A 57,671-nucleotide genomic window follows, 5' to 3' on the forward strand; every position below is an offset into this window, starting at 1 on the left:
ACGCCTTACGAACGCAAGTTTCTCGACGAGGCGAACAAGACCGAACAGCACACGCTGCGGTATCTCGACGTTCAGCTGGGTCCCGATACCGTCGGGCTTGCCGCCGGCTTCGGCGCGGTCTGCATTTTCGTCAACGACAAGGCGGACGCGCCGACGCTCGAAGCGCTGCATCGCGGCGGCACACGGCTGCTCGCGCTGCGCTGCACGGGCTTCAACAACGTGGATCTGCAGGCAGCGGCGAGGCTCGGCATGAAGGTGGCGCGCGTGGTCACGTACTCGCCGAACTCGGTCGCGGAATTCGCCGTCGCGCTGCTGCTCGCGGTCAACCGCAAGGTGCATCGCGCGTACAACCGCACGCGCGATTCCAACTTCTCGCTCGATGGCCTCATCGGCTTCGACCTGTTCGGCAAGACGGTCGCCGTGGTCGGCACCGGCAAGATCGGCTGCGTGTTCGCGCAGATCATGATCGGCTTCGGGTGCGACGTGATCGGCTACGACCCGTATCACTCCGCCGAATTCGAGGCGCTCGGCGGACGCTATGCGAAGCCCGGCGAGATCGGCTCGAAAGCGGACATCATTTCATTGCATTGCCCGCTGACGCCCGAGACGCATCACATCATCAACGCGGACATGCTCACGCGCGCGAAGCCCGGCGCGTTGCTCATCAACACGAGCCGTGGCGCGCTGATCGATACGGAAGCCGTCATCGAGGCGCTGAAAAGCGGCCAGCTGGGCGGCCTCGCCATCGACGTTTATGAGCAGGAGGGCGGTCTCTTCTTCCGCGATCTGTCGAACGAGATCATCCAGGACGACGTGATGCAGCGTCTCGTCTCCTTCCCGAATGTCATCGTGACAGGGCATCAGGCGTACCTGACGCGCGAGGCGCTGACGACCATCTGCGAGACGACGCTGCAAAGCGTGACGGCCTTCGAGAAGGATCGGCCGCTGGAAAACGAAGTGAAAGCGAGCTGAAGAACCCGATGTCCGCGACGCTTGAAATCGCAATGGCGTTTGCATATCTTCAAAGTGCGTTTCATCGTGCGATGAAGCCGCGCGGCGCGTGAGGCATGTAAGCAGATCGAGACGAGCGGATTGCAAGCGGCGGCCAGCAAGAAGGAAGACACAGGACAAGAAGGCCGCAGCCGCAAGGAGGGCATTCGAAGAAGATAAAGCAGGCGGCCGCATCACGCGATGATCGCGTTCGCGCCGCTTGCCGGGCCGCGCCCGCGCAACGGACGGGGGCGCGCTGTGCAGACCAGAAGTCTGCGACACGACGTCATGGCGTCGAAACGCGCCGGCACGGCAGCCGGCAGACGGCGTTCGATGCATGACCGGCTCGCCGGTTGACGACGATGCGACACCACCTTATTGCGCTCATCATCGCGGGGGCGCTCGTCTGCGGAACGGCCGCTCATGCTCAGGCTCCGGCGGCGAGCGGCGCGGAGCCGGCTGCATTGTCGTCCGCGCAAGTGGACAAGCTCGTCGGGCCCATCGCGCTCTATCCCGACGATCTCGTCGCGATCATTCTTCCCGCGTCGACCTATCCGATCGAAGTCGTGCAGGCGGACCGCTTCATCGACCGAAGGAAGACCGAGAAGGAGCTGCCCGTGAACGAAGCGTGGCACGACTCGGTGAAGGCGCTGCTCAACTATCCGGAAGTGGTCAGGAAGATGAGCAGCGAACTGGACTGGACGGTTGCGCTCGGGGAGGCGGTCGTCGCGGATCAGAACGCAGTGCTCGAAGGCGTGCAGCGCTTCAGGCGGCAGACGCAATCGGTAGGCAATCTCAAGACCGACGACAAGCAGACGGTCGTCGTCGAGAAGGAGGTCATCAGGATCGTGCCGTCCAACCCGGAAGTGATCTACGTGCCGCAGTACAACCCGTCCACGGTCGTGGTGAGCAGCCCGACGCCGGTCTATGCCTATGCGCCCGCCCCCTACCCGGTCTACTACTACCCGTATGCGCCCGGCGCGGCGTTCGCGACCGGCCTGGTGTGGGGCGCCGCGATCACGGCCGCATGGCATGGCGGACATTACGAGACCAACTACAACGGCGGCAACAATACGATCAACATCAATCGCGAGCAGAACATCAATCGCAGCGAGGTCAAGAGCAACATCAGCGAGCGGCAGGCCAACCGTTCGACGACGGCATCGCAATCGAGCGCCTGGCGCTCCGAGAAAAAGCCGGGGCAGGTGTCGGGCGGGGCGGCGCGCGCATCGACGCAGCGCGTCGGTGATGCGCCATCGCGTGCGGGCGGCGGCGGTATCGGCACGAACGCGGCGTCGGGCGGCACGCAGCGTGTCGGCGCGCGCACACCGGGCGCAACGCCTTCGACGCAAGCGGCGTCGCGCTCGCCGGGCGCAGGCGGCTTCGAAGGACGCGGAGGCGATGCGTTCAGCGGCTACGGCTCCGCGCAAACCGCGCGCGCCGATAGCGCACGCGGCGCGGCCAGCCGCCAGTCGATGTCGAGCGCCGGACAAGGCGGCCGCGACTTCTCGAGTCGAGGCGGCTATTCGGGCGGCGGGCGCGGTGCCGGCGGCGGCTTCTCGGGCGGCGGCTTCTCCGGCGGCGGCCGCGGCTTCAGCGGGGGCGGCCGTGGCGGCCGTCGTTAGGAGGCGCGCCATGAACCATCGGACTGTCGCTTTCGTCCGCGCATGGATGACCGTCGCGCTGTCGCTCTCGCTGCTGCTTCCGCTGCATCGCGCGTCGGCGGCCGATCAGCAGCGCACCTTCGCGACGCCCGAAGAAGCCGTCGGCGCTCTCGAACACGCCCTGCAGTCCAATGACGACGATGCGCTCATCGCGATCTTCGGGGAAGCGCACAAGCGGCTCGTCGTCACGTCCGACGAAGCGGAGAACCGCGAGCTTCGCGCCAACGCCTTGCGCGAACTGAAGACGTTCCATGCGCTCGTGGAGACGTCGCCCGACCGGCGCATCCTGCGTATCGGCGATGAAGCGTGGCCCATGCCGATACCGCTCGTGCGCGAACACGGCGCATGGCGTTTCGCGACCGAGGAAGGCGCGCAAGAGGTGCTCGACCGGCGCATCGGGGCCAACGAACGCGAGGCGATCAAGGTGCTGCGCGCGTATCTCGATGCCCAGCGCGAATACGCGACGCGCGACCGCATGGGCGACGGCGTGCTGCAATACGCGCGCAAGCTCGGCAGCTCTCCCGGCAAGCAGGACGGCCTGTACTGGCCCGCCGATCCGGCGCGCGGCGAGGAAGCGAGCCCGTTCGGGCCGTTGATCGCCGCAAGCTCGCATTATTTCAAGGATCGAAAACCCGGCGACGCTTATCACGGATATCACTTCCGTATCCTGACCAGACAGGGAAAGAACGCACCGGGTGGCGCGTTCAGCTACCTCATCAACGGCCGCATGCTGGCCGGCTTCGCGATGGCCGCGTATCCGGCGCAATACGGCGAAAGCGGCGTCATGACTTTCATTGTCAATAACAACGGGGTGGTGTATCAGAAGAACCGGGGCGCATCCGCGCCGCCGCTGACGGAGTTCGATCCGGACGCATCCTGGACGCGCGTGCAGGACCCGTGACATAGAAGGAGTTGCCATGAACGCAAAGGCAGTGCGAGGAAGCTGTGCCATCGTGATCGCCGTCCTGACGCTCGACGTCATGGCGCAAGGCAAGCCCATCGCGTATCCGTCGAAAGGGCAGAGCGCGCAGCAGCAACAGAACGACGATGGCGCGTGCTATAGCTGGGCGAAAAGCAATACGGGTATCGATCCGGCGACGGCATCGACCGCGCCGCCGCCTCAGAACGGCCCGGCTGTCGGCGGCGGCGAGCGCGTGGGCGGCGCGGCGCGCGGCGCTGCGGGCGGCGCGGTGATCGGCGCAATCGCGGGCGATGCGGGCAAGGGCGCGGCCATCGGCGCGACGGCCGGCACCGTGGCGGGCGGCGTGCGCGCGCGGCAGAACCGGCGCGAACAGCAGGCCAACGCGCAGGCGCAGAGCCAGGGCGCGATGTCCACGTATTACCGTGCGTGGGCGGCGTGCATGCAAGGGCGCGGCTATTCGATTCAGTAACGTTCGAACCGTCACGATCGTCGCAAAGGAGCGAGATGATGAAGCGCATGAGCCTGCTGCTGCTGTCATGCCTTGCGATATCCGCAAGCGCGCTGTCCGCCGAGCCGGAAACGGACATGAGCATCGTGAGAGGACCGGGCACTGCATCGGTGCAGGGCGTCGCCAGGGTGACGGCGACGATCGTCGGCATCGACCCGGCCACGCGCACGGTCACGCTCAAGACGAAGGCGGGCAAGGTGCTCGAACTCGAAGTGACGCAGGAAGCGCGCAATTTCGACCAGTTGAGGATCGGCGATGTGGTCACGACGCAGTATCGCGAATCGCTGACGCTGAGCCTCGTCGATGCGAAGACCGCGCTCTCGCGCACCGAGAAGGACATCGAAGCCCGTGCGCCGAAGGGCGCCAAGCCGGGCGGCGAGATCGGCCGCGAAGTGACGATCATCGCCGATGTCGTCGCGGTCGATCGCGACACGAAAACCGTGACGCTGCGCGGCCCGCGCGGCGAGACGGTGCATCTGCTGGTGGAGGACCCCGACCGCCTGAAGCAGGTCAGGAAGGGCAATCAGGTGAAGGCGGTCTTCACCGAAGCGCTGGCCATTTCCGTCGAGCCGGCGACGACGCAATGAAACGCATCGGCAAGCGCCTTGCACTCGCCTGCGCCATCCTCGCATTGAACGGATGCGCGCAGCAGGAGGCGCGCGTCGACGCCGGCATGGATCAGCAGGGCATCGTCGCGCGGCTCGGCCCGCCGAAGGAAAGCTACGATCTGCCCGGCGGCGGCAAGCGCCTGATGTGGCCGACTCAGCCGATGGGCTCGACCACCACGGCCGTCGATGTCGACGCATCCGGCAAGGTCCTGAGCGTGCGGCAAGTGCTTCAGGACAACGAGTTCTATCGCGCGGAGATCGGCAAGTGGACGCGCGAGGACGTGCTCACGCACTTCGGCCGCCCGTTCGAGACATCGTATTTCAAGCGGATGGATCGGGAAGTGTGGTCGTATCGGTACGTCGAGAACAACATCGACCATCTGCTGTTCCATTTCTATTTCGACCCGCAGGGCGTGCTCCGGCAGACGCAGAAGCAGCCCGATCCCCGCTACGATCCGAGCCAGCGGAACGTGTTATGAGAGGAACTCAGCGATGAGTGCGCCCCGTCTCTTGCGATGCTTCGTGTGGGCGGCGCTCGCCCTTTCTTGCGCGAGCGCGTTCGCCAACAACCTCAACTTCCTGAAGGACACGCCGATCAGCTACATGAAGCCGCCCGACCGGCAGGCCTTGAATCGCGCGGCGCAACAGGCGCTCGAATCGAACAAGGACGGCGAAACGACGAAGTGGAGCAACGAGGGCACGGGCAATCCGGTGCATATCGACGGAACCGTGACGCCGCGCGATACGACATCGAACGGCGGCGACCGGTGCCGTCAGGTGACGCTCGTGGCCGTCGCTAAGGGACAGACGCAAACGTGGACGCCGACGGCGTGCAAGTCCGCCAGCGGCGAGTGGCGCATCAAGAGGAAGTAGCGGCGCCATTCAGAAGCTGACGGCGAAGCCGAAGGACACGCCGTGCACGTTGTGGCCGAAGACGTACCGGACCATCGCCCGCGTGCGCGTGATGACGACCGGGTACTTGCTGCTGTCGAGCTCCAGCCCGACGCCGAGCGACGTCAGATCGTTGAAGCCGAGCGCGCCGGCGCTGTCGCCGAAGTAGTGCGTGTAGGCGGTTTCGAGCACGTAGCGCAGCGGCTTGTCGAGCGCGACGAGGCCGGTCGGCGCACGCCAGCGCGCCCACAGGCTGAACTGCTGCGCGTTGGCCGAGCCTTGCACCGCTTCCGACGAACTGCCGAAGCTGCGCAGATGAATGTCGGTGGCGCGCAGTTTGACATCGACTTCGTAGTGCTCGCGATAATGCTCCAGATCGAGCATCACCGAACCGCCGACGCCATACGCATTGAGCGCGCCGTCTTCGAGAAACCGGAGGTTCGCATCGGCCACGTGATTGAAAACCGTTTGCGCAATGCGCAGGTCGCTCGCCACGCGTCCGACCATGCCGTTGAGTATCGGCCGGAAGCGCAGCTCGTCGGTGATGGGGAAGTCCCAGCCGATGCCGACTGTGGTGCTCGCGGTGTTCCATCGCGTCGGGACGGCGCGCTGCTGAGCGCCGTCGGTGGCGATGAAGGTCGGATCGTAGCGGCTATAGGCGAGCGTGCCTTCGAGATAGAGCGGAAAGGACTTGCTGAGCGTGAAGCCGCCGCCGAGCTGGGTCTGGCCGAAGCCCGGGTCGCCGGTCGTGCCGCTGTTGATCGAGAGCGAACTGGTCGTCACGTCGGGCACGGCGGTGTAGGACATGATGGCCAGCACGGCATCGGCGTAGCGCTTCACGTTTCCGGCGATGACGGTGCGGTCTCCCGAAGCGGGCGGCGCTGCTTGCGCGAGGGCTGCCGTGCACGCGCCGGCCAGCGTGAGCGCGAGCAGCGGCGCGGCGCAGGACCGGCGCAGTGAGCGTATCGGCATTTGCATGCGGGGCGTCCCGGCTGTACGTTGAACGGCTGATGGCTGCGCGTTGCGCTGCTTCGGGCGCCATCTTCGGTTATACGAGCAAAGCGATTGACCGCGCGCTGACCTGGAATGCACACGCAACGAATGTAATGCAAGCGTTCACGCGCGCCAAGTCCAACGCATCACGCATGTCACGGAGGCATCGATGCAACGAAGCGAGCTTCGAATGGTGATTGCGGCCATCGGTGTGTTCATCTGGCTGGGCGGGCTTTACGGGACCATCCACGGCCTCATCTACGACGTGCGGCCCGAGTTCCGCTACGGGATGCTCGCGCTTGCCATCGGCATCGTCGTCTTCGTGGCCGCGCTCAATCCGCTCGCGCAACGCAAGTAGAAAAATGCGCGCGGGCGTGATGATCGGCCCCAATGTGTACTACGCTATAAAGGCTGGAAACGCGGGCGGGCGGGCGAATCGGATGCTGAATGAAGCGGCGGGACAGTCCGCCAGGCGATGGAGGGCTTCGCAATGGGCGATCTCTGGCTAGGCAATGTCGAAGAGGACACGACGGATGACGAGATCCGCGAGTTCCTCTGTAAGTACGGATTTCCTTCTTTCGATTCCATCAGACGCGTGCCCGGCACCGGTGAGCATCCGGCGGCGGTCGTGACGTTCGACAAGGTCGAGCCGCACATATTGCGCCGTTTCCAGCCGCGCCTGCACAACATGCTCTGGAAGAATCGCAAGCTCGTGGTGCAGGTGGTGCCCGAACGCCATGAGCAGTGAATGACGCGGGAGACACGCGATGAACGCCGATGAAGCCGTCGCGGAACATGAGCGTCTGAGCGCGAAGGCGTACGAGAAGGAACTGGCGCGCCTGCACGTCGAGCTCGTGAAGGTGCAGCAATGGGTCGTGCATGCGGGCGCGAAAGTCTGCGTCGTGTTCGAAGGACGCGATGGCGCGGGCAAGGGCGGCACCATCAAGGCGATCACCGAGCGCGTGAGCCCGCGCATCTTCCGCGTGGTGGCGCTGCCCGCGCCGACCGAACGCGAAAAGACGCAGATGTATATGCAGCGCTATCTGCCGCATCTGCCTGCGGCGGGCGAGATCACGCTCTTCGACCGGAGCTGGTACAACCGCGCGGGCGTCGAGCGCGTGATGGGCTTCTGCACGCAGGAACAGGCCGAAACGTTTCTGCGCGGCGTGCCGCTCATCGAGCGCGCGATCATCGATTCCGGCGTGATCCTGCTGAAATACTGGCTCGAAGTGGGACAGGAAGAACAGACGCGCCGTCTCGAAGCGCGCATTCATGACGAGCGCAAGATCTGGAAGCTCTCTCCGATGGACCTGCGCTCCTATAGCCGCTGGTACGACTACTCACGCGCACGCGACGACATGTTCGCGGCCACCGACACCGAGCACGCGCCGTGGTACGTGGTGCGCTCCGACGACAAGCGGCGCGCGCGGCTCAACGTGATCAGCCACATGCTGACGAACATTCCCTACACCGACGTTCCGCGCGAGAAGGTGAAGCTGCCGAAGCGGCAGAAGCCCGATGGCTATCGCGAGAGCGATCGTCCCTTGCGGTACGTGCCCGAGCGGTATTAGGCACGGCCTGCTTCACGACCTGCTTCACGGCCTGCTTCACGGCCTGCTTCACGCTCGATGACCGGCGCTCGATCCCACGCATGGGAATTCCCGTGACAGCAATGCGACGTTGCACGCCGATTCTGTCGATGGTATCTATGCCATGTCGTGTCTTCGATCAGTTGGGCTGAACGAATTCAATAAGCCGTCACATGCCCCCGCATCTGTTGTAAGCGTTTCCCTCTCAAGCTCTCGTCGCGGAGGCCACGCCATGACGTATGCCGATCAGCTCGCTCGCAGCCAGGCAATCGCGGGCAAAGTCACACGGGTGTTCCAGAAGCGCGCGCAAACCGCGCAGCAGCAATACGGCGAGCGTGTCCGCGCGGCGGGCAAGCAGTTGCTCGACAACGGCCACGCGAGTTTCAACGGCTATGACTATGCCGTCGATGTGTTTCAGCGTTCGATACTCTTCTGGGATACGTTGCGCCGGCGCGGCAACCAGTTCGTCGAGCAGGCGAAGCGCGGCTCAGAACCGGTGCTGCATTTCCAGTACGAGATGCTGCTCGACGGCCGGGGCTTCGCACGGCCGGTGAACTATGCGTTGCTGCGTATCGTGCCGCCGCAGGGCGTCGTGATCGACGAGAAGAAGCGGCCTTACCTCATCATCGATCCGCGTGCGGGACATGGTCCCGGCATCGGCGGCTTCAAGGACGACTCGCAAGTGGGCGTCGCATTGCGTGCGGGTCATCCGGTCTATTTCGTCACGTTCTTTCGCGATCCGCAGCCGGGCCAGACCCTGCTCGATGTCTGCGCCGCCGAACAGCGCTTCGTGAAGCACGTGCGCGCGCTGCATCCGGATAGCCGCAAGCCCGCGATCGTCGGCAACTGCCAGGGCGGCTGGGCCGCGATGATGCTCGCCAGCTCCGAGCCGGACGAAACCGGTCCGCTCGTCATCAACGGTGCGCCGATGTCGTACTGGAGCGGCGCATGGAGCGAAGGCGAGGGCGACAACCCGATGCGCTATTCCGGCGGCATGCTGGGCGGCACGTGGCTCGCGTCGTTCACGGCGGACCTCGGCAACGGCACGTTCGACGGCGCGCATCTCGTGCAGAACTTCGAATCGCTCAACCCCGCGAACAGCCTGTGGGACAAGTACTACCACCTCTTCGCCAACATCGACAGCGAGCCGCCGCGCTTTCTCGATTTCGAACGATGGTGGGGCGCGTATTACCTGATGAACCGCGACAAGATCGAATGGATCACGCGCAATCTCTTCGTCGGCAACAAGCTGTGGTCGGGCGAAGTGCGCGGCATGGAAGGCGTGTCGTTCGATCTTCGCGCGATCAGGTCGCCTATCGTTCTGTTCGCATCGCTCGGCGACAACATCACGCCGCCGCAACAGGCGTTCAACTGGGTCGCCGATATCTACGGCAGCACCGAGGAAATCAAGTCGCGCGGGCAGGTGATCGTCGGGCTCATGCATCAGGATATCGGGCACCTCGGCATCTTCGTGAGCGGCAAGGTCGCGAAGAAGGAATACACGCAGATCGCATCCGTGCTGGAGGCGATCGAGTCGTTTCCACCGGGGTTGTATGGCATGGAGATCGCGGAGCGCAAGGCGGCGGACGGCAGCATCGAATACGACGTCACGTTCCGCGAGCATCGGCTCGAGGAAGTCGCTGCGCGCCTCAATCGCTTCGAGCGCGCCGACGAGTTGCCGTTCAGGGCGGTGCAACAGGTGTCGGATTTCAATCAGCGCGCCTACGAGCTTTTCGCGCAGCCGTTCGTGCAGGCGATGTCGAACGATGTGACCGCGACTTTCCTGCGGCAGTTTCATCCGTTGCGCGCACAGCGCTGGATGATGTCCGATCTGAATCCCTGGCTCGCGTGGCTCGGACCCGCCGCCGATGCGGTCAAGGCGCAGCGCAAGCCCGCTGCCGCACCGGGCGCGTGGCACGCGGCCGAGCATTGCGGATCGGACATGCTGAGCGCGGGCCTCGACTTCTATCGTGCGATGCGCGACGCCGCCACCGAGAGCCTCTTCTTCTCCATCTACGGGAACATGCTCCCGGTTCATCGCGGGCAAACCGCCGATGGCCCGGCGGCCACGCACGAGCCCGCCGATCCGCGCGATCTGCCTTTCGTGCAGGAAGCGCTGGCCGGCATCGCGCGTGGCGGCTATCCGGAAGCGCTCGCGCGCGTGGCGTGCCTCCTGATGCAGCACGGCCAGCCGATTCCGTTCGCCCGCATGCTGCTGCGGCAGGAACTCACGCGAGAGTACGCGCAATACGTGCCGCAGATGCCGCCGGATGCATGGCGGCGGCTGCGCGGCGAGCAGGAGATCATCGTGCGCCTGGAGCCTGCGCAGGCGCTCGCGACCTTGCCCGATCTGCTCGCCGGGCCCGACGATCGCAAGAGGCTCATGACGCTGCTCGACACCCTGCTCGCCGATAGCCGCGTGCAAAGCACCGAGCCGAGCGACGCGCAGCGCGACATGCTCGCACGCATCCGTGCGGTTCTGCCCGTGCAGTCCGCGAAGCAGTCGAAGCAGATGAAGCAGACGAAGCCGGTCAAAGGATCGGCGCAGGCGCTTTGAAGGAGGTGTCATGGAGCATACGCACGAGAAGTATCAGCGGCTCATCGAAACCTGCAGAACGCTGCCGCCGCTCGCGACGGCCGTCGCGCATCCGTGTGACCGCACATCGCTGGAGAGCGCCGTCGAAGCGGCGGGAATGGGCCTCATCGCGCCGCATCTGGTCGGGCCGCGCGAGCGCATCCACGAAGTGGCGGAAGAATGCGGCCTGAAGATCGCCGGCTTCCCGATCGTCGATGCTCCGCACAGTCATGCGGCTGCGAAGCTGGCCGTCGAACTGGTGCGCGAAGCGAAGGCCGAAGCGCTGATGAAAGGCAGCCTGCACACGGACGAACTGATGGCCGCCGTGGTCGCGCGCGAAGGCGGCCTGCGCACCGCGCGTCGCGTGAGCCATTGCTTCCTGATGGACGTGCCGGGCCACGAGAACGTGCTCCTCATCACCGATGCGGCGATCAACATCGCACCGACGCTCGCCGACAAGGTCGATATCCTGCAGAACGCGATCGATCTCGGCCATGCGCTGCGCATGCCGGAAGTGCGCGTGGCGATACTCTCCGCGATGGAGACGGTGAACCCGAAGGTCCCGTCGACGCTCGAAGCCGCCGCGCTCTGCAAGATGGTGGACCGGCATCAGATCACCGGCGCGCTCGTCGACGGCCCGCTTGCGCTCGACAACGCGATCGACCCCGAAGCCGCGCGCACCAAGAAAATCGATTCGCCGGTCGCGGGGCGCGCGAACGTGCTCGTCGTGCCGGACCTCGAAGCGGGCAACATGCTCGCGAAAAGCCTGTCGTTTCTCGCGGGCGCGCATGCGGCGGGCATCGTGCTCGGCGCGCGCGTGCCGATCATTCTCACGAGCCGGGCCGATACGCTGCAATCGCGGCTGGCGTCGTGCGCGGTGGCGTCGCTCGTCGCGGCGAAGCGCCGCGAAGAAGCGCAAGTGCTGGGGTAATGCGATGGCCGACCTCATTCTCGTTCTCAACGCGGGTTCGTCCAGCCTGAAGTTCTGTGCGTTCGATCCCAACGGCCCGGATGGTCTCGCGCTTCTCACGCACGGGCAGGTCGAAGGGCTGTTCAGTTCCCCGCGCTTCACCGCGTTCGACGCCCACGGGCAGCCCGTCGGCGAACACGTCTGGGGCGATGGCGCGCAGCTTGCGCACGCCGAAGCCATCACGCATATCGCGGCGTTCCTGCGCGGACTCGGCGTCGGTCATCATCTGGTCGCAGTGGGGCATCGTGTGGTGCATGGCGGCGCGCATTTCACGCAGCCGGTGCTCGCGACCGCCGATGTCGTCGACGAGCTCGACGCGCTCACGCCGCTCGCGCCGCTGCATCAGCCGCACAATCTGAGGCCGATACGGATCATCGCCGAGCGCATGCCCTCGATGCCGCAAGTCGCCTGTTTCGACACCGCCTTCCACACGACGCAACCGCCGCTCGCGCAGGCGTTCGCGTTGCCGGAGTCGGTGACGAAGAAGGGCGTGCGTCGTTACGGCTTTCATGGCCTGTCGTACGAGTACATATCGAGCGTGCTGCCGGCCATCGCACCGGATGCGGCGGCGGGGCGCACCGTCGTCGCGCATCTGGGCAACGGTGCGAGCCTGTGCGCGCTCCTGGCGGGCAAGAGCGTGGCGAGCACGATGGGCTTCACCGCTGTCGACGGCCTCATGATGGGCACCCGCTGCGGCACGCTCGATCCCGGCGTCGTGCTTTATCTGCTCGACGAGCTGGGCATGGATGCGCGCGAAATCGAGGACCTGCTGTATCGGCGCTCGGGCTTGCTCGGCGTATCGGGCATCTCGGGCGACATGCGTGCGCTGCTCGCCGCCGACGACGCGCGCGCCGCCCTTGCCGTCGATCTCTACGTGTACCGCATCTGCCGGGAGCTCGGGTCGATGAGCGCCGCGCTGCACGGCCTCGATGCGCTCGTGTTCACCGCGGGCATCGGTCAGCATTCGGCGGAGATCCGGCGGCGTGTGTGCGAAGAGGCGCGATGGTGGGGCATCGAACTCGATGACGACGCCAACGCACGCGGCGGCCCGCGCATCAGCACGCCGGCGAGCAGGGTCGGCGCATGGGTGGTCCCGACCAACGAGGAACTGATGATCGCGCGTCATACGCTGGCGCTGACGCACGGAGGGCCGGCATGACGCAACACGCACCGCAACCGCCGCTCAAGGGCGCGAAGGCGCTGGTGACAGGAATCGCCAACGAGCATTCGATTGCTTATGGCTGCGCGAAGGCGTTCCGCGAGCTGGGCGCGGAGCTTGCCATCACGTATGCCGGCGACAAGGCGAAGCCCCATGTCGAACCGCTCGCGCGCCAACTCGAAGCGCCGATCTTCATGGCGCTCGACGCATCGCGGCAGGAGGAGCTCGATGCGGTGTTCGAGCGCATCGAACGCGAATGGGGCGCGCTCGATATCCTCGTGCATTCGATTGCATGGGCGCCGAAGGACGATCTTCAGGGCGGCTTGCTCGACTGCTCGGCGCAGGGCTTTGCCGCGGCGATGGACATCTCCTGTCATTCGTTCGTGAGGATGGCCCGGCTTGCGGCGCCGTTGATGAGGAACGGCGGCACGATGTTCACGATGAGCTATCACGGCGCGAACAAGGTCGTGCCGAACTACAACGTCATGGGTCCCGTGAAGGCGGCGCTCGAGGCGTGCGCGCGCTACCTTGCCTACGAACTCGGTCCTCGGGGCATCCGCGTGCATGCGATATCGCCCGGTCCGCTCAAGACGCGCGCGGCGTCCGGACTGAAGGACTTCGACCTGTTGCTGACCGAGGCCGCCGCGCGTGCGCCGCTCGGCGAACTGGTCGACATCATGGACGTCGGCTTCACGTGTGCGTTTCTCGCGACGCCGTATGCGCGGCGCGTATCGGGCGAGACGCTTTACGTCGATGGCGGCGTGCACATCATGGGATGAGCTTCCTTAGCCGAATATTCAGGAATACGGATGATGCGCGCGCCACGCATGCGGACGTGCGTGAAGCGCTCGAACGCGTTCTGCGGATTGCGCCGCATGTGCGGCTTGCGAATCGCCATGAGGCGCGGCTTGCGTCGGGCGTCGGCGCGGCGCTGCGTTATGCGCGCGAACTCGTCGATGCGTTGCCCGCTCCGCGCGACGCGACCCCCGCCGCATGGGCCGACGATCCGTATCTTCGTGCGATGTTCGCGACTGCGGACGACATCGCGCGGGTCATCGGCCAGTCGCACGAGTTGCGCGGCTGGTTCGATACGCATTACGCCGCGGAACACGCCTATGCGGTGTTGAGCAGCCGCTTTGCCGAGCGCCGTGTGCTGGCCGTGGCTAGCGAAGGCGGCGTGCTGCGCTCGGATGTGCCGCGCGTCGCAGTGAGTTTCGATGACAAGCGCATTCGCATCTGCGATGAGACCGATGCCGCGCTCAGGCGGGAGATCGTGTTGCGCGTGATCGAACAGCTTGCGCTCGAAGGCATGTCCCGCGTCGCGGCGCACGAAGCGCAACGCGAGGCGCTACAGGAAGCGCGGGCGCTGCTCGCCGCACGCATGCAGATGCTCGGACGACGCGGCGCGGGGATGTCGGGGCTGGGCGGCGCATCGGCTGCATTCGGCGATGCATCGACGGACTTCGCGCGGCTTCAACGCGATATCGCCGATAACGAAAGCGCGCTGGCCGCGCTCGGCTCGCGCGCCGAAGCGGTCGAGCAACAGTTGGGCGCGATCGTCGACGTGTTCGCGGAGCCGTCGGCGCTGATCCGCATCACGCAGCGCGGGTTGCGTGTGAATCAGATGAACCTGATCGTGGAGGAGGGCAGCGACGAGCACGCCGCCGATTTGACGCTCGTGCTCGCGCATCTGCCGATGCAGCCGCCTGAGACACGTGCGGTGGATATCGTGCGGATCGCGCGTCGCGACATGCCGCCTGCCGGGACTGCGCTGGATGATGCGGTGCATTGGGTGTTGTGAGGCGCGTTGCCCTCGGGGTCATTTCGGCTGCTTAACGGCTGCCAATTGTCAAGCGTGCAAGGCGAGATTTCACGAAAAGCCATACACCGGCCAGAGTAGACGGCGTAAGGTTGCACCGCTGCATGCTTATGCGATTGATCAGGCGGAATTGTCGGTCGCCAGTTTTGCATGGCCGGTTTCCACTTTCTGCCTACCCAAGCCTATGAAACGTTACTTTCTAAAGGTCGGCGACAAGTCGACCGCTGGCGGCGTGGTTCTCGAGGGTCAGGACCGCGCTTCGCACCACGGCACTGCGTTGACCTATATCGGCGCGAGCGTTTCATGTGGCGCGTGCAAGACAACCGGGCACATCATTGCAAAAGGCCCGCGGCGTCCGGGCACGATGATGGGCAAGACAGCGGCACTCGACGGGGATCTGTGCGCGTGCCAGTGCTCCCCTTTCCCCACGATGATCGCGTCGCAGAACACGATGTCCCAGTCGTTCGAAGGGCACGAGTTGGCTAGCATGGGATATAGCGCGACGGCGGAGTCAATCGAAGCGGGGTCTGCTATCTATGATGAGCAGGTCATTCTCCGCGATTCGGAGACAGGTCAGCCGCTCGCGGGTATCACGTATCGTATTCACAGTCGTTCGGGCAAGGTCGTTATTGGAACGACTGACACTGAAGGGCGCACTCAACGGTTCAATACCGAACAGCCGGATACGTTCGTATTGTCGATTATCGGGGAATATTAATTGCCGGAAGTACAAAGTTTCGACGTTGCCCATTTACAGACGAACGCGGTTCCGGACTCTTCGGTCGTCGTCGATGTCAATCTTAGACCGATTTGCCACAACATGACTAACGCGCAGTTCCGGAAGCTAGTCATGAAGCTAAGAGACATTGGAGTGCGAATGGTCGAGGACCGGATCGTTGCGCTGAAGACCAATTGGACCGCCGAGAAGATCCGTGTCATGACGTGGTTCGATAGAGCCGACGAAGAGACACGCAATATACTGCTAGAAGCGCTTCCGCGACTTCACGCCGCCATGAGAGAACTGAAGCCCGAAAACATGGTGCGTTACGACGACGAGCTCGCGAAGACAGTGAGTTGCATTCCAACTGTCGATACGGGAACAAACGACGCAGCCGTTTGCAAGCCTGAGTCGTCGAAACGTGTCATCGAATTCTTCTCGCATTTCTGCACGTTACCAGCGGCCGACTTGCGGCGTGATTGCAAGGTCAAGGTCATCATTCACGAGTGTTCGCACTATATCGATACGTTTGACTCACTGGACAACATGTACGGTACTGGAAAAGGACTGGAAATCTGGACAAAAGGGCATTCCGATAAGGCTGTCAGAAATGCGGACAACATCGCCTGCTATGTTGCTCACTTTGATGGAATAGATCTGGGAACCGATGCGAGCTTTTACGCATGATGAGTTTTCTCAAAGCACTGTCGCTCTTCTATGCAGGTATCGTACTGGCCACTCAACCGCTTTACGCGTGCACCATATCAGAGAGCTTTCAACAGACCACGCCGCTTAACGTGGTTGATATGGGGAACGCCGCACGACTTAGGCTTGTCGACACGGTCCTGCGTGCGAGACGCTGGCCGGTTTCGGAGATTATTGCAAGTGTCTCGACGCCTGCATTAGGAACAGAGCGTCGCCCGAGCGTTCTGTCATCGGCTCGCGCCGAAGCCGTAAAGCGCATTCTGCTGCAGTTGGGATTGAAGGAAAGCAACATATTCGTGGAATCTCCGGTGTACAAAAAACCGGTTGCGCCGAACAAGGAAGCGTTGGACGAGTTGAGGTCGATTGCCGTCGATTTCTACCCTAAATGCGATGATGACTGCGCCCGCTTATGTGACGATCCCCGCGTCTTGCCAGATTCCAGGATCGTGCGATAGAAGAAGCGGCTCGCCCGGGGAATCGCCGGCAGATGCGATGAGAAATGTCGATAACAATGCGTGGTACGTTAGTTATCTATGTGCAAATCGACGAAGCCCAAATCAATGGTCGCCAGCTTGCGGAGATGCGTCTCGCGTCTTTGCGGACGTTTCTGCACTCGGGCGGAGTTGCTGACAGCAGAATCAACGTCAGTTACGAGAAGTGGGAAGCGAGCACGACCGTTCCGGCATCGGAGAGGTTTCAGTTGCTCATCGAAGCGTTGCCGGGTCCTGGCAGCAACGTGTGTGAATGATCGCAGGCGTTGCCCTCAAGGTTGCCGCTCTCCCCCGATCGCGTTAGCAATCTCCCTGCTGACCCGCCCCATCGCCCGGCTATGCGCCGCCACGAGCGCATCGAAATCCGGCCCGTTCACCGGTTCCCGCACGAGCGAACGCCCCGTCGCGCCCGGATCGTCCATCGTGCCGCGCACGCTCCAGCGCGCGTCGATCAACACTGCATCGCCCGGAATCGATTCGAACTGCTGGATATCGACACGCACCCGCAGCGCCTGCGTTTCAGGAATCGCACGCGACGCCACCGCCACGCGGTCCGAGCCGAGCAGCAGCGTCAGATCGCCGGCGATCGCATCCGCGATACTGCTTTTCAAAGGCTCCCCCCAGCGCGCATATTCATTCAGCGCCACTTCGTTGCGCGTGTTGCGCGTGACGATCTGCGGACGATCCACGAGATCGGGCACCGTCACCGGACCGACGATGACCGGCCGCGCCGGCGCGCGCGCAGCCGTCGCCGTGAGCGTGTCGTCCGCGCTCAGCCGATAGAAGCTCGCGCGCGGCGAAGCGCATCCGGCAATGACCGCCGCCGTCACCATGCAAAGGCACGCAGAGCGCATCACTTCTTGTCCTCCGGTTTCCCGCGCAGCAACGCTTCGGGATGCTCCTGCAGATAGTCCGCGAGGCTTCTGAACGACGCCGCCGTGCGCGTCAGTTCACGAATCGCCTCGGTCGTGTCCTGCTGCAGGCCCGAGCCGGGCAGCAACGTCGAATGCGCGGCGTCGAGCGCGGCGCGCGCGGCCATCAGTGTGGTCGCGGCCTGCGGCACGACCTGCGTGTCGAGGTTCTGCATGAGCCGGCTGGTACTGTCGAGCGTCTGCTGCGCGCTGGCGGTCAACTGCTCGATCGGCAGCTTGTCGATGCGCGTCATGATGCGGTTGATCGAATCCTGCAGCGAATCGAGCCCGCTCGGCGTCGTCGGCAATTCGGGCGGCGTGCGGCTCCAGTCGACGCTCGCCTTCTTCGCGTTCGGGAAGAATTCCAGCGCCACGTACAACTGCCCCGTCAACAGGCTCCCGGTGCGCAACTGTCCGCGCAAGCCGTGCGCGACCAGCATATCCGCGAGCGCCTTCGGGTCGCTCACCATGCGCCCGCCCTTCGGCCCCGACGCGAAGCGCGAGGTGAATCGCTCCGGATACAGCCTCACTTCTACCGGAATGCTGATCTGCCCCGTCGCCGGATTGAAGCGCGTGTTGATCGCCGACACTTCGCCGATGGAAATACCCCGGAACTCCACCGGCGCGCCAATCGCGAGACCGCGCACCGAGCCCTTGAAGTTGAACACGTAAGTCTCGACGATGCGCTCCTGCACGCGCAACGCCTCGGCCTTCGTCTGAAACAGCGCGAAGCTCGTATCGGCGGGGGCCTGCGCCCAGTTCAGCGACACCGCGGGCGTCTCGAAGGCGAGGCCGCCGACCAGCATCGACACGAGCGATTGCGTGTTGACCTTGAGGCCGTCCGTGCCGAGCGTCACGTCGACACCGCTCGCTTGCCAGAAGCGCGAATCCGCGTTCACGTAGCGGTCGTAGGGCGAATTGACGAACACGTGCAGCGTGACGCCGCTGCCGTCCTTGTCGAGCTCGAACGAGGTCACCTGGCCCACTTGCAGCCGGCGGAAATACACCGGCGTGCCGACATCGACGGAACCGAGGTCGGCCGAGCGCAGGATGAACTGCCGTCCCGGCACGTCGCTCGCGAATACCGGCGGCGTCTCCAGTCCGACATACTCGCGCCGCACGTTCTTCTGGCGCCCGATATCCATGCCGATATACGCGCCCGACAACAGCGTGCTGATGCCCGACACGGAGCCGCCCGCCACGCGCGGACGCACGACCCAGAAGCGCGTGTCGTCGACGAGCATGTTCGCGGTATCGCGCGTGAGCTCCGCCGTCGCGACGACGCGCGTGTAGTCCTTCGACAGCACCACCGATTTGACGATGCCGATGTCCACGTCCTTGAACTTGATCTTGGTCTTGCCCGCTTCGAGCCCCTCGCCGGTCTTGAACGTGATGGTCACCGTGGGGCCTTTCTCCAGCACCGTCTGCACCGCGAGCCAGATGCCGATCACCACCGCGACGGCCGGCACGACCCAGATCCACGGGATGCGCCAGCGCTTCTTCGGCACGACTTCGGCATCGGGGATGTCGCCGGGGGTGCTCATCGCGGCGTCTCCTTCGCATCGCTCGTGTCCCAGATCAGGCGCGGATCGAAGGACATCGCGGCGAGCATCGTCAGCACGACGACCGCGCCGAACGCGATCGCCGCCGGCCCCGCTTCGATCGTGGCCATCGCGCTGAATTGCACGAGGGCGACGAGCACGGCGATCACGTAGATATCGAGCATCGACCAGCGTCCGACCATCTCGACGATGCGGTAGATGCGCGCGCGTTGCGTCGTGTACTGCGTCATGCGCAGATTGACGCTCGCCGCCAGATAGCCGATGGCGAGAATCTTGAGCATCGGCACGGCGATGCTCGCAATGAACACGATGATCGCGAGCGGCCACGATCCGGATGTCCACAAATACGCGACGCCGCTCATGATCGTGTCCTTCTGCGCCCCGAATAGCGAACTCGTGTTCATCACCGGCAGCGTGTTCGCCGGTATGTAGAGCACCGCCGCCGAGATCAGATACGCCCACGTGCGCGAAAGGCTCGCCGGCTTGCGCGGATGCAGCCGCGCGCCGCATCGCGGGCAGCACGGATGTCCGCGCCGCAGCGCGCCGCGCGTGGCGAGCCCGCAGTCATGACACACGCAGATGCCGCTCGACGATGCCGTGCGCCCGAGGAGCGGCGCACCTTCCGGCGTCAGTTGCGACGCCTTGTCGATGCCGCGCCACATCGCGCGCTCGTCGAACGCCGACGCCGCCGCGACGAGCAGCAGCATCAGCGCGGCGAGCGACCATAGCGCCGGCCCCGTCACCACCGATGCGATATGCGCGAGCTTCACGACCGCGACGAGCAGGCCGAGCATCAGCACTTCGGTCATGCCCCACTCGCGCGCGATCCGCAGCAGCCGGAACACCGCGTCGGCACGATACGGCCGCCGATGCACGTGCAGCGGCAGCAGCAGCCAGACCATGCCGAGCGCGTGCGCGGCGGGCATCAGGATCGTCGTGACGAAAATCAGTGCCGCAAGCGGCCACATGCCGTCGCGATACAGCACGCGGACCGCGCCGAAGAGCGTCGTCTCGACGAGATCGCCCTTCACCGACAGCCCGACGATCGGAAATGCGTTCGAGATCAGCCACAGCACGCAGGCCGCGAGCGCGCAGGCGAGGGCGCGGTCGAAGCCGCGCGGACGCCGGCGGTACAGGACGGCGCGGCATCGGCAGCAGCGCAGCGCGCCGCCGGGCGGCACCGGATGCTCGTGCTGCAGCAGATCGCATTCGGGACACGCAATCAGGTCGCCGCGATCCCGCGCCGCCGCAATCGCCGTGTTCATTGCACGGTCTCTACCGGGGATGCAGCCGGCTTGCCGACGGCGGCATCGGCGGGCGTGGTCGCCGTCTGCGTCGTCATCTTGTCCGCGGCCATGACCCAGCCGCCGCCCATCGCCTTGTAGAGCGTGACGAACGACGCCAGCGCGGCGGCATGCGTCTGCGTCTCCGACAGTTGCGCGTTGAAGAGGCTGCGCTCGGCGTCGAGCACTTCGATGTAGCTCGTATAGCCGCCTTCGTAGCGCGCCCGCGCGAGCGTTGCATAGGTCGAAAGCGCCGTCACCTGGCGGCGTTGCACCTCCAGTTGCTGGTGCAGCTTTTGCGATTGAATGAGCGCGTCGTCGACCTCCTGAAACGCCACCTGTATCGCTTTCTGGTACGAGAGCAGCGCCGCGCGTTGCTGCGCTTGTGCCGTCTGCACCTGGCCGGAGATGTTGCCCGCCGTGAAGATCGGCTGCGTGACCTGACCCGCGAACGACCACAGGCGCGCCGGCCCCGTGAACAGCGACGAGAACTGCGTGCTCGCGGTGCCGAGCAGGCCCGTCAGCGAGATTTGCGGGAAGTAGAGCGCACGCGCCGCGCCGATCAGCGCATTGGCCGCGACCAGGTCCTGTTCCGCCTGCAGCAGGTCCGGGCGCCGTTCAAGCAGGTCGGACGGCAAGCCCGCCGGTATCACCGGTGTCGCGAGCGCGCCGAGGTCGAGTCCGCGCACGATCGGGCCAGGATTGCTGCCGAGCAGGATGGACAGCGCGTCTTCCTGCTGCGCGATCTGCGTTTCGAGCTGGGGGATCGTCGCGAGCGAGGCTTCGTATTCGGACTGACTCTGCGCGAGTTCCATCTGCGAGACTTCTCCGCCTTCGAAGCGCAGCGTGAACACGTGCACGGATTCGGCGCGGCTTTCCGTCGTCGCCCTGGCGATTTCGAGTTGCCTGTCGAGGCTGCGCAGGTTCAGATACGACGACGCCACCGACGCCACCAGCGAAAGAATCGTGGCGCGGCGTCCTTCTTCGCTGGCGAGAAGATTGGCGCGCGCCGCTTCCGTCAGGCGTCGGGTGCGCCCGAAGAGATCGAGTTCCCACGCCGCCGACACCGACAGTTCGAAACTGTTATAGACCGGTCCGACGCCGCCCGGCAACTGCTGGAGCGCCGGGATCGGCGAGCGTTGCCGCGACGCCGTCGCGCCCGCGCCGATCTGCGGAAAGAGCGCCGAGCGCGTCGTGACGAACTGGCCCATGAACTGTTCGACGCGCGCCGCCGCGATCTTCACGTCCTTGTTGTTCGCGAGCGCGGTTGCGATCAGTTCGTCCAGCACGGGGTCCTGAAACTGCTTCCACCATTCGGTGTTGGCGGTATCGGCGACATCGGTGGCGGCGAAACGATACGTCGCCGGCGTCTCCACCGGCTGGCGCGAATAGTTCGGCCCGAGCAGGCAGCCGCCGAGCGATGCGGCGGCGAGCACGCCCGACAGTGTGCGAAAAAACCGGTCGGCCCGCATCTCAGCGCCCCTTGTCCGGAGCGGACGGCGTCGCGTCCGGGCCGCCGCCGTGAGCTTGCGCGGGCGCCGGCGCGGCAGCCTGGCCGGCCTTTTTCTTCTTGCGCGCGGACATCGTTTCGAGTCCCCAGAAGAACATCGGAATGAAGAAGACGGCAATGGCCGTCGCGCCGAGCATCCCGCCGATCACGCCGGTGCCGATCGAATGCCGGCTGTTCGCCGATGCGCCCGTCGCGATGGCGAGCGGCACGCAGCCGAGGATGAACGCGAGCGATGTCATCACGATCGGACGCAGGCGTTCTTCGGCGGCGGTCATCGTCGCTTCGAACACGGACTTGCCCGACTCCACGTTCAGCACGGCGAACTCGAAGATGAGGATCGCGTTCTTCGCGGCCAGCGCGACGAGCATCGTCAGGCCGATCTGGAAGTACACGTCGTTATTGAGCCCGCGCAGCAGGATGGCGAGCAGCGCGCCGAAGATCGCGAACGGCACGGCCATCAGCACGCCGAGCGGCAGGCTCCACTTTTCGTATTGCGCGGCGAGAATCAGGAACACCATGATGAGCCCGAACACGAACACGAGACCCGATGTGCCGCCCGACTGCTTCGCCTCGAACGCCTCGCCGCTCCACGCGATGCCGTATTCGGTCGGCAGCCCCGCGGCGACTTCTTCGAGCGCCTGAATCACCTGGCCCGACGAATAGCCCGGTGCGGCGTTCGCGGTGATCTTCACCGCAGGGAAGTTGTTGAAGCGCGTGATGAGATCGGGCCCGGTCACGTAGCGCGTGTTGACCACGGACTTGAGCGGCACCATGCTGCCCGTCTTGCTCTTCACGAAAATCTGCGTGAGGTCCTCGGGTTTCAGCCGATACGACGGCTCAGCCTGAAGGATCACCTGCCACAGCCGGCTCGAGCGGTTGAACTGCGAGACGTAGAGCGAGCCGAACATCGTCTGCATCGCGCTATAGACGTCTTCGACGGGCACGCCGAGCGTCTCGGCCTTGTCGCGGTCAACATCGGCGAGCAGTTGTTGCGACGACGCGTTGAACGTCGATGTGACGCCGGTCAGCTCCGGCCGCGACTTCGCCTTGACGACGAAATCCTGCACGACGCCCGCGAACTGCGAGATGGTCGTGTCGCCCTTGCTCTGTATCCACATTTCGGTGCCGCCCGTCGTGCCGAGCCCCGGAATCGACGGCGGATTCAGCGGCACCACGATGCCCTGATTGATCTGCGAGAGCGCCTTGTACGCATCGACGAGCACGGCGCGGGCGTTCTGCGTGCGGATGTTCGCGGACGTGTAGCGGTCGTCGAAACTCTTCAGCCCCACGAAGAACGTCGATGCGTTGTTCTTGTTCTGGCTGTCGAGCAGGCTGAAGCCGTCGACCGTCGCGATGCTGCCGACGGCCGGCTGCTTCATGAAGTATTCGGTCACGCGGTCGGACACCGCGCCGGTTCGATCGAGCGATGCCGCATCCGGCATGATGACCGCGCCGAGCAGATAGCCCTGATCCTCGGGCGGCAGGAATGCCGTGGGGATGTCCTTCATCATCACGACGGCGAGCGCGATCATGCCCGCGAAGAGCAGCAGCGCGATCACGAAGCGCCGGATGATGAGCCGCACGACGCGCGTATAGCCGTGCGTCATCCGCATGAACTGGTTGTCGAACCAGCGGAAGAAACCTTTCTTCTCGTGATGCCCCGGCTTGAGCAGCAGCGACGCCAGCGCGGGCGAAAGCGTGAGCGCGACGATGCCCGATATCACCACCGATATCGCAATGGTGATGGCGAACTGCTTGTACATCTGCCCCGTGATGCCGCCGAGGAAAGCCACCGGCACGAACACCGCGCACAGCACGAGCACGATGGCGACGACCGGTCCCGCGACTTCGTCCATCGCCTTCTTGGCGGCGGCCTTCGGGTCGAGCTTGTGGACCGTCATGTTGCGCTCGACGTTCTCGATCACGACGATCGCATCGTCCACCACGATGCCGATCGCGAGAACCATGCCGAACAGCGTCAGCATGTTGATCGAGAAGCCGAGCGCCTCCATGCCCATGAACGTGCCGACGATAGACACTGGCACCGCGAGCACCGGAATCAGCGTCGCGCGCAGGCTTTGCAGGAACACGAACACGACGATCACCACGAGCACCACGGCTTCGAAGAACGTATGCACGACATCGGAGATGGACGCGCGGGTGAACTCGGTCGTGTCCATCGCGATCTGGTAATCGATGCCTTCCGGGAACGTCTTCTTCATCTCGGCAAGACGCGCCCGCACCTGCTTCGATACGTCGAGCGCGTTCGCGCCCGGCTGCTGATACACCGCGAGCACCGTCGCCGACTTGCCCTGGAATCGGCTGCGGATCGAATAGTCCTTTTGCCCGAGTTCCGCGCGCCCGACGTCCTTCAGCCGCACGATGGCCGCGCCCCCGGATTCCGCCCGGATGATGATGTTCTCGAACTCGGCAGGCTCGGTGAGACGCCCGGTCGTCGTGACCGCGAACGACTGCTCGACCGGCGCGCCCGTCGGCGATTGTCCGAGACGGCCTACCGCGAACTGCTGGTTCTGATTGGCGACGGCGCGCTGAACGTCGGCGGCGGTGATGCCGAGCTGCGCCATGCGGTCGGGCTTGAGCCAGATGCGCATCGCGTAGTCCGGCGTGCCGAAGATGCTCGACTGATTCGCGCCGGGAATGCGTTTCAGCGCATCGAGCACATAGACGTTCGCGTAGTTGGCGATGTAAGTGGCGTCGTAGCGCTCGTCGGGCGAATAGATCGCGACGACCATCATGAACGCCTGCGACTTCTTCTGCACCTGCACGCCCTGCGCCGTCACCGATTGCGGCAGCTGCGGCATCGCGAGGTTCACGCGGTTCTGCACGTCCACTTGTGCGAGTTCCGGGTTCGTGCCGATCTCGAAGTACGCGTTGATCGTGAGATTGCCCGTCGATGAACTCGACGAGCTCATGTAGATCATGTTGTCCGCGCCGTTGACCTGCTGCTCGATCGGCGCGGCCACGTTGTTCGCGACGACTTCTGCGCTCGCGCCGGGATACGTCGCGGAGATGGTGATCTGCGGCGGCGTGATGTCGGGATATTGCGCGGTCGGCAGCGCGAGCATCGTCAGCGCGCCGCCGAGCGTGATGATGATCGAGATGACCGAGGCAAAAATCGGGCGGTCGATGCAGAAATGTGAAATGTTCATTGGCCTCTTCCGCTCGGCGTGGCGCCGCTGATTTCGTTCGGCTGGCCTATTGCTGCCGCTCACCCGATGGCTTCGCGCCGCCGAGCGACGCCTGCGCGCCCGACGCCGACATCGCAGCGGAGGCGGGCGCGGCGGCAGGTGCGCCATCGTTCGGCGCGCTCACGACGCGCACTTGCGAATCGGCGCCGACGCGAATCGCGCCATCGACGATCACGCGTTCGCCCGCCCTGAGACCGTTGGTGATGAACCAGTCGTCGCCGTGCCATTCGCCCACTTCGATGACCCGCTGATGCGGCTTCGACTGATCGTCGAGCACCCACACGAAGTGGCTTTTCGCGCCTTGCAGCACCGCGCGCTGCGGCACGAGGATCGCGTTGGGCCGCAGCGCCCCCGACACGCGCGCCTTCACGAACTGGCCGGGACGCAGCGTGCCCTTCGGATTCGAGAACGATGCGCGCACGAGGAACGTGCCTGTCTGCGTGCTGAAGGCGGGGTTCGTGAAGTCGATGCGGCCGGTCTGCGGATAGACGGAGCCATCGGCCTGAATGACGGTCACATCGAACTTGTTGTCGGGCGGGAAACGCAACTGGCCTTTCTGTATCTGTTCGCGATACGTCAGCAACTCGTTCTCCGAGATGCTGAAGTTCACCCACATCGGGTCGAGTTGATACACATACGTGAGCAGCCCCGATTGCGTCGGCGTCACGTAGCTGCCTTCCTGCACGCGCGCGAAGCTGGACAGGCCCTTGAGCGGCGAGCGGATCGTCGTATAGCTGAGATTGAGCTGCGCGGTCTGCACTTCGCCTTGCGCGGCGATCACGGCGGCTTCCGCGCTTTTCTCGTTGCCGACGGCGTCGTCGAGATCCTTCTTGCTCAATGCGTTCATCGCGGCAAGCGGCTTCACGCGCGCGAGGTTCTGCTTCGTGACCAAGAGCCGCGCCTGCTGTTGCGACAGCGCGCCCTTGGCCGTTTGCAGCGCGGCCTCGAAGGGGCGCTTGTCCATCAGGAACATGATCTGGTTGGCTTCGACGAGCGCGCCTTCCGTATACATGCGCTTTTCCAGGAAGCCATCGACGCGCGCGCGTATCTCCACTTCACGCGAGCTTTGTGTCTGCGCGGTGAATTCGAACTCCACGGGTGTCGACTTCGCGGCAACCGTCACGACGGTTACGTCGACGGCGGCGCGGGGCGCTTCGGCGGGCGGCTTCCTGCAGGCGGCCAGCGAGACGAGGGCCAGCGCGGCGACCGGCAGACAGCGATGAGCGCGCATCCGCATCCGATGCAATCCCTGCGATGCCCGCGCGAACCAGCCATTCACTATTCGTTCCGACACCAACGCCATGAGCGCCTCCCCCGTGGGATGGCCGTAACCAGAGTGCGGGCGCATGATGCTGCGCTCGCCGTCGATTGCCCGCAATGCGCCCCGGACGTGTCGATGTCACCGGACGCGAGCCCCGAGCTTCGAATGTGCCGCCGCTGCCTCCGCTGCCTCCGTTTTCGATGATTTGCATGATGGCCAGAGACGCTTCCCGCGATCGGCTCAAGCGGTCATGCTTCGATGCCGTGCGCCTGACGAATCTACTAATAGCCGAATACCGATGAAAACGCCATAGGGTTCGTGAGCTTCCGCAGAGCGTGCGTTCGTGTCGATTCCTGAAACGCTGAATGACACCGTGAATGCTTTCTTGTCCGAAGTAAATGGTCTGCGCACGGGCGAGGATCGCGCGTCGCGCGCCGTGCGCGTTGATCGTCGCGCGCGGCTGTCCTAGACTGGAACGCAGTGCTGGCCACTGCGGCTGCATCCGGCAGGAGACAAGCCCATGCTGCACCCGCGACCGTTTCAGCGTGAGCTGTCGAGAGAGCTGCTCGATGTGTTGATCCGGGTCGGCCTGATCGCGGTGCTCGCGGTGTTCTGCTTTCGCATCTTCGCGCCGTTCCTCAATCTGATGATCTGGGCGCTGATCCTCGCGGTCACGCTGTATCCGCTTCAGACGATGTTGCGACGCCGCTTCGGCGGCCGCGACGGCCTCGCCGCGACACTGATCGTGCTCGTTGCGTTCGCCGTCGTGCTCGCGCCGACGTGCCTGCTCGCGCTCGCGCTCGCCGATTCCGTGGAGCACGCGCTCGCGGTCATCCGCAGCGACAGCATTCACATTCCGCCGCCGGATGCATCGGTGGCGAAGTGGCCGCTCATCGGTCAACGTGTGTTCGATTTCTGGCTGCAGGCGTCGACCGATCTCGTCGGCGTGCTGCGCCGCTTCGCGCCCGAACTGAGAGTCGCGGGACGCACCGTGCTCGGCACCGTGACGGGTTTCGGCGCGGGGCTCGTGATCTTCTTCGTTGCGCTGATCGTGGCGGGCATCGTGATGGCGCATGGCGAGAAGGGGCATCGCAACGCGCTGCAGATCGCATCGCGCATCTCCGGCGCGGACAACGGGCCGCGCATCGTCGAGCTCTGCACGAAGACGATCCGCGCGGTGGCGCAGGGCGTCGTCGGAATCGCCTTCATTCAGACGGTGCTCATCGGCGCCGCGTTCGTGCTGATGAAGCTGCCGGGCGCGGGGCTGCTCGCGCTCGCCGTGCTGCTGATCGGCATCATGCAACTGCCCGCGACGCTCGTGACCGGGCCGGTCATCGTGTTCGTGATCGTCACGGATGGCCTCAACGCCGCGACCATCGTGTTCTCGGTGTACGTGTTCATCGCGGGACTTGTCGATAACGTGCTGAAGCCGCTGCTGCTCGGGCGCGGCGTGTCGGTGCCGATGCCCGTCGTGCTGATCGGTGCGCTCGGCGGCATGGTGACGAGCGGCGTCATCGGGCTTTTCATCGGCCCCGTGATGCTGGCGGTCGGCTATCAGCTGTTCTGGCGATGGGTTCGGCAGGACCGGGAAGCCGTGTCGGCGGCGGAGTCGTCGGGGCCGTGATGCGACGGCGTGTCAGCGCATCGCGCCTGCGAGATCGGCCGCGCCCAGGCCGACGATCAGATCGATCTCGCCATTCGCCAGCGGCTGCGTGACGGGAACGCCCGCCGACCGCAGCGCGGCGGCATCGATGCGCGCGGGGTCCGCGAGCCGCACGCGCAGGCGGGTGAGCGCGAGGGCATCGAGCGTGCCGATGTTGCCCGCACCGCCGAGCGCCGCGCGAATCTGCTGCGCGCGCGCCGACAGGTCCGCCATCGCGGGCGCCGGGGATGCAGCGGCGGCTGCAGTCGCGGTGGCAGGCGGCGCGGCGGCGGCATCGGCGGGCGCGAGATCGGCCTCGTTGCCCGCCGTCTTCAGATACTCCTGCATGTCCGTCTTCATGTTCTCGGAGAGCGGGCCGAAGATCGCCTGCACGCCGTTGCCCACTCGCAGCACGCCCGCCGCGCCGAGCGCCTTCAGCCGCGCATCGTCGACGAGCGCGGGATTCGCGACGGAGATGCGCAAGCGCGTGATGCACGCGTCGAGGCTCGTGATGTTCGAGCGTCCGCCGAACGCGAGCACGAGGTCGCGCGAGCGGCCGCCGGGGCCGGCCGCCGCGCCGGTCGCGGCGGCGTCGGCGGTATCGTCTTCACGGCCCGGCGTCTTCAGATCGAAGCGCGAAATGAAGAAGCGAAACACGCCGTAGTAGATCACTGCATAGATCGGACCGAGAAAGAAGACGTACCACGCATGCGTCGACTTGTTGCCGATGAGATTGAACATCAGAAAGTCGATGGCGCCCTGCGAGAACGTGAAGCCCATGTGCATGTTCAGCGTATTCGCGACGAACTGCGCGGATGCTGCGAGACACGCGTGAATGAAATAAAGCACCGGCGCGACGAACAGGAACGCGAACTCGATCGGCTCGGTGATGCCCGTCAGAAACGACGTGAGCGCCGCCGACACCATCATGCCGCCAACCGCAACCTTCTTGTCCGGCTTCGCGCAATGCCAGATGGCGATGGCCGCGGCGGGCAGTCCGAACATCTTGAAGAGGAATGCGCCTGCGAGAATGCCCGCGGTCGGATCGCCGGCGAAGAAGCGGTTGATATCGCCGTGCACGACCTTGCCCGTCGCCGGATCGAGGAAGCTGCCGGCTTCGAAGAAGAACGGCACGTTCCAGATATGGTGCAGCCCGAACGGAATCAGCAGACGTTCGACGAAACCGTAGATCGTCGCCGCCATGCGCGGATCGGACACCGCCGCCCAGTGCGAGAACGCCTTGATGAGCCCGCCGATGGGCGGCCAGACGACCGAGAGGATCGCGCCGAGCACGATCGCGCCGATGGCCGTCACGATCGGCACGAAGCGCTTGCCCGCGAAAAAGCCGAGATACGGCGGCAGCGAGATCTTGTAGTAGCGGTTGAACATCCACGCGGCGAGCCCGCCCGCGAGAATGCCGCCGAACACGCCGGTCTGGATCGACGGAATGCCCATGATCGTGTCGGTGTCGACGCCTTGCGCTTTCGCGATCACGCCGAGCGTCGCCGTCATCACGAGAAAGCCGATGGTCGCGGCGATGCCCGATACGCCGTCGTTCTCGGTGAAGCCGAGCGCGACGCCGATTGCAAAGATGAGCGGCAGGTTCGCGAAGATGACATCGCCCGCATTGCGCATCAGCGCGAGCACGATGGCGGGCACGTGGCCGTGGAAATCGGTCGCGCCGAGGCCGAGCAGCAAGCCCGCGACCGGCAGCACGGCAACGGGCAGCATCAGCGACTTGCCGACTTTCTGCACCACGCCGAAGGCATTCTTGAACATGGCGGTCGCTCCGGTTCTAGGCGGCGTAGGGTGCGAGACGCGCGCGGACTTCGGCGGCGGTGCCGAGCGCGAGGACATCGGCTGCGAGCGCGCGGGCTTCGTCGAGAGTGAGGCGCGCGAGCTGCGCCTTGATCGAGCCGACGGCGGGCACGCTGACCGACAGCTCGTCGATGCCGATGCCGACCAGCACCGGCACGGCCATCGCGTCGGACGCGATGCCGCCGCACACGCCGACCCACGCGCCATGCCGATGCGCGCCCTCGACGGTCATCTGCATCAGCCGCAGCACCGCCGGATGCAGCGCGTCTGCCTGCCGCGCGAGCTTCGGATGACCGCGATCCATCGCGAGCGTGTATTGCGTCAGATCGTTGGTGCCGATCGAGAAGAAGTCGACTTCTCGCGCGAGCGGCTCGGCAATCAGCGCGGCGGCGGGCACTTCGATCATCACGCCGACCTTCACCTCGCTCGCGCGATCGCCCGCTTCCTCGCGCAGAAGCTGCCGCGCCGCGCGTACTTCTTCGATCGTCGTGATCATCGGAAACATCACATGCAGCTTGCCGATGGATGCAGCCCGCAAAATGGCGCGCAGTTGCGTGCGGAACATGTCGGGACGGTCGAGACTCACCCGCACGCCGCGCAGGCCGAGGAACGGGTTGTCCTCGTGCGGCAGCGGCAGATAGGAAAGCGGCTTGTCGCCGCCCACATCGAGCGTCCGCACGACGAGCGTGCGTTCGCGGCCGAGCGCTTCGGCCACGGCGCAATAGGCGGCGGCCTGTTCGTCCTCGTCGGGGGCGGTGTCGCGGTTGTCGAACAGGAACTCGGAGCGCAGCAGACCGACGCCTTCCGCGCCCGCCGCGACCGCGTCGCGGGCTTCCTGGGCGTTGCGGATATTCGCGACCACTTCCACGCGATGACCGTCCGCCGTCACCGCGGGCTTCGTCGCGGCGAGCCGTTCCTGTTCGCGCCGCGCCGCCTGCCGCGCGATGCCGTCGCGTGCGCTCTGCAGTTCGGCGGCGCTCGGATTGCGCCGCAGGCTGCCGCGCGAACCGTCGAGCACGACGGGCGTGCCGTCGGGGAGCTGCAGCGCGTCTTCGTCGATGCCGCAGATGGCCGGAATGCCGAGCGAGCGCGCCAGAATGGCGACGTGGCTCGTCGCGCCGCCGGTCGTCGTGCAGAAGCCGCGCACCTTCTCGCGGTCGAGCGACGCCGTATCCGATGGCGACAACTCTTCGGCGACGAGGATCGAATCGGCCGGCACGCCGATGCGGGCTTGTTTCACGCCGGCGATGAGCGCGAGCACGCGGCGTCCGACATCGCGGATATCGCTGGCGCGTTCGCGCAGCAACGCATCGTCGAGTGCTTCGAGCGTGGCTGCCTGCTTCTGGAAGGCCTCGCGCCAGGCGAAGGCCGCGCTCTTTCCGGCGCTCACGCCTGCAATCGCGAGATCGTTGAGATCGGGATCGTCGAGCAACTCGAGATGGGCGTCGATGATCTGCGCCTTCGGGCCGCTCAGCTTGAGCTTGAGCGCTTCGATCTGCTGGCGCGCGTCGTGCAGGGCGGTGTCGAGCCGGGCGCGCTCGCGCTGGGGCGATTCGCCCGTTTCGGCGACGTCGATCACTTCCTGGCGGAACTGCACGATGGCGCCGACCGCGATCCCCGGCGACGCCGAGACGCCCGTGAACTCGTTCGCGTCGGTGCGCGCCGCGCGCAGCACGTCGGGCGCGGGCGGCGCGTTTGCGGCGGCTGACGCGGGAGCGGGCGCATCGCCGGCTTTCTCGCCGGAACCGGCGGCGAGCAGGGCCGCGAGCGCGGCGGCGGCTGCGCCGGCATCGGGACCGGTGGCTTCCACGCGCACCTTGTCGCCCATGCGCGTGACGAGCTTCATGATCGATACGACCGATTTCGCGTTGGCGCTGTCGCCTCCGCGCACGAGACGGATATCGGACTTGAACTTCTTGGCTTCGCTTGCGACGACCGCCGCGGGCCGCGCGTGCAGCCCCGCCGGATTCGGCAGCGCGACTTCATCGGAAACGGCGGCGCTGCCCGTTTCATCGCCCGGTGCGCCCCGCGTACTGCCGACGAACTCCACCGACAACGCGACGTCCTTGCCGGCTGTGACGATGCCGGTCGCGGGTTCGTAGCGCGTCACCAGTTCGCCGTTGGCGATGACCATTTGCGTGAGGAGGCTCACTGCCTTCGCGCCGACGAAGAGCGGATCGAAGCGGATCAGCGGCTGACCGGTGGCGACCGTGTCGCCTTCGCTCACGAGCGGCGTGAAGCCTTCCCCGCGCAGCATGACCGTGTCGAGCCCGATGTGGATCAGCACTTCGATGCCGCTTTCGCCCGTCACGGTGACGGCGTGCGCGGCGCGGTGAAGCTGGGTGATCTTGCCGGCGAGGGGCGCGAGCAGTTCGTCGGAGACCGGGTCGATGGATACGCCGTCGCCGACCATCTTCTCGGCGAAGACCGGATCGGGCACGGATTCGATCGGGACCATGACGCCTGTGAGCGGCGCCATCAACGCGACCCGCGTCAAACGCTGCGGAGCTTTCATGGGAACGACTCCTTGGCCGCGGACGCTTGGAGGTCGCGGACCTGAGACGTGCTGAGCGATGCCTGCAAAGTGCTTTCACGATCCTGAGTCGAATCATAGGCAAAAGATTCGTGTTTTGCGCATCGAATGCGTATAACGTAGGGATCGATTTCCTTTCGCTTCGATGTGCTTTCGGTTTCGAAGGAGCCAGACATGCAAGCATCCGACATCATGACGACGTCCATCATTTCTGCGAGTCCTGAAATGTCGGTGCGCGACGCGGCGGGGACGATGGTCTTTGCCGGCATCAGCGGAATGCCGGTTATCGACGAGGAAGGCAAGCTGCTTGGCATCGTCACGGAGGGCGATCTCATGCATCGCGCGGAGCTCGGGACGGGGCTGAAGGATCGCGCGTGGTGGCAGGAGACGCTGCCGTCGGCGCGCGACATGGCGAGTCAGTATGTGAAGGAGCACGCGCGGAAGGTGAAGGACGTCATGACGACGGATGTCGCGACGATCACGGAGTCGTGTCCGATCGGCGACATTGCGGATCTGTTCGCGCAGCGGCATATCAAGCGGGTTCCCGTGATGCGCGATGGCCGCGTGGTCGGCGTGATCAGCCGGGCGAACCTGATTCGCGCGCTGGTGACGCGCACGCCTTGTCCGCCGGATGCCGGCGAGTGCAACGATGCCGCGTTGCGCGATGCGGTGCTGCAGGCGATGGAAGGGCATCCGTGGGCGATGGCGCGCGAGAGTGTGGTCGTCGAGCAGGGGACCGTGCACTTATGGGGCGCGGTGAAGAGCGCGGAAGAGGGGAACGCGCTGAGGGTCGCGGCGGAGAATGTGGCGGGGGTGCGGGGAGTGGTGACGCATTTTGGGGAGGGCGACGATGTTCAGCGGTAGCGTTGCGATGGCATGGCCACCGTCGAGGATTGCATAGCGTCGTTTCGCCGCCGAAACGAAAGGCGCGGCCGATGAGATGAATCGGCAGGATGGAGCCGTCGCTTGCTCACCCTTTCTCGTTGCGATGCTGCGAGCCGGTTCATGCCGGCGGATCGACTCCGATCCCCGCGCTTTCCGTCCACCGGAATGAGAAGCCCTGTGGGTTAAACGCTATTCCGTCGCGCCACTCATCCCGCGATAATCAACCGTTTCCGCCCGCACCGCCCCACCCCCATGCCCCCCCGAATCGACGACGAAATCACCTTCCGCAAGCTCGAAGTCCTGCTCGCGTTCATGGAGACCGGCAACCTTGCCAAGGCCGCCGAAGCATTGAACGTCAGCACGGTCAGCGTGCATCGCGCGTTGCATTCGCTCGAGCAGGGCGTGCGCTGCGCGCTCTTCCGCCATGAAGGCCGCAATCTCAAGTCGACGGAAGCCGCCCAGATGCTCGCCGACGTCGCGCAGGAAGTCATCACGCTGATGTCCGACGGCATCCGCGCGACGCGGGAAGCCGCCGGCTATTCGTCCGACCGCCTCAAAATCGGCTCCCTTTATTCGCTGACCATTCGCACCGTGCCGGGCATCGTCGTCGATATCAAGGTGCGCAGGCCGACCCTGCAAGTCGAACTCGTGCTCGGCTCCAACGAGATGCTGATCGACAAGCTCAAGCGCAGCGAAATCGACGCCGCCCTGATGGCCCTGCCCGATGCCGAAACCGAAGTGGAATCCATCCCGCTCTTCGAAGACGACATCTTCTTCGCCGCGCCCGCCGGATCGCCCTACGCCAAGCAGGAAGCCGTCGATCTGCGCGACTGCCGCGACGAAACCTTCGTCTCGCTCGGTGAAGGATTCGCCACGTATCACGGCTTCGTCGAGGCGTTCCGCGTCGCGGGCTTCGAGCCGAACGTAACCGTGCGAACCGGCGACATCTTCTCGCTGATGAATCTCGTAAGCGGCGGCGTCGGCTACACGCTCCTGCCGGGACGCGTGCGCGGCGTCTTCGGCGACAAAGTGCAGTTCATCCCGCTCAAGCCGCAATACCTGATGCGGCAAACCATCGGCGTCAGCTTCCTGCGCGCGCGGGAACGCGACCCGAACCTGCTCGCGCTGATGGCCGTCTGCCGCCTGCGCACGCGCAACCTCGATTGAGCGTTCAACGCTCGTCGCGCGCGCGTTCCCTGTCGATGAGCGCGTCCACATTGTCGAGCGATGTCTCGCTGCAACTGACAGCGATGCCTTGCGCGAACACGTCGGCCGCCAGCCGCGTCAGCACGTTTGCAGGCGGCATTTCCACGGCCAGCCGCGCGCCGCGCTCCCACGCGAGCCGCATCGTGTCGTGCCAGCGCACTTGCCGCGCCATGTTGCCGGCCAGATCGGCGGCGATGCGCCCGCCGTCGAACAGCGGCCTCGCGGCGCTGCTGCTCAGATAAACGATGCGCGGCGCGCGCACATCGACCGGCCGGAAAGCATCGGCGAGCGCGGCGGCGGGTGCATCGAGCAGGGCGCAATGCGATGGCACCGCCACATCGAGCCGGTCGCTGCGTTGCGCGCCGCGTTCGATGGCGATGGCCGCGAGACTTTGCATCGCGGCATCGCTGCCGGCGACGACCATCTGCGTCGGCGTGTTGATGTTCGCCAGAAAGACAGGCTCGGCGTCGCTATTAACTTGCGCGATCAGCGGTTCGAGCGCCCGCTGAGTCAGACCGACGATCGCCGTCATTCCGAAGCCGCGCGGATAAGCCTCTTCCATCAGCCGGCCACGCAAGGCAACGAGCCTGAGCGCGTCGGGATACGTGAGCGCGCCGGCAATCACCGCTGCGGGATACGCGCCGATCGACAGCCCCGAAACCATGTCGGGTTCGTGACCGCGCGCCTGAATGACCCGCGCCTGAGCGACGCCCGCTATCAGCAGGCAAAGCTGCACGGAGACGGTGGAGCGCAGCGCGGCGGAATCGTCGAGAGCACGCGCATCGCAGCCGAGGGTATCGCTTGCTTCTTCGAGCGTGCGCGCGGCTTCGCGATCATCGGGCAACGCGTGCAGCATGCCGGCGCGTTGCGAGCCCTGGCCAGGGAACGTGAAAAGCACGCTCATGATGTCCACGGGTCCGCAACGAGCTTCGGCCCGCGACCCGTCTTCAGCATCACGCGCCCGGCCCGCCCGGTCCACTCTGCAAGTGCGAAGCCGCCGTGACCGGTATCCACCTGCATGTCGATGCGTGCAGGCGCGGCCTGCAACAACGACAGCAACGCGCGCGCGTCATCGCGCGGCAACGGTCGGTCCGCACGCAGCAGCAAGTCGAGGTCGCTGTCCTCTCGCAATGTGCTCACGCCGCTTGCAAGCGCGAAGCCGACGCTGCCCGTCACGCCCCACGTCAATGCAAGTGCATCCAGCCGGGGCGCGATGAAGGCGAGGGCGCGCATGCACGGCAGGTTCGCGAGCGCGCCGTCTGCATCGAGCCATCCGCGTGCTCGGGCCAGTGCTTCCGGCGTCACGCATCGCGCGATGCGTTCGACGTTCACGAAGGCCGCGAAGCGCTCGTTGCGCGCGTGCCCGCGCAGACCGACGGGCACGACGCCGCGCTCCGCCGCCTCCCGCCGCACGACGGCCGGCGCGACCGACAGCCACTCGCGCGTAGCCCACGCAGGCATCGCCGATGTCGCCACGATGTCCTCCGGTGCTTCGACCCACACGAGATCGTGCGGGCGGGGCGCTTCACGATGGATCGACACTGCGGGTCTCCCGATGCCTCACGCGCCGACCAGCGCTTTCGTCGCGAAGAACAGCAGCGACGGCCCGAGCAGGCAGCCTACGCCCGTATGGAACGTCGCGATCAGCGCGCCGTACGGCACGAGCCGGCGATCCGTCGCGGCGAGTCCCGCGCTGACGCCGCTCACCGTGCCGGCGAGTCCGCCGAAGATCATCGCGGAGCGGGGCGTCCTCAGGCCCATGAAGCCGGCCGCGAGCGGCGTGCCGATCATCACGATGATCGCCTTGATGAGACCCGTCGCGATGCTGAGCGCGATCACGTCCGAACTCGCGCCGATCGCCGCGCCCGTCACCGGACCGACGATATACGTGACCGCGCCCGCGCCGATCGTCGTCATGCTGACGGCGTCGGTGTAGCCGAACGCATGCGCGACGCTCGCGCCGACGATGAAGGGCAGCACCGTGCCGAGCAGCAGCGACACCACGCCGATCATCCCGGCCTTGCGCGCTTCGGTCGCCTGCACTTCGAAGGCGGTCGCGACGATGGCGAAGTCGCGCAGCATCGCGCCGCCCATCAGGCCGACGCCCGCGAAGAGCGGCAGGTCCGCAAGCCCCTTCTGGCCCGACGTGAACACGCCGCCGAAGTAGGCCAGCACGAGCCCGATCACGATGGCGATCGCCGAGCCGTGCACGCGCCCGAACGTCAGCTTCCTCGAGATCACCGACGACACCCACATGATGAGCCCGACCAGCGCGAACGCCGTGACGAGACCGTTGTGAATCAGAACCTTATCGATCATTTGGAACATGGCTGTCTCCGGCGTTCAGATTTCTTCGAGCTTCGGGGCATTGGCAAACGACGTGCTGTCGCGGCCCGTCCGTGAGAGCACGGCGATGCAGCCCGCGCACGCGATCACCGCGCCCAGCGCCGACAACAGCGCGACCGGCCCGCCCTTGAGCGCGGCGACGACGTTCTGGTTCGCCGCCATCGCGACGACGACCGGGATGTACATCGCGCCCCAGAAGCCGACGCCCGCTTCCGTTTCCTTCGGCAACAAGCCCTTCTTGTGCAGATAGAGCCGCAGGAAGATGAGCAGCAGCATCGCGATGCCGACGCCGCCCACGTTCGTTTTCACGCCTATCGCGGCGCCGAGCAGATCGCCCAGAAAAAGTCCCGCCAGATGGCAGAACGCGAGCAACGCAGTTCCGTAGATGATCATTTACCGTCTCCTGAAATTGACTGACTGGCTTCTGACGAGCCGATGTCCGAAGTTGCGATTAGCGCCAGGCCTCGCGCAGCTTGCTGCGCACCGTGGCCGACGCCGCCCGGTGCGGGCTGCCGAGCCGGCTTTCGAGTCCGCGCGACGGATCGGCGCGAATGTCGTCGAGCGCGGCCTCGAGCGCGGTCTCGACCATCGACTGATCGGCGGCCGTGGGGGCATCGGCGTTGGCGGGCGAGAGCAGCTTCCAGAGCAGGCCGAGCGACGCGTAGTTGTCGATGTCATACGCCATCGGCGGAACGTGCGCCGTGAACGCTTCGAGATCCGCGACGGTGCGCAGGGTCACGCGCGCGGCGGATTCCTTGCCCATCGCGTGAACCATCACTTCGCGGTCCGCGAGCGCGATCAGCCGGTTAGCCTGATAGCCGTGCGCGAGAAACGCGCCGGACATCGCGCCGCCGACGATCAGCCCGATCACCGGATGCCCGGCGAGACGGGCGCTCGCGTAGGCGTCGGCGGCGGCGGCGAGCGCCTGATGAATGCCGTAGGCCTCTTCGCGACGCCCATACGCCTGGCTCGGGACATCGATCACGGCGACGATCGCGCGCTTGGCATCGCTTGCTGCGTCCGCATCGATGACTTCACGCACCGCGCGCGCCAGTTGCCATCCTTCGATCAGTCCGACTTCGCCGTTGCGTGCGCACGGAAACGGGTTGTCCGGGTCCGGCACCACCGCGATGAAACGCGCAGGGCGGTCGCCGATGCGCGCATCCGCCACGCGCACGGACGGCGGATAGCCCGGCTGCAACGGTGCGCTGCGGGTCAGCGCGTCGAGCCAGACCGCGCCGCGTTTCGAAAGCTCTCGTGTGCTCATGATGCGAATCCCTTGCCAAAGATGGCGGCTGCCTGTTGCGGCGTGGCTTGCGCGGCCGTATCGATCTGGTCGAGCCGCTCGATGAAGCCGGCCACGCGCTCGCTGCGGCACGCTGCGGGGCGGCCGGCGCGCAACAGGTCGATGACGGCGGCGCGGATCGCATCGGCGTCGTCGGCGGTGAAGACATCGATCAGTCCGGTGCGATGCCGCTGCTCGCAGCCGGTGAAGCTCCAGATCGTCGGGCGGTCGCGCGAGTCGAATTCGGCGATACCGGCTTCCTGCTCGATCACGGCCGGTCCGTTGAGCCCGAGCCGCGCCTCCCGCGTGCCGATCAGATAGCTGCACAGGCCGGCGGCGATCGACATGCCGCCGTAGCATCCGATGGGACCCGCCGTGATGCCGATCACCGGCTGATAGCGCCGCAAGTCGACGATGGCCGCGTGAATGTCCGCGATGCCCGCGAGCCCGAGATTGGCTTCCTGCAAGCGCACGCCGCCGGTCTCGAAGAGGATGACGGCGCGCGTCGGGATGCCGTTGCGATTGTCTTCGGCTGCGAGTTCCAGACTGCCCGCGATCTTCGCCGCCGATACTTCGCCCATGCTGCCGCCCTGAAAGCCGCCGTCGATGCCGAGCACCACGGCGGGCTGACCGTCGATCGTTCCTTTCGCGACGACCGCGCCGTCATCCGACTGCGTGACGATGTTCTGCCGCGCGAGCCACGGCGACGTCACGCGTTCGAAAGGATCGAGCAGTTCGGTGAACGTGCCTTCATCGAGCAGCTTCTTCGCGCGGCTGCGTGCATCGAGTTCGATGAAGCTCTGGCGTTCGAGCAATTGCTGTGCGTCCATGATTCACGCTCCGCCGTTCGATTCGAGTTGTTCGAATACCTGCCCGATGCGCAGCTGCACGACCCCGGGCGTCGCGCCCGCGTCGTTGATTTCGAGCCTTGCAGCGGGCAGTGATCCATCGCCGAAGATGCGTTCGAGCACGGCTTCCCACAGGCGGCCCTTGCCATCGACGGATGTGGTGATGTTCACCACCGTGCGGTTCGCGCTGTTCGCTTCGAGCAGGATTTCGAGGTCTCCGGACGCGACCACGCCCACCAGCGCGCGGCCTTTTGCGGGCTGTCCCGCCGGAAATTCGAGGACGATGTTTTCCATATGGTTTCCTAAGTATTAGGCGATTCGGTTGCTTCGCCCTGGAGCCGGTCGAGAAAGAGTGCGGCGGCGAGCAGATCGGCCGCGCCGCCGGGCGATACGTGGAGTTCGACGAGACGCTGGTCGAGCGCGCGCAGATGACGGCGGCCCGCGAGTGTCGCGACGCCGCCTTCCGCGAGCACGAGGCTTGCGCCGTGCTGCAATTCGGCGAGCGCGTTGCGTCCGCCGCGCGCGAGCACGCAGGTGTCGTCGAGGCTCGCCATGATTGCGAGCAGGGCGTTGAGACGCGCCGACGTTTCGCTGTCGCCGCGCGCACGCGAGCGCGCAAGTTCCGGCAGCGCGACGCGCACCACGTGCGGAAAGCCCGCCTGCGCCTGTCCGCGCGCGCCGCCGACGTCATAGTCGATGCAAGCCTGCTCGCCCTTGTTGCCGGTGCGCGCCGGGGCATGACGATCCTGAACGCGCGCGATCGATCCGGCGAGCGCGGCGACCGCATCCGCCGTGAGATTCGACGGCTCGCGGGCGGCCGCGGTCACGAGCAGCCCGAGGGCCCAGATCGCGCCGCGATGCGTGTTGACGCCGCCGGTCGCATCAAGCATGCGCGCTTCGCCTTCGCGTCCGATTGCGCCGATGCGTTCGCGCAGCGCGGGCATCGGTGCGATGTCGATGCCCGCGCGCGCCATCGCGACGAACGCCGGCTGCAACGCGAGCGCCGAGACGCACATCAACGTCCAGTCGAGATCGTGATGCGCGCCGCGGCTGCGGATATCGACGAGGCCGGGCTTGGGCGCGAGCGTGACTTCGTCGATCAGCGCTTCGACGACGTATCGGCCGAGGCGGCCGGCCGCGTCCGGCGAAAGACAGAGCGGGCGCGCGGCGCTCCTGGCATGGGGATCGCGCATCACCAGCTCCGGAAGCGCGCGGGCGGATCGTACAGCCCGTCGGACCAGTCGACGAGATCGGCCATGCTTTTCGCGGCGAGCAGCGAACGGCTCGCTTCGCTGCGATGAATGCCGAGGTCCTCGGGCAGCGCGACGAAGCCGTCGCGGCGCAGCGCCGGGAGCTTGCTCTTGTCGCTTTTCAGGCCGATCGGCGTGACGCCGGATACCGCGGCGATCATCTCCTTGCGGTGCTCCAGCGAGCGCGCCCTGTACAGATAGGCGATGCCTTCCTCGGTCAGCACGTGCGTGACGTCGTCGCCGTAGATCATCACGGGCGCGAGCGGCATGCCGGATTCGCGGCCGACATCGACGGCGTCGATGGATTCGACGATGGTCGGCTGTCCGCCCGCCTGAAACGTCTCGACCATCTGCACGACGAGCTTGCGGCCGCGTTCGAGCGGGCTGTCCGTTTGCAGCAGGTCGAGCCACGCGGGCGTGGCATGACGGCGGCCGTGCGGATCGTGGCCCATGTTGGGCGCGCCGCCGAAGCCGGTGAGCCGTCCGTGCGTGACCGTCGACGAGTTGCCTTCGCCATCCATCTGCAGCGTCGAGCCGATGAACATGTCCACCGCGTATTGCCCGGCGAGCTGGCACATCGTGCGATTCGAGCGCATCGACCCGTCGCGCCCGGTGAAGAAGATGTCGGGCCGTGCGGCGACATAGGCTTCCATGCCGAGCTCGCCGCCGAAGCAGTGGACGCTGTCGACCCAGCCGGTCTCGATTGCGGGGATGAGCGTGGGGTGCGGATTGAGCGTCCAGTGGCGGCAGATTTTGCCCTTGAGGCCGAGCTTGTCGCCGTAGGTCGGGAGGATGAGTTCGATTGCGGCGGTGTTGAAGCCGATACCGTGATTGAGCGACTGCACCTGATGCTTTTCGTAGATGCCGCGGATGGCGAGCATCGCCATCAGGACTTGCATCGGCGTGACGAGGCGCGGATCGCGCGTGAAGAGCGGCTCGATGAAGAACGGCTTGTCGGACTGCACGACGAAGTCGATCCACGAGCCGGGAATATCGACGCGCGGCAGGTCTTTCGGATCGTCGACGATCTCGTTGACTTGCGCGATCACGATGCCGTCGCGAAACGCGGCTGCTTCGACGAGCGAGGGTGTGTCTTCGGTGCTCGGGCCGGTGTACAGGTTGCCCTGGCGGTCGGCCTTGTAGCCCGCGCACAGCACGACGTTCGGCGTCAGGTCGACGTAGAGCCGCGCGTAGAGCTCGATGTAGGTGTGGATCGCGCCGATTTCGAGGATGCCGTCCTGCAGGAACTGGGAGATGCGCAGGCTCTGCGCGCCGGCGTAGGCGAAGTCGAGTTTGCGAGCGATGCCGCGCTCGAAGAGATCGAGGTGCTCGGCGCGGCTCACGCTGGGAATGATGAGATGCAGGTCGTGGACGACGCCGGCATCGACTTTGGCGAGCGAGCGCGAGAGGAAATCGGCCTGCTTCTGGTTGTTCCCTTCGACGACGACGCGGTCGCCGGGCGCGACGAGCGCCTGCAGTACATCGACGATGCGATCGGTGGGCAGCACCATGCCGTCCGCGATCGATGCGACGCGCGCGAGCCGGCGATGCTTGTCCGCCCGGCGCGTGGCCCAGCGGGATGGGGACTGAGTTTGACTGGACATGGATGCTCTCGCTGAGGACATGAGGCGAGTCTAGAGAGCACGGGATGCCGGTTCAATCAACGTTGGCGGGCGATTGTTATCCGGAGGGTAATGGTTGGGGGAGGGTTTTCCCTGCGTGCTGCTCCCAGGTTCCGCTTTCGACGGCCGATATGCCGATGCCGGCGGGTGAGACGAAGTACGCAAGGAAACGGGTCGGTTCCGGCATCCTCGTGGGAAAAGTCATTCCCTCGATCGAATGGAGCGAACAAGCCGAGCGCGCGCTCGATAACTTGCACTACAACGGAACGCCGACAATGTCGGCATCAGATGACGCACGGTGGCACTGGAGAAACCAAGCTGTTAATGGATCCCGCGCAACACCGGCGCGTGTTCAAAGCGCCCAGTGATTCAGGAACGCGGTCCCGCATCGCGGCGGCTCCAACGCCGCGCCACAACGCTGATTGCTTGCCGCGCGCGGTGCACGGGCTGTCGATAGCCTCATCCCCCGATGGCGCTCCCCTCGATTCCGCCTTAACATCCCTGTTCGCGCACCCGCGCCGCTGCTTCGACACAAAGCACGCCGATCGACCGACAAGCGTGCCCGACCTCATGGAGCCAGATGCGCAATCCGCTCACCGTATATCGCGCTCGCACTCTCGCGGGCAGTCACCCTCCCGCACGGCCGCGTCGGCTGGCACGCCTCGGCCTCGCAACGCTGCTGCTCTCCAGCGCAATCGCCCACGCGCAGTCTTATCGCGATGTGAGTCCCACGCCGCCGCCCGCGTCCCCGCGTCCTTCCACGCCGCCGCCGCCGCCCGAGCCCGCGAGCGGATCGGCGGAAGTCGCGGTGACCGCGCTTCGCGGGCTCGTGTTCGAAGCATCCGCGTCAAAGTCCGCGTCGACATCCGCGTCGACGAACGCCGAGGCGCGCGCAGCCGACGGCCGCATCGTCGCGCGCGGCCTCACGCCGATCGACGACGCCTTCCTCCAAGGCTTCGCCGCCGACCTCGATCGCCCGCTCACGTTCGCGCGGCTCGCCGACATTCGCCGCGCCGTGGTGGCTCGATATCGCGAGGCAGGACTGCCGCTCGTCGATGTCTACGTGCCCGAGCAGGACGTGACCGACGGCGTCGTGCGTATCGCGGTGGCGAGCTATCGGCTGGGCCGAGTGATCCCGCGCGGCAATCGCTACTTCTCCGATGCGCTCCTCACCGGCGACATGCCGCTCACCGCCGGCGATGCGATCCGCGAATCGGACGTCGCCACCGGCCTCGCACTGCTCAACGCGAATCCATACCGCGCCGTCGATGTGATCTACGCCCCCGGCGAGGCCGACGGCACCACCGACGTGATCCTCCAGACCGCCGACCGCTTCCCGATGCGCGTCTCCGCCGGCTACGACAACGCAGGCGTTCCGCAGCTCGGCCGCGACCGGTTCTTCGCGGGCATCGACTATGGCAATCTCTTCGGGCTCGACCAGCAGATCGCCTATCAGATCACCGCGAGCAACGACGCGCTGAGCGGCAATCCGGATATCGAAGGGCGCCCGAACCGCGCGCGCTTCGTCGCGCACGCGCTCAATTATTCGGCGCCGCTGCCGTGGCACGATCGCGTCGAACTGTTCGGCGTCTATGCCCAGAGCACGCCGCGCCTGCCCGACAGCTACGGACAGACCGGCATTTCCGCGCAGGCCAGCATCCGTTACGACTGGCGGCTCACGCCGTTCGCGGGCTGGCAGCAGCAGGCGCAGTTCGGCTACGACTTCAAGCGGTCCAACAACAACCTCGAGTTCGGCGGCTTCCAGGTGTTCAACTCGAACACGCACATCCACCAGTTCGTGCTGGCTTACGAACTGAGCCGCACGGATACATCGGGCCAGACACGCGCCAACGCGACGGTCGTGCTCAGTCCCGGCCGGCTCGATGCCGACAACAACGAAGCCGCCTTCGAAAGCGCGCGGCACGGTGCGACGCCGCGCTACATGTACGCGCAGTTGTCGGCGCAGCGGGATATCGCACTGGGCGGCGGGTTCATCGCATCGGGACGGGCCATGCTGCAATGGACGCCCGATACGCTGTTGCCCAGCGAAGAGATGGGACTGGGCGGCGACAGCAGCGTGCGTGGCTACCTGCCGTATGTGGTGCAGGGCGATCGCGGCTGGAATGTGCAGACGGAAGTGCGCACGCCGCCGTGGAGCATGGGCGCGAGCGGCGTCGCCATTCAGCCGTTTCTTTTCGTCGATGCAGGGCGGGTGTGGAATCGCATCGATCAGCCGGCCGAACCGAACAACGGATCGCTGGTCGGCATCGGCGGCGGTTTCCGCTTTCAGGTCAGCCGTTTCATCAATGTGCGGGGAACGTTCGGCTTTCCGCTGCACGCGGCCGAGCCCGCCGGTTCCAAAGCACCGGTCGGGATGCTGTACATCGTGCTCGGCTCGTGACCGCGCCTGTCACGTCGCGCTATTTGGTCACCTGCCATTGCAGGACCGGATGGGAGACGCCCTCGATGAACGTCCACGTGCCGCCCGGCGCGAAGTTCCAGGTGGGCGCGAAGCTCGACGCCATGCCCATCTGCGCGGTCGTCAGCCCGTTCGCGGCGGGGATGGCCGTGCCGGTGGCCGCGCCGACGCTTTGTCCCGACACTTCGCGATCCCAGTACACGTCCTTGGCGATGTTGCCCACGTTCGTCGACGTGATGCCGCCGACGTATCCGGGCGGCAGCGCCGGCGCGGACACCGCTGCGAACGATTCCTCGATCCTGCCCGCGTTGTAGTCCGTCAGCCCGCCGTCGGTGACGCCGCCGGCGCTCGCGGTCGAATACGATTGCCTGATGATGCCGGTCGTCCCGTTGCCCGCCGCGATGCCGCCCACGTGCGCGTGCGTGCCGCCGCCGTAGTCGCCGCTCGACGACGATTGCACGATGAGCCCCGAGTTCGACAGCGCGATGCCGCCCATCGAGCCTTGCGCATACATCGACACATTGCTGGTGGCGCGCGATATGGTCCCCGAGTTCTCGCCGACGACACCGCCGATTGCGCCCGCGCCGATCTCGTCGGTGCTCATCTCGCCGGTGACGTGCACGTTCGCGACCAGGCCGGCGTTGCTGCCCGCGAGCAATCCGGCGAGCGTGGCCCACGGCGACGCGTAGGCGTTCGTCAGATTGACGTTGCGCACGACGCCCGACCTGCCGATCGCGGAGAACATGCCGAGCGGCGGCGAGCCGGAGTCCGGCGTGGTGCTGAACGAGATGCCGTCGATCGTATGGCCGAAGCCGTCGAACTGGCCGGTGAAGCCGGTCGTGTTGTTGATTGCGATCGGCGTGAATGAGCCCGTCGCGGACAGGTCCTTGCCGAGCGCGTAGTTGCCGTTCAGGTTCTGCGAGATGTTCTCGAGTTCGGCGATCGAATTGACGAGTTGATACGCCGTCACCTGCGTCTTGAGTCCGCTGAAGGGCGCGGCGCTCCACGACGCGGTGCTGCGCAGCGTGCCGGGCGTGAACGCGCCGTTCGAATCGTAGAACGCGGCGACGACGCCCGTGCTCTGCGACCAGTCGATGGTGCCTGCGTTCGTCACGCTGCCGTTGTTGTCGATGCTTTTCGCATCGGCGCGCAGGTACAGGTTGCCTGCGCCGGTGTTGGAAATCGTGGTGAGCGGTCCGAGGAGGATGGAATGCCCGGCGGCGAGCACGAGCGATGCATTGCCGGTCCATCGCAGTGTCGACAGCACGTTGATGTCGTTGTCCGCGTTCACGCGCACCGAGGTGCCGTTCGACAGGCTCTGCGACAGCGCCGCCGCGTTGTGCGGCCCGGCGTTCAGCTCGCTCACGCCGATGTTCCACTTCGCCGCGCTTACCGTGGTGTTCTCGAGTTCCGTGGTCGTGCCGATGGTATCGACTGTGCCGCCGGTGCCGTCGCTGTTCTTTGCGCTGATCCTTTGGTGCTGCTGCACGTCGCCTTGACGCGCGACGAGCCATACGTGGCCATCGCGGCTGGCGGTGCCGGTCGCGCGCAGTCCCGCGTGGCGGCCTGCGAGCGCGTAGACGTTTCCGTCGGCGGCTTCGAGGTGAATTTGTGCGGCGCGGATGAAGCCCTTGTTCGCGACATCGCCGTGCGTGCCTGGCTGCACGAAGACCTGCGTGCCGCTCGATGAATCCTTCAGCAAGACTTCGTTGCCGGTGACGAGTTCGGCGGTCCCGTTGGGCGCAGCGATGTGTCCGGCGTTTTCTGTGTGGGCGAGCGAGATGAGCAATACGTCGCCGCCCGTCGAACTGATTTTGCCGAGGTTGACGATGGAGGCGTTGCTCGTGCCGGAGAAGGTGAGCGGTCCGCCGGCCATGAATGCGTCGTTGGGCGTATCCAGGGTGGCGGCGACGAAGCGGCCGCCGGTCGTCACGATGCCGCCTCGTCCGATGACGACGCCTTGCGGATTGATGAGATAAAAGCTGCCGGTGGCGTTGAGCGCGCCGTCGATGGCCGATGCGGCCGGTCCGGTCACGCGCGAGAGCGTGGCGCCCGAGCCGTTGTTGACGTTGACGCTGTTGCCTGCGCCGATGGAGAAGCTGTTCCAGTCGATGACGCCGCGCGCGGTGCCCTGGGTGATGTTCACCTGGTTCGCGGTGGATGTGATGCTGCCGGAACCCGCGACGAAGTTGCCGTTTTGCGGCAGCGGACCGGCTGCGAAGGCGACTGGCAGAGAGACGCCCATCAGGAAAACGATCGCGGCTGGTCTGGCCAGCCAACCATGAACAGACGACTCATTGCGCATGACGCCTCCCGTTGCGTGGCACACCGAATCGGTGAGTATCGAGAATATAACCTGAATGGATAAATGCAATGGGAGTGCGTTGGCGATGGTGAGCGGTGTCGTAAGCAAGATGATCCCGTGTGCGCTTCGACGGCAGTGCACACGGGGCTTTATTGCATTGCAACAGACACGCGCAGCGCGATGCTTGCCATCACCCCAACCGAATCGAAGTGACATCCGCCGTCAAATACCCCACCGCCGCCCCATACCGATCCTTGTAGTTCGCCCGCACGAGCGGATCGAGCGTCGCCTGCACCTTCGCATGCACGCTTCCCCAGTCACCCGCGTGCTGGAAGTTGCTCATGATGTACGTCCAGCCATTGATCTCATCGACAGCATGCAGCCCCGTCGATTCCGCGCCCGCCGGAGCCGACAGGATGCGCGACAGCATCTTCGTATCGACGTTATAAGCCCACAGGAAGTTATTGACGTGCATGCTGCTGTCCTCGCCGATGAACAGCGTGCGCAGCTTCTCCGAAAACTTGATGTTGTCCGGATTCGCAATCCTCTCCGGATTCGCCGTATTGCCGATCGCATCGGCGGCCATGTCCTCGCCGACGAGCGCAGCCGGCGCGCTCATGTCCACCGGCACCCATTCGCTATCGATCGCCGCGCCCGTCACATCGCGCTGGCCGCTTTTCATGTTGAGCGCATAGACGGCGCCCGAATTGATGGCGCGGTCGACTGCGATATCCACGTTATGCGCGTTGCCCTTGACCATCGACGATACGATCTGCGACATCGCCGTATAAAGCACCTTGTCCTTCGCATTGACGGTCGTGCCTTCGAGCTTCGTGAACCCGAGGCTCGCGCCGCGCAGCGCCGCATAGCGATGCGTTTCCAGAAACGCCGCCGCTTTCTCCATGCCCGGCTTGATGCGAATCCAGTTGTACTTGCCGCTGAAGTGAATGCGCGTATAACTTGCATCGCTCGGCGGATTCCTTTCGTCGGTAACAATGTCCATGATGTCGGCGATCGTCAGCGTGTTCGCGAGCGCCTCGATTTCATCGCTCGTGGCGTGGCCGAGATTGAGCCACGTGAGCGTCGCCGAACCCGCACCCGCCGACGATGTCTGCGTCCACTTCGCGACATACAACGTGCCGGCCGAAAGGTCCGCTTCCTTGTCCGCGACGAACATGAAAAGGCCGCCGTTCGTGGCGTCGTCGCCCATCAGCACGGTGCGCCTGTCGGGCATCACCTGGATCAGCTCGTGCGAGATGCGTCCAAGACAGTAGTGCTTCTTGATCGTGCCGGTGCCGTCCGGATGAACCGTCACTTCGGGAAGATGCCCATAGTGATACGCGCGGGCCTTCGTCGCATCGCCGTAAAGGTTCTGGCTATAGGCCCTGAACTGCGTGTTGGTGGCGAGGGTCGCGGCATCGGGCTCGTACTCTTCGCTCGACAAGTGCGTATTCCACGGTGACAAGCTCGCGCCGCACGTGATCCACAAGCCGTTGGCCTTCGATGTATCGACATTCGCATAGCTCACGAGCGAGAGCTTGCCCGTCGATGGATCCTGATCGAGCGTCAGCACGGCAATGGGCGACGGCAGCTTGCCGTACATGTCCTCGCTCGCACGGTCGCGCGTCGTGTATTCGAACTGCACGACCGCGAACACCGCATTGCCTTTCACGCCCTTGACCGTCGCGTTGTCCAGCCTGATGAGCGACGTTCCGTCCGGGCAATCCGAGAAGAACTGCCGCTCGCTGCCCGCAACAGAACGATCGATGATCGGCTGATTGCCGATGTCGAAGTACCCGCCCGCGACGATGGTCCCGCCCGCCGTGTTCGGCACCACGTCGCCGGTGACGAAGAACGGCTGATACGCGAGCTTGTAGCTGCGCGTGCTGCCATCGGCGAAGCTCGCCGTCATCGTCGATGCAACCGTGGTCGTCGCCATCGCATCCGGATTGGCAAGCGAAGGCGCGGCCATGCTGCCGAACGATGCCGTCGTGAATGCGGCGGCGGCTGCGGGCGTCGGCGCAAGCGCGGTGGCGTCGCTGCCGCCACACGCGGCGAGCAGCGACGTGGACGCGAGTCCGAGCGGCAGCATCGGTGCGCCAGCGAGAATCTTCAGGGCTTTGCGGCGGGAAAGATCGTGGGACTGCGCCATGTGCGGTTTCAATTCCTTGATGTGGGTTGTCCCCGGCGAATCGAGTTCGTGTCCGCGAGCCTCCACGGCCCGCGGTTGCCGGATGACGCAACACTTTAGGAAATGAATGTGAAATGCGTTTGACAGCGCGTTGTAAATCTCTCCCGTGGCTCGACCTCAGTTCATCCCGGGCCCCGACTCGACGGCAAGCAGGTTCAGCACGATGAAGATGGCCGGCTGATTGTCGACGCTGATCGCGATGCCGAGCGTCGCGCTGATCCATCGACCGATCTTCGTGCCGGCGAAGTCGTCGCTTTGCGCGGACTTCTTGACCGTCACGCCGAGCTTCACCGCGCGATAGTGATACGACGGAATGTGATGACGCGCGGCGACGCCCGACAGCCCGCCTTTGCCGCCTGACGACCACCCGAGCGTGCCGGCCAGCACGAGCCGCTCGTACTTGTCGAGGCCCTCGATGAAATCGCGCGCAAGCAGCCGCACGCGCGCTTCGCTCAAGCCGTATTGCACGAGCACCGATTCAACCGGGTCGGCGACCGCATGCGCGTGCTCGTCCACTTGTTGCTCAATGCCGTCGAGTTCGATCGACACATCGCGCTGATAGCTCGCGCTGCGCAGGCAATCGATGAGAAACCGCCTGAAATACGCGCATACGGCATAGCGGGTCGAGGGCGCGCTCTGTTCCCCCGAATGCGATTCCGTATGCCCCGGCTCCAGCCTCAGCACTTTCGAATAGATGAACTGCGCGATCAGCTCTTCCTTGTCTTCCCTGAGCGACTGCAATTCGGGCGGATGGTAGCTGCGCAACGCGCTTCTCACGAGCGTATAGATGGAAACCATTTCGTCGTGCGACAGATGCGTCCTGCGCCGCCAGAGCGCGGCCAGCGTCGACACCGTACCGGCGTCGGCTGCGGCGTTCATCGTCAAGGTATCCATCATGACCCCCCATATCGGTGGCTACGCGAGGAGTATGGTTCTTTCGTACCGATCGTCCAATATGGATTAAGTGATAGCCGTCGCCTAAACTCTCGGGTAAACCAGTCGAGCACGGACCTCCGCCGCTTACTGCCGTTACCCCGGGCGTTGCATGGCGACAAGGGGATGACAGAATGCATGGCGATCGTGAGCAGAAAGAGATCGATAGCGATCTCGCCAACACGCTGTACGCCGCGGACCCCGTCGCCATCGTCGCGCACGCATGCGCGCTCGTCCTTCTCAGCGCCGTCTATCTCACGCGCCCGGCCGACAGGCGCATGATCCTCGTCTCCCTGTTTGTCTATGGCATCGCGGTCGTCACCGCGTCAGGGCTAAGGGCGTGGCGCCGTCATCGCCCATTTGCGTTCGACGTGCGCGGCTGGATCGGCCTTCATGCGTTATCGAACGTGTTACTTCACGGTGCGCCGGGCCTGCCGATATGGTTCGCATTCCAGATGGAATCCGCCGATGCCGTCGCCATTCATACCGTGCTGCTCGTCGCGCTGGCGGCGCTCGCCTATGCGTCGAACGGCCTGTGCGCGATGAACCTCGGCGCGGCAGTCGTGGCGTTGATGACGCCCGTCATCGCCGTGCACCTGATGCAGGCGACGCCCCGCGATATCGCGGTCAGCGCGCTGCTCGCGGCGTTCAGCGTCGCGCTGTGTGCCGCGGCGGGGCAGTATCGGCGGCGTCATCGGCGCATCGTGGCGGCGCTCGCGGATCAGCAGAAGCTCGCCGAAACCATCACGCGCCAGAAGTGCCTGATCGAAGATGCAAGCCGCGCCAAGACGCGCTTCTTCGCAGCCGCGAGCCACGACCTGCGGCAGCCGCTGCATGCGATCGGATTGCTCGCCCAGGCGCTCTGCGAGCGCGGCGCAAGGCCCGAAGAGCGCGAGGAAACGGCGCAGAACATCATCGCGAACGTCGAGGCGCTCAATCACTTGTTCAATCAGGTGCTCGATCTCGCGCGCATCGAAAGCGGCGTGACGCAGGTCATTCCGCAGCACTTCTCCTTGTCCGAACTGCTCGCGCGCATCGACAAGCAGTTTCGTCCGGCCGCCGCCGCCAAAGGGCTCGCGTTCCGCATCGCGCCGAGCGCGTGTGTCGCGAATACCGATCCCGTGCTGCTCGAACGCATCCTTATCAACCTGGTGTCGAACGCGGTGCGGTACACCGAGCGCGGCGCGATCTGGATCGGCGTGCGGCACGGCAGCGATCCCGCGCGCTGTCATATCGAAGTGCGCGACTCGGGCATCGGCATCGCGCCGCACGAGCACGAGCTCGTTTTCGAGGAGTTCTATCAGGTCCCGCTGCCGCAGCACGCGATGCGGCAGGGTCACGGACTCGGCCTCTCGACGGTGCGCCGCCTCCTGCACCTGCTCGGCGGCGAACTCACGCTGCGCTCGGACCTCGGGCGCGGCACCACCGTGCGGGTGCCGGTCAGACTGGGCGAAGCGGGCCTCATCACCGCGAGCCTCACCGCGCCGCCTTCAGTCGGCGCGCTGATCGAAGGCCGCCATATCCTGTGCGTCGATGACGACCCCGCGAACCTCGACGCGCTCAGCACGCTCCTCGCACGCTGGGGCTGCACGGTGCGCGGCTGTCGCGACGAATTGTCGGCGGTGCGCGCGATCGCCGAGGGCTTCGTGCCCGACGCGTTCTTGTGCGACTACCAGATCGGCCGTCATCAGACGGGCATCGATGCGATCGGCGCGGTGCGCGAAACGCTGCGGCGGCGCGGCCACAACCAGCTTGCCTGCGTGATGATCACCGGCGATATGGCGTCGCCCGAACTGTCGGCGCTCGCGGCCGACGGCGTCCCGGTCCTGCGCAAGCCCGTGACGCCGACGCGCCTGCGCCGCACGCTCGATCTGTTGCTGCAGGAGAGCGGGCAGGACGAAGCCGCGTGATAGCCGATACGGCGCGCTCAGAGCTCGCGCCCGGCCTGCAGCCAGCCGTTGATGACCGCGATCGCCGACGAGCGGTTGTGCACCCCGAGCGCCCGGAAGATCACGGACAAGTGGACCTTCACCGTGCCTTCGGCCACTTGCAGTTCGCGGGCGATCATCTTGTTCGTGCAGCCGTGATGCACGAGCCGCATGATTTCGCGCTGGCGGGGCGACAGGTTTTCCATCAGATGCAGATGATGCGGCGCGAGCGTGGCGGCAGGGCCGTTGCTGGATGTGTTCGGCGACGGTGAAGCGGTGCGGGGTGGCGCGACACGCGATCCGCCGATGAGACTCAGCGCTTCGATCGGCACGTACGCGCCGCCGGAGAGCACGAGTTCGATCGCCTTGAGCATCACGTTGGCCGGCTCGCGCTTGGGCACGAAGCCGAGCGCGCCCGCCGCGAGCACGGCGCGCATTTCATCGACGGATTCCTCCGCCGACAGCACGACGAGCGGCAGCGCGGGATTCGCCTTCAGCAGCGCCGTCAGCGACGACGCGCCGGCCATCCCGGACATATGCAGATCGACGATTGCAAGGTCGTGGTTCGCTTCGGGCCGCGCGGCGGCGGCGAGCGTATCCCAGCTATCGGCTTCGTCGAATTGCGCGTCCGGATCGATTCCGCGTAACAGCGACTTGACGGCCTGACGGATCAGCTCGTGGTCGTCGGCGACGAGGAACCTCATGGCTTCTCCCGGCTGGAGGTGTTTGCGCTGGGCAATACCGCATCATTCACTGTGTATCGTCGACGCACAAGTCCGGATCGCTCACGACGCAATCGGCGCTCGGCATCGCGGGACCGCCGCGCACGCGCACGCCCGATTCTTTCGCCGAAATCCGCAAGCCCTTCGGCAGGAGAACCCACATTTGCGCCGGCTGCTTCATTTTGCTCGCCTTCTGCTGCGCGTCTGCCCCGGTGCCGAAGAAGTAGTCCGCGCGGACCGCGCCGCGAATCGCGCCGCCCGCGTCCTGCGCCATCAGCAGCCTCGTGATCGGCGCCCCCGACCCGGACTCGCTCGCATCGATGAAGACCGGTGCGCCGAGCGGCGTCGTGCGGGGATCGACGGCGGCGGAGCGTTCCGGCGACAACGGGACGCCGAGCGCGCCGATCGGCCCGGCGGGCGAATCGGGGATGGGGCGGAAGAAGACGTAGCTCGGATCGGATGTCGCGAAGGTATAGGCGATGGGCGCTGCGTTCGTGCGCGGCGCGGCGGCCTTGTTCGTTGCACGCGGTGAATCGATCTGGGCGACGCCCGCGCTTGCGGTCTTCGCCGCCGGCGATGGCGTGCTCACGCGCGATGGGTGCACCGAAGGCGTCGCGCTCTTTGCAAGGTTGAAGCCGCGCAGGAGCGGCGAATCGGGTGCTTCGTCGGCGGCAGGCTCATCTGCGGCGCCGCGCAGCAGCGGGGATTGGGGCGTATCGCCGGATGCGGATTCCGGCGTGTCGTCCGCGCTGGCCGCGCCTTCTTCCAGCGCGATTTCTACGCCGCGCACGAGCACCTTGCGGCCCTTGGTCTGCGCCGTCGCGACGGGAGGATTGAACGCGAAGCCGTTCTGTTCGGCATAGGCGAGGCGTATCACGCTCGTTCCGTCGGGCAGGATGATCTTGCCTGCGCCCTGCAGTTGCATCGAGTAGAGCATCGCCGGGTCGGCAACGTACGCGAGCACGGGCGCATCGATGCGGCCTCGTTCGATCTGCGCGCGCGACAGATACGGCACGATGCGTCCGCCCGCGACGCGCAAGCGGAGCTTCTTGTCGCGGATGTCGGGGATGCTGTTGCCGAGGTCGAGCGCATACACGTTCTTTGCGCGGCTCATCGACAGGGCGGTCAGCGGGACCACGGTGCGGCCCTCTACGCGGGCCATCGTCGGCTCCGAGCGGGCGCCGGGCGGGAGCTTGCGGGAATCCAGGAAGAGCATGTCGCGGGGGACGCCGTAGACCGGGTACACATAGGGCGGGTCGTAGCGGCGGCTGCCGCGCATCACGGGCTCGTAATAGCCGGTCAGCACGCCGCGTGATGTGCGGTCTACGTTGCGGATCTGGTACACCGTGAAGTTGTCTTCGAAGAAGCGCCTGATGGCCGCGGCGTTCGTCGCGCTGATGCCGCGCGAGGCGGCGCAAGGGGCCGCCCAGGCCGGTTTTGCGGCTAGCACCGAGCAGCTCTTTTTGAACGCTTCCCACGATTCCGATACGTCGTCGGTTGTCCAGCCCGGCACGGTTTTGAATTGCACTGGCGTGTACAGGGCGTTTTTTGTCGCGAATGCAGTCGCGGTTCCTGTTATCGATGCCGTTGGGGTCGCGGGTAATGGGCTCGTTATGCCCGGTTCCGGGCCCGTCGGAGTCGCGGGGATCATTCGGGGTTCTTCCGGTTGGTCTTGTTTTTCTTGTTCTCTTTCTCTTTCTCGTTCTCGTTGTGGGGTTTGTGTTGGGGTTTCTGCCTGCGGCGGGGGAGGGGTCGCGCAACCCGTTCCTAGTAGCAGTGCCACTGCTGAAGCTATCGTTAGAATTCGGGCGCTCGCTGCTCGTTCTGACATGATGTCCTCGACTTCTTTGCGCTATCCTTTTTTTGTTCGAATTGCTTAGCGAGTGAGTTCTGTATTTCCGCGTCGGTCTATTGGCGCGCCCCTCCCCGGGGCGGGGGTCACTTTCTTGGCTGTCGACCAGAGTTGGCGCTTTAGCGCCTTACTCTGGTCCCATGCAAAGAAAGTAACCAAAGAAAGCAGCTTTTCTTCGAACCGCCCAATGCACAGACTTGCGTGACCACTTCGTAGAAGATCGGTGGCACTCAGCTTGTAAAAAGCCCTGAATCACCTTCCACGCCCACTGACTACTGACGTCCTCCGAGCCCCTTGGCTCGTTAACGCCGATCTCTCATTTTTGCTCTGTCGCGGCTCATAGCCACGCCCCCTACTTGGACGATCCAACTACATCGATCATGAACGTCGCCGCCCCATGCTGACCACAGAACGCAAGTCTTTCTCGTACCGCACGATGCACAAATGCGCGTACGCACTCCGTAGAACACGCTTGCAAAGAGCCTTGAATCACCTTCCGCGCCCACTGACTACTCACGTCCTCCGAGCCCCTTGGCTCGTTAGCACCGATCTCTTCTCTTTGCTCGTCACGGCTCATAGCCACGCCCCCCTACCTGGACGATCCAACCACATCGATTTTGAACGTCGCCGCCCCATACGCCACCGGGCACGACGGCGCCTCGCTCCCGCATGACGGCACACCCGCAAACGGCGATGCACTCAGCGTCCGCTGCGCCGCCGCAACCGCCTGCGCCGACGCAGAAACACTGCCGAACACCGAGTCATGCGCCATATCCAGCGCCGAAAAATCGCGCGGAGCAAGCGACACGATCGCCAGAAAATGATTCTCCCCAACCGGCTCGCCCGCCTGCATCGGCCACGCCGCCCGCGGCAACACCACTCGCTTGCCCGCCACCACCCGGTTGTCCCTGTCCAACTCATTCGGGAAAAGCTGCAAATACTGATTCGCAGGATCAACCGCGAAAACATACAGATAGCCAGCACGGTCGCTCGTCACAATGAAACGCAACCTGTCCCGATCCACCACCGCACGCTCGAGCGGCACCTCCACCCTCACCGCAACCGAAGGGTCCGACAACGACACAATCCGCGCAAACTCCCCAGCCGGCGTGAACGGCGGCAACGCAGCCTGCAGCGGCACAACCGGCTCAGACACCGTCTCCGCCACAGACGCCGAGCGATCCGCCGCTAATTCCGTCCCATCCCTCCCATCCGTCCCGCTCGCCGGGCCTTCCACACGGACCGCAGGCGGACCATGCGACATCATCTTCGGCACAAGCCAGCCAAACCCCGCCACGGCCACAAGGACGCATCCCGCGCCTACCACCCATCTCACGCGACGCCGTGCCGTCGCCACCGCACGCGGCGGATCCCTTCCATCGACGACGCCCGCCCCGCGCTCCGCCGATGCCGCATCGAGCACAATCCCCAGCTCGTCGGCAAATTGCCGGTCCGTCTGCGGACGATCGGCCGGCACTACCGCCAGCGCATGATCGACCGCCCTCAGAAAACGATCCGAATATCGTCCCGCCGCCAGCTTCGCAAGCGGCTGATAACTGTCGCTCACCATCCGCCCCACGGACGGCGGCGGCGTCCTGCCCGTGATCGCGTAATAGACCAGCGCCGCAAGCGCATAGTGGTCCGTCCACGGTCCCTGCCTCAGCGACGAGACCTCCGCATACTGCTCGATCGGCGCATATCCCGGCTTCAGGATCACCGTCAGCGCCTGCGTCATGTCGCCGATCACGCGCCGCGCCGCGCCGAAATCGAGCAGCACCGGCCGATGACCGTCGTCCAGCAAGATGATGTTGTCCGGCGCGATGTCGCGGTGAAAGCAGTTCGATGCATGCAGCACCGCGAGCGCATCCACGAGCGGCGTCAGCAGCGCGCGCAGCCACGCTTCGTCGGGCGGCCCCGGCATCGCTTTCAGCGCATCCTTCAGCGTCACGCCACGGTAATACGGCATCACCATGTACGCCGTGCCGTTCGCCTCCCAGAAGCGATACACCTTCACGAGCGACTGATGATCGAAGCGCGCGAGAAGCCGCGCCTCGTCGTTGATGAAACTCTTCAGCCCCGCGCGAAACATGCTCTCGTAGCGCGACGACTTCACCTGCACCTGCGTCGCGCCCACACGCGACGCCAGCGCCGACGGCATGTACTCCTTCAGCGCAACCTCGCGATCCAGCGACGTATCCAGCGCGCGATACACGATGCCGAAGCCGCCTTCGCCGATCAGGCCGAGAATCTCGAATTCGCCGAGCCGCGTGCCGGGCGGCAGCACGCCATCGGTCGCGGTCATGTCCGGCGACGGCGCGCGCGCGCCGCTCACGATTACCGTCCTGTCATCCCCGGCGTTCGCCTCGATGTTCACTTCGGTCCGGCCTTCGTCGCCGTCCTCCGGGACGCGCTCGCCGGGATGCCTGCCGGTGGCGTTCATGATGGACGATCCCGCAGCAGCGTCGTAAAGAGCGCCGTGTCCGGCAGGCCGTACACCGGCCAGATCGTGAACGGCCTGGGCGTCGCGTCCGGTAACTCGCCGGTCTCGTCGGACAGCGGCGCGGCCTGCGCCGACGTCCACATGCTCATGCCATACAGCTCCGTCTGCCAGATGGGGGCGAACGTGCGCGCAAGGGCATCGGGCAGCACGGCCGCCGACTGCACCGTCCACGGCTCGCTCAGCACCGCGGCGCGCGCGTTGTCGGACGGCGGCGCGAGCGCCGGCGCGGGAAGCGCAGCAAGTTGCGCATCGAGCCGCTCGATGCTGTGATCGAAATCGAGCGCGGCCAGCGCGACGCCTTCGATTGCCGACAGCCATTCCCACAGCGCGACGATCTCGCCGCCCCGCGCGGGCGCGCACGGCAGCGACGCCGCGATCGTCAACGGAAAATGCCGGCCCACGCGATCCACCGACGCCATCACCACGCCCGCCCAGCACTGCGTGAGCGCCGGAGCGATCGCGCCCGGCATCGCGAAGAAGCGCCACACCGGACACGTGAGATAAAGCGCGAGCCAGTCTGCGCCGAGTGCGAGCTGCGCCTCCCCGACGCGCTGCGCAAGCCACGCATCCCACGGCGCGACGAACGCATCCGACAAGCGCCGCGCCGCGAAATCGCCGAGCGAAGGCAGCTTCCCGTACCAGCCGGGAATTGCCGGCGTTTCATCGGCGAGGGCGTTGGCGAGATCGTCGCTCATGGGCGTGCATCGGCCTTCATAGACGTTCGGGACACGAAAACGCGCGCAGGTCGGCGAGCCGGAAGGGATTCTCGACGCTGTTCGCCGTCACTTCGAAGCGCGCCTTGCGTCCCTCGATATCGAAGGTCACAACGAAGCGCTCCGGCTGGCCGGTCGGCTGCACGTCGACCCGGTCGAACATGCGAAAAAGCGCCCACGGTCCTTCGAAAACCAGATTGCTCGCCCCGTTCGACGGCGGCGGCGTCAGTTGCAGGCTCACGCGGCCGGAGCCTCGCGCGCCGGGCCACTGGACCGTCGCGGGAACCTGCGGGCCGTGCGCGTAGGTGAGAATCTGCCCGTCGATGTCGAGCGTG

Annotated in this window: 49 protein-coding genes (1 of these 49 running past the window's edge); 23 read left to right on the top strand and 26 right to left on the bottom strand. The window is 65.5% G+C overall.

The annotated features are described in order from the left end of the window. The 7 genes from P9220_RS23890 to P9220_RS23920 form a co-directional block, all read left to right on the top strand. On the top strand, positions 1-972 hold a 972-nt coding region (locus tag P9220_RS23890; RefSeq protein ID WP_309768265.1), incomplete at its 5' end, for a 2-hydroxyacid dehydrogenase. Positions 973-1,352: 380 nt separating this feature from the next. After that, positions 1,353-2,615 carry a DUF3300 domain-containing protein gene (locus tag P9220_RS23895; protein WP_309768267.1) on the top strand — a complete coding sequence of 421 codons (1,263 nt, stop codon included), beginning with the start codon at positions 1,353-1,355 and terminating at the stop codon, positions 2,613-2,615. A 10-nt stretch (positions 2,616-2,625) separates the two neighbouring features. Continuing rightward, positions 2,626-3,555: a DUF2950 domain-containing protein gene (locus P9220_RS23900; RefSeq protein WP_309768268.1), complete on the top strand. Its 930-nt coding sequence runs from the start codon at positions 2,626-2,628 to the stop codon at positions 3,553-3,555. Positions 3,556-3,571: 16 nt separating this feature from the next. Further along, entirely contained in the window at positions 3,572-4,045 is a 474-nt protein-coding gene (locus P9220_RS23905; protein WP_309768270.1) for a YMGG-like glycine zipper-containing protein, read from the top strand. 38 nt (positions 4,046-4,083) lie between these two features. Continuing rightward, complete coding sequence (locus P9220_RS23910; RefSeq protein ID WP_309768916.1) at positions 4,084-4,671, top strand: hypothetical protein; 588 nt, start codon at positions 4,084-4,086, stop codon at positions 4,669-4,671. Continuing rightward, positions 4,668-5,171, top strand: a complete 504-nt coding sequence (locus P9220_RS23915; protein WP_309768272.1) for a hypothetical protein — start codon at positions 4,668-4,670, stop codon at positions 5,169-5,171. Before P9220_RS23910 ends, P9220_RS23915 begins: the two co-directional genes overlap by 4 nt. Positions 5,172-5,184: 13 nt before the next feature. Beyond that, on the top strand, positions 5,185-5,565 hold the full coding sequence (locus P9220_RS23920; protein ID WP_309768273.1) for an RT0821/Lpp0805 family surface protein: 381 nt from the start codon (positions 5,185-5,187) through the stop codon (positions 5,563-5,565). Between the two features lie 9 nt (positions 5,566-5,574). Here the strand turns inward: P9220_RS23920 and P9220_RS23925 are convergent, their stop codons facing one another. Beyond that, on the bottom strand, positions 5,575-6,561 hold the full coding sequence (locus tag P9220_RS23925; RefSeq protein WP_309768274.1) for a hypothetical protein: 987 nt from the start codon (positions 6,559-6,561) through the stop codon (positions 5,575-5,577). A gap of 184 nt (positions 6,562-6,745) precedes the next feature. On the opposite strand from P9220_RS23925, the gene P9220_RS23930 reads away from it, so the two are divergent. From P9220_RS23930 to P9220_RS23980, 11 genes are all read left to right on the top strand, one after another. Then, positions 6,746-6,934, top strand: a complete 189-nt coding sequence (locus P9220_RS23930; RefSeq protein WP_309768275.1) for a DUF2964 family protein — start codon at positions 6,746-6,748, stop codon at positions 6,932-6,934. A gap of 132 nt (positions 6,935-7,066) precedes the next feature. Next, positions 7,067-7,324, top strand: coding sequence for an RNA-binding protein (locus tag P9220_RS23935; RefSeq protein WP_309768276.1), 258 nt, complete (start codon positions 7,067-7,069; stop codon positions 7,322-7,324). Positions 7,325-7,343: 19 nt separating this feature from the next. Continuing rightward, on the top strand, positions 7,344-8,147 hold the full coding sequence (gene ppk2, locus P9220_RS23940; protein WP_309768278.1) for a polyphosphate kinase 2: 804 nt from the start codon (positions 7,344-7,346) through the stop codon (positions 8,145-8,147). Between the two features lie 250 nt (positions 8,148-8,397). Beyond that, on the top strand, positions 8,398-10,722 hold the full coding sequence (locus tag P9220_RS23945; RefSeq protein ID WP_309768279.1) for a DUF3141 domain-containing protein: 2,325 nt from the start codon (positions 8,398-8,400) through the stop codon (positions 10,720-10,722). 10 nt (positions 10,723-10,732) lie between these two features. Next, on the top strand, positions 10,733-11,671 hold the full coding sequence (locus tag P9220_RS23950; RefSeq protein ID WP_309768280.1) for a phosphate acetyltransferase: 939 nt from the start codon (positions 10,733-10,735) through the stop codon (positions 11,669-11,671). 4 nt (positions 11,672-11,675) lie between these two features. Beyond that, entirely contained in the window at positions 11,676-12,869 is a 1,194-nt protein-coding gene (locus P9220_RS23955; protein WP_309768281.1) for an acetate/propionate family kinase, read from the top strand. Further along, the gene (fabI, locus tag P9220_RS23960) at positions 12,866-13,648 is read left to right on the top strand and encodes an enoyl-ACP reductase FabI (protein ID WP_309768282.1); all 783 of its coding nucleotides are present in this window, start codon (positions 12,866-12,868) and stop codon (positions 13,646-13,648) included. The genes P9220_RS23955 and fabI overlap by 4 nt, the downstream gene beginning before the upstream one ends. A gap of 56 nt (positions 13,649-13,704) precedes the next feature. Next, complete coding sequence (locus P9220_RS23965) at positions 13,705-14,670, top strand: hypothetical protein (RefSeq protein WP_309768284.1); 966 nt, start codon at positions 13,705-13,707, stop codon at positions 14,668-14,670. A 202-nt stretch (positions 14,671-14,872) separates the two neighbouring features. Further along, entirely contained in the window at positions 14,873-15,406 is a 534-nt protein-coding gene (locus P9220_RS23970) for a PAAR domain-containing protein (RefSeq protein ID WP_309768286.1), read from the top strand. A gap of 132 nt (positions 15,407-15,538) precedes the next feature. Further along, the gene (locus tag P9220_RS23975; protein WP_309768288.1) at positions 15,539-16,093 is read left to right on the top strand and encodes a M35 family metallo-endopeptidase; all 555 of its coding nucleotides are present in this window, start codon (positions 15,539-15,541) and stop codon (positions 16,091-16,093) included. Continuing rightward, entirely contained in the window at positions 16,090-16,566 is a 477-nt protein-coding gene (locus tag P9220_RS23980; RefSeq protein WP_309768289.1) for an OmpA family protein, read from the top strand. The genes P9220_RS23975 and P9220_RS23980 overlap by 4 nt, the downstream gene beginning before the upstream one ends. 308 nt (positions 16,567-16,874) lie before the next feature. Here the strand turns inward: P9220_RS23980 and P9220_RS23985 are convergent, their stop codons facing one another. The 6 genes from P9220_RS23985 to P9220_RS24010 are packed head-to-tail and all read right to left on the bottom strand — an operon-like array spanning position 16,875 to position 26,314. After that, positions 16,875-17,456, bottom strand: coding sequence for a PqiC family protein (locus tag P9220_RS23985; RefSeq protein WP_309768917.1), 582 nt, complete (start codon positions 17,454-17,456; stop codon positions 16,875-16,877). After that, positions 17,456-19,057, bottom strand: a complete 1,602-nt coding sequence (locus P9220_RS23990) for an MlaD family protein (RefSeq protein ID WP_309768291.1) — start codon at positions 19,055-19,057, stop codon at positions 17,456-17,458. The genes P9220_RS23985 and P9220_RS23990 overlap by 1 nt, the downstream gene beginning before the upstream one ends. Beyond that, on the bottom strand, positions 19,054-20,340 hold the full coding sequence (locus P9220_RS23995; RefSeq protein ID WP_309768292.1) for a paraquat-inducible protein A: 1,287 nt from the start codon (positions 20,338-20,340) through the stop codon (positions 19,054-19,056). The genes P9220_RS23990 and P9220_RS23995 overlap by 4 nt, the downstream gene beginning before the upstream one ends. Beyond that, positions 20,337-21,830, bottom strand: a complete 1,494-nt coding sequence (locus tag P9220_RS24000; protein ID WP_309768293.1) for an efflux transporter outer membrane subunit — start codon at positions 21,828-21,830, stop codon at positions 20,337-20,339. The genes P9220_RS23995 and P9220_RS24000 overlap by 4 nt, the downstream gene beginning before the upstream one ends. Position 21,831: 1 nt before the next feature. Next, positions 21,832-25,038: a multidrug efflux RND transporter permease subunit gene (locus tag P9220_RS24005; protein ID WP_309768294.1), complete on the bottom strand. Its 3,207-nt coding sequence runs from the start codon at positions 25,036-25,038 to the stop codon at positions 21,832-21,834. A 46-nt stretch (positions 25,039-25,084) separates the two neighbouring features. Further along, complete coding sequence (locus tag P9220_RS24010; RefSeq protein ID WP_404989573.1) at positions 25,085-26,314, bottom strand: efflux RND transporter periplasmic adaptor subunit; 1,230 nt, start codon at positions 26,312-26,314, stop codon at positions 25,085-25,087. Between the two features lie 544 nt (positions 26,315-26,858). On the opposite strand from P9220_RS24010, the gene P9220_RS24015 reads away from it, so the two are divergent. Continuing rightward, complete coding sequence (locus P9220_RS24015; protein WP_309768297.1) at positions 26,859-27,962, top strand: AI-2E family transporter; 1,104 nt, start codon at positions 26,859-26,861, stop codon at positions 27,960-27,962. Positions 27,963-27,974: 12 nt separating this feature from the next. Here P9220_RS24015 and ptsG read toward each other — a convergent pair whose 3' ends face one another. Both ptsG and ptsP read right to left on the bottom strand, forming a co-directional pair. Further along, positions 27,975-29,759: a PTS glucose transporter subunit IIBC gene (gene ptsG, locus P9220_RS24020; RefSeq protein WP_309768298.1), complete on the bottom strand. Its 1,785-nt coding sequence runs from the start codon at positions 29,757-29,759 to the stop codon at positions 27,975-27,977. A gap of 16 nt (positions 29,760-29,775) precedes the next feature. After that, the gene (ptsP, locus tag P9220_RS24025; protein ID WP_309768300.1) at positions 29,776-32,313 is read right to left on the bottom strand and encodes a phosphoenolpyruvate--protein phosphotransferase; all 2,538 of its coding nucleotides are present in this window, start codon (positions 32,311-32,313) and stop codon (positions 29,776-29,778) included. A 192-nt stretch (positions 32,314-32,505) separates the two neighbouring features. On the opposite strand from ptsP, the gene P9220_RS24030 reads away from it, so the two are divergent. Together P9220_RS24030 and P9220_RS24035 are read left to right on the top strand one after the other, a co-directional pair. Next, entirely contained in the window at positions 32,506-33,195 is a 690-nt protein-coding gene (locus P9220_RS24030; RefSeq protein WP_309768301.1) for a CBS domain-containing protein, read from the top strand. Between the two features lie 273 nt (positions 33,196-33,468). After that, the gene (locus P9220_RS24035) at positions 33,469-34,383 is read left to right on the top strand and encodes a LysR family transcriptional regulator (RefSeq protein WP_309768302.1); all 915 of its coding nucleotides are present in this window, start codon (positions 33,469-33,471) and stop codon (positions 34,381-34,383) included. A 4-nt stretch (positions 34,384-34,387) separates the two neighbouring features. On the opposite strand, the gene mdcH is transcribed toward P9220_RS24035, so the two are convergent. The 9 genes from mdcH to mdcA are packed head-to-tail and all read right to left on the bottom strand — an operon-like array spanning position 34,388 to position 41,755. Beyond that, positions 34,388-35,326, bottom strand: coding sequence for a malonate decarboxylase subunit epsilon (gene mdcH / locus P9220_RS24040; protein ID WP_309768303.1), 939 nt, complete (start codon positions 35,324-35,326; stop codon positions 34,388-34,390). Beyond that, entirely contained in the window at positions 35,323-35,964 is a 642-nt protein-coding gene (locus P9220_RS24045) for a malonate decarboxylase holo-ACP synthase (RefSeq protein ID WP_309768304.1), read from the bottom strand. Before P9220_RS24045 ends, mdcH begins: the two co-directional genes overlap by 4 nt. 18 nt (positions 35,965-35,982) lie before the next feature. Then, positions 35,983-36,750 (bottom strand): malonate transporter subunit MadM, encoded by a 768-nt coding sequence (gene madM, locus P9220_RS24050; protein ID WP_309768305.1) that lies wholly within the window; start codon positions 36,748-36,750, stop codon positions 35,983-35,985. A gap of 15 nt (positions 36,751-36,765) precedes the next feature. Next, positions 36,766-37,161 carry a malonate transporter subunit MadL gene (gene madL, locus P9220_RS24055; protein ID WP_309768306.1) on the bottom strand — a complete coding sequence of 132 codons (396 nt, stop codon included), beginning with the start codon at positions 37,159-37,161 and terminating at the stop codon, positions 36,766-36,768. Positions 37,162-37,219: 58 nt separating this feature from the next. Further along, positions 37,220-38,035 carry a biotin-independent malonate decarboxylase subunit gamma gene (mdcE, locus tag P9220_RS24060; protein WP_309768307.1) on the bottom strand — a complete coding sequence of 272 codons (816 nt, stop codon included), beginning with the start codon at positions 38,033-38,035 and terminating at the stop codon, positions 37,220-37,222. Continuing rightward, positions 38,032-38,883, bottom strand: a complete 852-nt coding sequence (locus P9220_RS24065; protein ID WP_309768308.1) for a biotin-independent malonate decarboxylase subunit beta — start codon at positions 38,881-38,883, stop codon at positions 38,032-38,034. The genes mdcE and P9220_RS24065 overlap by 4 nt, the downstream gene beginning before the upstream one ends. 3 nt (positions 38,884-38,886) lie before the next feature. Further along, positions 38,887-39,195, bottom strand: a complete 309-nt coding sequence (locus P9220_RS24070; RefSeq protein ID WP_309768309.1) for a malonate decarboxylase subunit delta — start codon at positions 39,193-39,195, stop codon at positions 38,887-38,889. Positions 39,196-39,203: 8 nt separating this feature from the next. Continuing rightward, positions 39,204-40,094, bottom strand: a complete 891-nt coding sequence (locus P9220_RS24075; RefSeq protein ID WP_309768311.1) for a triphosphoribosyl-dephospho-CoA synthase — start codon at positions 40,092-40,094, stop codon at positions 39,204-39,206. After that, positions 40,094-41,755 (bottom strand): malonate decarboxylase subunit alpha, encoded by a 1,662-nt coding sequence (mdcA, locus tag P9220_RS24080; protein ID WP_309768312.1) that lies wholly within the window; start codon positions 41,753-41,755, stop codon positions 40,094-40,096. The genes P9220_RS24075 and mdcA overlap by 1 nt, the downstream gene beginning before the upstream one ends. Before the next feature lie 598 nt (positions 41,756-42,353). Between mdcA and P9220_RS24085 the strand changes: the two genes are divergently transcribed. Next, positions 42,354-44,174 (top strand): ShlB/FhaC/HecB family hemolysin secretion/activation protein, encoded by a 1,821-nt coding sequence (locus P9220_RS24085; RefSeq protein WP_309768314.1) that lies wholly within the window; start codon positions 42,354-42,356, stop codon positions 44,172-44,174. Positions 44,175-44,193: 19 nt separating this feature from the next. On the opposite strand, the gene P9220_RS24090 is transcribed toward P9220_RS24085, so the two are convergent. The 3 genes from P9220_RS24090 to P9220_RS24100 form a co-directional block, all read right to left on the bottom strand. After that, positions 44,194-46,437: a filamentous hemagglutinin N-terminal domain-containing protein gene (locus tag P9220_RS24090; protein ID WP_309768316.1), complete on the bottom strand. Its 2,244-nt coding sequence runs from the start codon at positions 46,435-46,437 to the stop codon at positions 44,194-44,196. A gap of 250 nt (positions 46,438-46,687) precedes the next feature. After that, complete coding sequence (locus P9220_RS24095; RefSeq protein ID WP_309768318.1) at positions 46,688-48,649, bottom strand: alkaline phosphatase PhoX; 1,962 nt, start codon at positions 48,647-48,649, stop codon at positions 46,688-46,690. Between the two features lie 156 nt (positions 48,650-48,805). Continuing rightward, a complete protein-coding gene (locus P9220_RS24100) occupies positions 48,806-49,582 on the bottom strand; it encodes a hypothetical protein (protein ID WP_309768918.1) in 777 nt (258 codons plus the stop codon). Positions 49,583-49,755: 173 nt separating this feature from the next. On the opposite strand from P9220_RS24100, the gene P9220_RS24105 reads away from it, so the two are divergent. Next, positions 49,756-51,531: a hybrid sensor histidine kinase/response regulator gene (locus P9220_RS24105; protein WP_309768319.1), complete on the top strand. Its 1,776-nt coding sequence runs from the start codon at positions 49,756-49,758 to the stop codon at positions 51,529-51,531. 17 nt (positions 51,532-51,548) lie between these two features. Here P9220_RS24105 and P9220_RS24110 read toward each other — a convergent pair whose 3' ends face one another. The 5 genes from P9220_RS24110 to tssM all read right to left on the bottom strand — a co-directional run. After that, positions 51,549-52,253: a response regulator transcription factor gene (locus P9220_RS24110; protein ID WP_309768321.1), complete on the bottom strand. Its 705-nt coding sequence runs from the start codon at positions 52,251-52,253 to the stop codon at positions 51,549-51,551. Positions 52,254-52,299: 46 nt separating this feature from the next. Next, on the bottom strand, positions 52,300-53,721 hold the full coding sequence (locus P9220_RS24115) for an MltA domain-containing protein (protein WP_404980224.1): 1,422 nt from the start codon (positions 53,719-53,721) through the stop codon (positions 52,300-52,302). 991 nt (positions 53,722-54,712) lie between these two features. Continuing rightward, the gene (locus P9220_RS24120; RefSeq protein WP_309768324.1) at positions 54,713-56,563 is read right to left on the bottom strand and encodes a serine/threonine-protein kinase; all 1,851 of its coding nucleotides are present in this window, start codon (positions 56,561-56,563) and stop codon (positions 54,713-54,715) included. Further along, the gene (tagF, locus tag P9220_RS24125) at positions 56,560-57,318 is read right to left on the bottom strand and encodes a type VI secretion system-associated protein TagF (protein WP_309768325.1); all 759 of its coding nucleotides are present in this window, start codon (positions 57,316-57,318) and stop codon (positions 56,560-56,562) included. Before tagF ends, P9220_RS24120 begins: the two co-directional genes overlap by 4 nt. A 16-nt stretch (positions 57,319-57,334) precedes the next feature. After that, positions 57,335-57,671, bottom strand: the final stretch of a protein-coding gene (tssM, locus tag P9220_RS24130) for a type VI secretion system membrane subunit TssM (RefSeq protein ID WP_309768326.1). Its footprint extends 3,308 nt past the window's final position; 337 of the gene's 3,645 nt are visible here — the last part of the coding sequence; its start codon lies beyond the right edge, outside the window; its stop codon occupies positions 57,335-57,337.

The organism is Caballeronia sp. LZ016, from assembly GCF_031450805.1.
Classification (GTDB): Bacteria; Pseudomonadota; Gammaproteobacteria; order Burkholderiales; family Burkholderiaceae; genus Caballeronia.

What these genes read in the sequence shown, in the direction of transcription:
- madM (WP_309768305.1), bottom strand. Translation starts at nt 36,750, where the DNA reads ATGTTCCAAATGATCGATAAGGTTCTGATTCACAACGGTCTCGTCACG.
- P9220_RS24100 (WP_309768918.1), bottom strand. Translation starts at nt 49,582, where the DNA reads ATGGATACCTTGACGATGAACGCCGCAGCCGACGCCGGTACGGTGTCG.
- P9220_RS23915 (WP_309768272.1), top strand. Translation starts at nt 4,668, where the DNA reads ATGAAACGCATCGGCAAGCGCCTTGCACTCGCCTGCGCCATCCTCGCA.
- ppk2 (WP_309768278.1), top strand. Translation starts at nt 7,344, where the DNA reads ATGAACGCCGATGAAGCCGTCGCGGAACATGAGCGTCTGAGCGCGAAG.
- P9220_RS23995 (WP_309768292.1), bottom strand. Translation starts at nt 20,340, where the DNA reads ATGAACACGGCGATTGCGGCGGCGCGGGATCGCGGCGACCTGATTGCG.
- P9220_RS24095 (WP_309768318.1), bottom strand. Translation starts at nt 48,649, where the DNA reads ATGGCGCAGTCCCACGATCTTTCCCGCCGCAAAGCCCTGAAGATTCTC.
- P9220_RS23970 (WP_309768286.1), top strand. Translation starts at nt 14,873, where the DNA reads ATGAAACGTTACTTTCTAAAGGTCGGCGACAAGTCGACCGCTGGCGGC.
- mdcH (WP_309768303.1), bottom strand. Translation starts at nt 35,326, where the DNA reads ATGAGCGTGCTTTTCACGTTCCCTGGCCAGGGCTCGCAACGCGCCGGC.
- P9220_RS23895 (WP_309768267.1), top strand. Translation starts at nt 1,353, where the DNA reads ATGCGACACCACCTTATTGCGCTCATCATCGCGGGGGCGCTCGTCTGC.
- P9220_RS24035 (WP_309768302.1), top strand. Translation starts at nt 33,469, where the DNA reads ATGCCCCCCCGAATCGACGACGAAATCACCTTCCGCAAGCTCGAAGTC.
- P9220_RS23925 (WP_309768274.1), bottom strand. Translation starts at nt 6,561, where the DNA reads ATGCAAATGCCGATACGCTCACTGCGCCGGTCCTGCGCCGCGCCGCTG.
- P9220_RS23920 (WP_309768273.1), top strand. Translation starts at nt 5,185, where the DNA reads ATGAGTGCGCCCCGTCTCTTGCGATGCTTCGTGTGGGCGGCGCTCGCC.
- P9220_RS23990 (WP_309768291.1), bottom strand. Translation starts at nt 19,057, where the DNA reads ATGAGCACCCCCGGCGACATCCCCGATGCCGAAGTCGTGCCGAAGAAG.
- P9220_RS24090 (WP_309768316.1), bottom strand. Translation starts at nt 46,437, where the DNA reads ATGGGCGTCTCTCTGCCAGTCGCCTTCGCAGCCGGTCCGCTGCCGCAA.
- P9220_RS23945 (WP_309768279.1), top strand. Translation starts at nt 8,398, where the DNA reads ATGACGTATGCCGATCAGCTCGCTCGCAGCCAGGCAATCGCGGGCAAA.
- P9220_RS24005 (WP_309768294.1), bottom strand. Translation starts at nt 25,038, where the DNA reads ATGAACATTTCACATTTCTGCATCGACCGCCCGATTTTTGCCTCGGTC.
- ptsG (WP_309768298.1), bottom strand. Translation starts at nt 29,759, where the DNA reads ATGTTCAAGAATGCCTTCGGCGTGGTGCAGAAAGTCGGCAAGTCGCTG.
- P9220_RS23980 (WP_309768289.1), top strand. Translation starts at nt 16,090, where the DNA reads ATGATGAGTTTTCTCAAAGCACTGTCGCTCTTCTATGCAGGTATCGTA.
- P9220_RS24065 (WP_309768308.1), bottom strand. Translation starts at nt 38,883, where the DNA reads ATGGACGCACAGCAATTGCTCGAACGCCAGAGCTTCATCGAACTCGAT.
- P9220_RS23955 (WP_309768281.1), top strand. Translation starts at nt 11,676, where the DNA reads ATGGCCGACCTCATTCTCGTTCTCAACGCGGGTTCGTCCAGCCTGAAG.
- tagF (WP_309768325.1), bottom strand. Translation starts at nt 57,318, where the DNA reads ATGAGCGACGATCTCGCCAACGCCCTCGCCGATGAAACGCCGGCAATT.
- P9220_RS24015 (WP_309768297.1), top strand. Translation starts at nt 26,859, where the DNA reads ATGCTGCACCCGCGACCGTTTCAGCGTGAGCTGTCGAGAGAGCTGCTC.
- P9220_RS24085 (WP_309768314.1), top strand. Translation starts at nt 42,354, where the DNA reads ATGCGCAATCCGCTCACCGTATATCGCGCTCGCACTCTCGCGGGCAGT.
- P9220_RS24105 (WP_309768319.1), top strand. Translation starts at nt 49,756, where the DNA reads ATGCATGGCGATCGTGAGCAGAAAGAGATCGATAGCGATCTCGCCAAC.
- P9220_RS24000 (WP_309768293.1), bottom strand. Translation starts at nt 21,830, where the DNA reads ATGCGGGCCGACCGGTTTTTTCGCACACTGTCGGGCGTGCTCGCCGCC.
- P9220_RS24110 (WP_309768321.1), bottom strand. Translation starts at nt 52,253, where the DNA reads ATGAGGTTCCTCGTCGCCGACGACCACGAGCTGATCCGTCAGGCCGTC.
- mdcA (WP_309768312.1), bottom strand. Translation starts at nt 41,755, where the DNA reads ATGTCCAGTCAAACTCAGTCCCCATCCCGCTGGGCCACGCGCCGGGCG.
- madL (WP_309768306.1), bottom strand. Translation starts at nt 37,161, where the DNA reads ATGATCATCTACGGAACTGCGTTGCTCGCGTTCTGCCATCTGGCGGGA.
- P9220_RS23905 (WP_309768270.1), top strand. Translation starts at nt 3,572, where the DNA reads ATGAACGCAAAGGCAGTGCGAGGAAGCTGTGCCATCGTGATCGCCGTC.
- P9220_RS23910 (WP_309768916.1), top strand. Translation starts at nt 4,084, where the DNA reads ATGAAGCGCATGAGCCTGCTGCTGCTGTCATGCCTTGCGATATCCGCA.
- mdcE (WP_309768307.1), bottom strand. Translation starts at nt 38,035, where the DNA reads ATGAGCACACGAGAGCTTTCGAAACGCGGCGCGGTCTGGCTCGACGCG.
- ptsP (WP_309768300.1), bottom strand. Translation starts at nt 32,313, where the DNA reads ATGAAAGCTCCGCAGCGTTTGACGCGGGTCGCGTTGATGGCGCCGCTC.
- P9220_RS23950 (WP_309768280.1), top strand. Translation starts at nt 10,733, where the DNA reads ATGGAGCATACGCACGAGAAGTATCAGCGGCTCATCGAAACCTGCAGA.
- P9220_RS23985 (WP_309768917.1), bottom strand. Translation starts at nt 17,456, where the DNA reads ATGCGCTCTGCGTGCCTTTGCATGGTGACGGCGGCGGTCATTGCCGGA.
- P9220_RS24070 (WP_309768309.1), bottom strand. Translation starts at nt 39,195, where the DNA reads ATGGAAAACATCGTCCTCGAATTTCCGGCGGGACAGCCCGCAAAAGGC.
- P9220_RS24075 (WP_309768311.1), bottom strand. Translation starts at nt 40,094, where the DNA reads ATGCGCGATCCCCATGCCAGGAGCGCCGCGCGCCCGCTCTGTCTTTCG.
- P9220_RS23935 (WP_309768276.1), top strand. Translation starts at nt 7,067, where the DNA reads ATGGGCGATCTCTGGCTAGGCAATGTCGAAGAGGACACGACGGATGAC.
- fabI (WP_309768282.1), top strand. Translation starts at nt 12,866, where the DNA reads ATGACGCAACACGCACCGCAACCGCCGCTCAAGGGCGCGAAGGCGCTG.
- P9220_RS23900 (WP_309768268.1), top strand. Translation starts at nt 2,626, where the DNA reads ATGAACCATCGGACTGTCGCTTTCGTCCGCGCATGGATGACCGTCGCG.
- P9220_RS23975 (WP_309768288.1), top strand. Translation starts at nt 15,539, where the DNA reads ATGAAGCTAAGAGACATTGGAGTGCGAATGGTCGAGGACCGGATCGTT.
- P9220_RS23930 (WP_309768275.1), top strand. Translation starts at nt 6,746, where the DNA reads ATGCAACGAAGCGAGCTTCGAATGGTGATTGCGGCCATCGGTGTGTTC.
- P9220_RS24030 (WP_309768301.1), top strand. Translation starts at nt 32,506, where the DNA reads ATGCAAGCATCCGACATCATGACGACGTCCATCATTTCTGCGAGTCCT.
- P9220_RS24120 (WP_309768324.1), bottom strand. Translation starts at nt 56,563, where the DNA reads ATGAACGCCACCGGCAGGCATCCCGGCGAGCGCGTCCCGGAGGACGGC.
- P9220_RS24010 (WP_404989573.1), bottom strand. Translation starts at nt 26,314, where the DNA reads ATGCGGATGCGCGCTCATCGCTGTCTGCCGGTCGCCGCGCTGGCCCTC.